Source organism: Eisenbergiella porci (genome assembly GCF_009696275.1).
Classification (GTDB): Bacteria; Bacillota; Clostridia; order Lachnospirales; family Lachnospiraceae; genus Eisenbergiella; species Eisenbergiella porci.
The window spans coordinates 1-57,671 of the sequence record NZ_VUMI01000016.1 but is presented as its reverse complement, the minus strand read 5'-3'; the positions used below and the strand labels follow the sequence as shown (position 1 = coordinate 57,671).

The 57,671-nt window shown below is 49.0% G+C and carries 55 protein-coding genes, 4 pseudogenes and 1 riboswitch (1 of these 60 running past the window's edge); of the genes and pseudogenes, 54 read left to right on the top strand and 5 right to left on the bottom strand.

Annotation, left to right across the window (positions count from 1 at the left end):
* The 37 genes from FYJ45_RS11620 to FYJ45_RS11440 all read left to right on the top strand — a co-directional run.
* Positions 1-100, top strand: partial view of a glutamate-5-semialdehyde dehydrogenase gene (locus FYJ45_RS11620; RefSeq protein ID WP_154464713.1) — the 3' end only. The gene continues 1,142 nt to the left of window position 1, outside the view; the window shows 100 of its 1,242 coding nt (coding positions 1,143-1,242); its start codon lies off the left edge, out of view; the stop codon is at positions 98-100.
* A gap of 15 nt (positions 101-115) precedes the next feature.
* Positions 116-1,357 carry a peptidase T gene (pepT, locus tag FYJ45_RS11615; RefSeq protein WP_154464712.1) on the top strand — a complete coding sequence of 414 codons (1,242 nt, stop codon included), beginning with the start codon at positions 116-118 and terminating at the stop codon, positions 1,355-1,357.
* Between the two features lie 12 nt (positions 1,358-1,369).
* Positions 1,370-2,851, top strand: a complete 1,482-nt coding sequence (gene miaB, locus FYJ45_RS11610) for a tRNA (N6-isopentenyl adenosine(37)-C2)-methylthiotransferase MiaB (RefSeq protein WP_154464711.1) — start codon at positions 1,370-1,372, stop codon at positions 2,849-2,851.
* Positions 2,836-3,162: a hypothetical protein gene (locus FYJ45_RS11605; RefSeq protein WP_154464710.1), complete on the top strand. Its 327-nt coding sequence runs from the start codon at positions 2,836-2,838 to the stop codon at positions 3,160-3,162. The genes miaB and FYJ45_RS11605 overlap by 16 nt, the downstream gene beginning before the upstream one ends.
* Before the next feature lie 218 nt (positions 3,163-3,380).
* A complete protein-coding gene (locus tag FYJ45_RS11600) occupies positions 3,381-3,791 on the top strand; it encodes a hypothetical protein (RefSeq protein WP_154464709.1) in 411 nt (136 codons plus the stop codon).
* 726 nt (positions 3,792-4,517) lie between these two features.
* A complete protein-coding gene (mutS, locus tag FYJ45_RS11595) occupies positions 4,518-7,166 on the top strand; it encodes a DNA mismatch repair protein MutS (RefSeq protein WP_154464708.1) in 2,649 nt (882 codons plus the stop codon).
* A gap of 72 nt (positions 7,167-7,238) precedes the next feature.
* Positions 7,239-9,227: a DNA mismatch repair endonuclease MutL gene (gene mutL / locus FYJ45_RS11590; RefSeq protein ID WP_154464707.1), complete on the top strand. Its 1,989-nt coding sequence runs from the start codon at positions 7,239-7,241 to the stop codon at positions 9,225-9,227.
* Positions 9,228-9,251: 24 nt separating this feature from the next.
* Positions 9,252-10,211 (top strand): tRNA (adenosine(37)-N6)-dimethylallyltransferase MiaA, encoded by a 960-nt coding sequence (gene miaA, locus FYJ45_RS11585; protein WP_154464706.1) that lies wholly within the window; start codon positions 9,252-9,254, stop codon positions 10,209-10,211.
* Positions 10,212-10,376: 165 nt separating this feature from the next.
* Positions 10,377-11,672: a methionine gamma-lyase family protein gene (locus tag FYJ45_RS11580; RefSeq protein ID WP_154464705.1), complete on the top strand. Its 1,296-nt coding sequence runs from the start codon at positions 10,377-10,379 to the stop codon at positions 11,670-11,672.
* 148 nt (positions 11,673-11,820) lie between these two features.
* Entirely contained in the window at positions 11,821-12,060 is a 240-nt protein-coding gene (locus tag FYJ45_RS11575) for a DUF4321 domain-containing protein (RefSeq protein WP_025490080.1), read from the top strand.
* A 90-nt stretch (positions 12,061-12,150) separates the two neighbouring features.
* A complete protein-coding gene (gene radC / locus FYJ45_RS11570; RefSeq protein WP_235930770.1) occupies positions 12,151-12,852 on the top strand; it encodes a RadC family protein in 702 nt (233 codons plus the stop codon).
* A 17-nt stretch (positions 12,853-12,869) separates the two neighbouring features.
* On the top strand, positions 12,870-13,880 hold the full coding sequence (gene mreB, locus FYJ45_RS11565) for a rod shape-determining protein (protein ID WP_021633893.1): 1,011 nt from the start codon (positions 12,870-12,872) through the stop codon (positions 13,878-13,880).
* A complete protein-coding gene (gene mreC / locus FYJ45_RS11560; RefSeq protein WP_021633894.1) occupies positions 13,877-14,755 on the top strand; it encodes a rod shape-determining protein MreC in 879 nt (292 codons plus the stop codon). The genes mreB and mreC overlap by 4 nt, the downstream gene beginning before the upstream one ends.
* 14 nt (positions 14,756-14,769) lie before the next feature.
* On the top strand, positions 14,770-15,279 hold the full coding sequence (mreD, locus tag FYJ45_RS11555; protein ID WP_154464704.1) for a rod shape-determining protein MreD: 510 nt from the start codon (positions 14,770-14,772) through the stop codon (positions 15,277-15,279).
* The gene (locus FYJ45_RS11550; RefSeq protein WP_154464703.1) at positions 15,280-18,162 is read left to right on the top strand and encodes a penicillin-binding transpeptidase domain-containing protein; all 2,883 of its coding nucleotides are present in this window, start codon (positions 15,280-15,282) and stop codon (positions 18,160-18,162) included.
* 97 nt (positions 18,163-18,259) lie between these two features.
* On the top strand, positions 18,260-18,964 hold the full coding sequence (locus tag FYJ45_RS11545; RefSeq protein WP_154464702.1) for a septum site-determining protein MinC: 705 nt from the start codon (positions 18,260-18,262) through the stop codon (positions 18,962-18,964).
* 46 nt (positions 18,965-19,010) lie between these two features.
* Positions 19,011-19,820 carry a septum site-determining protein MinD gene (gene minD / locus FYJ45_RS11540; protein ID WP_021633898.1) on the top strand — a complete coding sequence of 270 codons (810 nt, stop codon included), beginning with the start codon at positions 19,011-19,013 and terminating at the stop codon, positions 19,818-19,820.
* Positions 19,817-20,080: a cell division topological specificity factor MinE gene (minE, locus tag FYJ45_RS11535; protein ID WP_021633899.1), complete on the top strand. Its 264-nt coding sequence runs from the start codon at positions 19,817-19,819 to the stop codon at positions 20,078-20,080. Before minD ends, minE begins: the two co-directional genes overlap by 4 nt.
* Before the next feature lie 52 nt (positions 20,081-20,132).
* Positions 20,133-21,245 carry an FtsW/RodA/SpoVE family cell cycle protein gene (locus FYJ45_RS11530; RefSeq protein WP_021633900.1) on the top strand — a complete coding sequence of 371 codons (1,113 nt, stop codon included), beginning with the start codon at positions 20,133-20,135 and terminating at the stop codon, positions 21,243-21,245.
* Between the two features lie 17 nt (positions 21,246-21,262).
* A complete protein-coding gene (locus FYJ45_RS11525; RefSeq protein WP_021633901.1) occupies positions 21,263-21,658 on the top strand; it encodes a methylglyoxal synthase in 396 nt (131 codons plus the stop codon).
* On the top strand, positions 21,642-22,649 hold the full coding sequence (locus FYJ45_RS11520) for a D-alanyl-D-alanine carboxypeptidase family protein (RefSeq protein WP_276891571.1): 1,008 nt from the start codon (positions 21,642-21,644) through the stop codon (positions 22,647-22,649). Before FYJ45_RS11525 ends, FYJ45_RS11520 begins: the two co-directional genes overlap by 17 nt.
* 90 nt (positions 22,650-22,739) lie before the next feature.
* Positions 22,740-23,162: a twitching motility protein PilT gene (locus FYJ45_RS11515; RefSeq protein WP_154464700.1), complete on the top strand. Its 423-nt coding sequence runs from the start codon at positions 22,740-22,742 to the stop codon at positions 23,160-23,162.
* 130 nt (positions 23,163-23,292) lie between these two features.
* Positions 23,293-24,684 (top strand): HlyD family efflux transporter periplasmic adaptor subunit, encoded by a 1,392-nt coding sequence (locus FYJ45_RS11510; protein ID WP_154464699.1) that lies wholly within the window; start codon positions 23,293-23,295, stop codon positions 24,682-24,684.
* Between the two features lie 22 nt (positions 24,685-24,706).
* Positions 24,707-25,405, top strand: a complete 699-nt coding sequence (locus FYJ45_RS11505) for a YggS family pyridoxal phosphate-dependent enzyme (RefSeq protein WP_154464698.1) — start codon at positions 24,707-24,709, stop codon at positions 25,403-25,405.
* A gap of 35 nt (positions 25,406-25,440) precedes the next feature.
* Positions 25,441-25,947 carry a cell division protein SepF gene (locus FYJ45_RS11500; protein WP_021633906.1) on the top strand — a complete coding sequence of 169 codons (507 nt, stop codon included), beginning with the start codon at positions 25,441-25,443 and terminating at the stop codon, positions 25,945-25,947.
* Between the two features lie 103 nt (positions 25,948-26,050).
* Positions 26,051-27,160 carry a 3-dehydroquinate synthase gene (aroB, locus tag FYJ45_RS11495; RefSeq protein ID WP_154464750.1) on the top strand — a complete coding sequence of 370 codons (1,110 nt, stop codon included), beginning with the start codon at positions 26,051-26,053 and terminating at the stop codon, positions 27,158-27,160.
* Complete coding sequence (gene lspA, locus FYJ45_RS11490; protein ID WP_035320607.1) at positions 27,153-27,674, top strand: signal peptidase II; 522 nt, start codon at positions 27,153-27,155, stop codon at positions 27,672-27,674. Before aroB ends, lspA begins: the two co-directional genes overlap by 8 nt.
* Positions 27,675-27,688: 14 nt before the next feature.
* On the top strand, positions 27,689-28,606 hold the full coding sequence (locus FYJ45_RS11485) for an RluA family pseudouridine synthase (RefSeq protein WP_154464697.1): 918 nt from the start codon (positions 27,689-27,691) through the stop codon (positions 28,604-28,606).
* A 226-nt stretch (positions 28,607-28,832) separates the two neighbouring features.
* Positions 28,833-29,480 carry a hypothetical protein gene (locus FYJ45_RS11480; RefSeq protein WP_021633910.1) on the top strand — a complete coding sequence of 216 codons (648 nt, stop codon included), beginning with the start codon at positions 28,833-28,835 and terminating at the stop codon, positions 29,478-29,480.
* 98 nt (positions 29,481-29,578) lie between these two features.
* Complete coding sequence (locus FYJ45_RS11475; RefSeq protein ID WP_276891576.1) at positions 29,579-31,267, top strand: carbon starvation CstA family protein; 1,689 nt, start codon at positions 29,579-29,581, stop codon at positions 31,265-31,267.
* Between the two features lie 176 nt (positions 31,268-31,443).
* Positions 31,444-32,085, top strand: coding sequence for a cytidylate kinase-like family protein (locus FYJ45_RS11470; protein ID WP_154464695.1), 642 nt, complete (start codon positions 31,444-31,446; stop codon positions 32,083-32,085).
* A gap of 290 nt (positions 32,086-32,375) precedes the next feature.
* Positions 32,376-32,642, top strand: a complete 267-nt coding sequence (locus FYJ45_RS11465; RefSeq protein WP_154464694.1) for a hypothetical protein — start codon at positions 32,376-32,378, stop codon at positions 32,640-32,642.
* Positions 32,643-32,873: 231 nt separating this feature from the next.
* The gene (locus FYJ45_RS11460; protein ID WP_154464693.1) at positions 32,874-33,191 is read left to right on the top strand and encodes a DUF3837 domain-containing protein; all 318 of its coding nucleotides are present in this window, start codon (positions 32,874-32,876) and stop codon (positions 33,189-33,191) included.
* Positions 33,192-33,244: 53 nt separating this feature from the next.
* Positions 33,245-34,246: an asparaginase gene (locus tag FYJ45_RS11455; protein ID WP_154464692.1), complete on the top strand. Its 1,002-nt coding sequence runs from the start codon at positions 33,245-33,247 to the stop codon at positions 34,244-34,246.
* A 92-nt stretch (positions 34,247-34,338) separates the two neighbouring features.
* Positions 34,339-34,572, top strand: coding sequence for a hypothetical protein (locus FYJ45_RS11450; protein WP_154464691.1), 234 nt, complete (start codon positions 34,339-34,341; stop codon positions 34,570-34,572).
* A 210-nt stretch (positions 34,573-34,782) separates the two neighbouring features.
* Positions 34,783-35,148 (top strand): YccF domain-containing protein, encoded by a 366-nt coding sequence (locus FYJ45_RS11445; RefSeq protein WP_154464690.1) that lies wholly within the window; start codon positions 34,783-34,785, stop codon positions 35,146-35,148.
* A 16-nt stretch (positions 35,149-35,164) separates the two neighbouring features.
* Entirely contained in the window at positions 35,165-36,583 is a 1,419-nt protein-coding gene (locus tag FYJ45_RS11440; protein WP_154464689.1) for an MATE family efflux transporter, read from the top strand.
* Between the two features lie 124 nt (positions 36,584-36,707).
* Here FYJ45_RS11440 and FYJ45_RS11435 read toward each other — a convergent pair whose 3' ends face one another.
* A complete protein-coding gene (locus tag FYJ45_RS11435; RefSeq protein WP_154464688.1) occupies positions 36,708-37,889 on the bottom strand; it encodes a VanW family protein in 1,182 nt (393 codons plus the stop codon).
* A gap of 236 nt (positions 37,890-38,125) precedes the next feature.
* Between FYJ45_RS11435 and FYJ45_RS11430 the strand changes: the two genes are divergently transcribed.
* Positions 38,126-38,845, top strand: a complete 720-nt coding sequence (locus FYJ45_RS11430) for a response regulator transcription factor (RefSeq protein ID WP_154464687.1) — start codon at positions 38,126-38,128, stop codon at positions 38,843-38,845.
* The gene (locus FYJ45_RS11425) at positions 38,842-39,885 is read left to right on the top strand and encodes a sensor histidine kinase (RefSeq protein ID WP_154464686.1); all 1,044 of its coding nucleotides are present in this window, start codon (positions 38,842-38,844) and stop codon (positions 39,883-39,885) included. The genes FYJ45_RS11430 and FYJ45_RS11425 overlap by 4 nt, the downstream gene beginning before the upstream one ends.
* A 48-nt stretch (positions 39,886-39,933) precedes the next feature.
* Here FYJ45_RS11425 and FYJ45_RS11420 read toward each other — a convergent pair whose 3' ends face one another.
* The gene (locus tag FYJ45_RS11420; protein ID WP_154464685.1) at positions 39,934-40,818 is read right to left on the bottom strand and encodes an AraC family transcriptional regulator; all 885 of its coding nucleotides are present in this window, start codon (positions 40,816-40,818) and stop codon (positions 39,934-39,936) included.
* Positions 40,819-41,398: 580 nt separating this feature from the next.
* Here FYJ45_RS11420 and FYJ45_RS11415 point away from each other — a divergent pair.
* The 12 genes and pseudogenes from FYJ45_RS11415 to FYJ45_RS11365 all read left to right on the top strand — a co-directional run bounded on the left by FYJ45_RS11415 (position 41,399) and on the right by FYJ45_RS11365 (position 52,380).
* Positions 41,399-43,096: a DUF3502 domain-containing protein gene (locus FYJ45_RS11415; RefSeq protein ID WP_154464684.1), complete on the top strand. Its 1,698-nt coding sequence runs from the start codon at positions 41,399-41,401 to the stop codon at positions 43,094-43,096.
* Between the two features lie 87 nt (positions 43,097-43,183).
* Positions 43,184-44,134 carry an ABC transporter permease gene (locus tag FYJ45_RS11410; RefSeq protein WP_021633930.1) on the top strand — a complete coding sequence of 317 codons (951 nt, stop codon included), beginning with the start codon at positions 43,184-43,186 and terminating at the stop codon, positions 44,132-44,134.
* 11 nt (positions 44,135-44,145) lie between these two features.
* A complete protein-coding gene (locus FYJ45_RS11405) occupies positions 44,146-45,063 on the top strand; it encodes a carbohydrate ABC transporter permease (RefSeq protein WP_154464683.1) in 918 nt (305 codons plus the stop codon).
* A gap of 51 nt (positions 45,064-45,114) precedes the next feature.
* On the top strand, positions 45,115-45,840 hold the full coding sequence (locus FYJ45_RS11400) for a beta-L-arabinofuranosidase domain-containing protein (protein ID WP_154464682.1): 726 nt from the start codon (positions 45,115-45,117) through the stop codon (positions 45,838-45,840).
* A gap of 137 nt (positions 45,841-45,977) precedes the next feature.
* A pseudogene (locus FYJ45_RS33145) lies at positions 45,978-46,979 on the top strand (ABC transporter permease subunit); the annotation flags it as partial.
* Between the two features lie 9 nt (positions 46,980-46,988).
* On the top strand, positions 46,989-47,252 hold the full coding sequence (locus FYJ45_RS31760; protein WP_320620486.1) for a hypothetical protein: 264 nt from the start codon (positions 46,989-46,991) through the stop codon (positions 47,250-47,252).
* Entirely contained in the window at positions 47,206-47,997 is a 792-nt protein-coding gene (locus FYJ45_RS31755) for an alpha-amylase family glycosyl hydrolase (RefSeq protein ID WP_321170219.1), read from the top strand. Before FYJ45_RS31760 ends, FYJ45_RS31755 begins: the two co-directional genes overlap by 47 nt.
* Positions 47,975-48,742: an alpha-amylase family protein gene (locus tag FYJ45_RS31750; protein WP_320620488.1), complete on the top strand. Its 768-nt coding sequence runs from the start codon at positions 47,975-47,977 to the stop codon at positions 48,740-48,742. The genes FYJ45_RS31755 and FYJ45_RS31750 overlap by 23 nt, the downstream gene beginning before the upstream one ends.
* A 62-nt stretch (positions 48,743-48,804) precedes the next feature.
* Positions 48,805-50,388: pseudogene (locus FYJ45_RS11380) on the top strand (amylo-alpha-1,6-glucosidase).
* Positions 50,351-50,521: pseudogene (locus tag FYJ45_RS32655) on the top strand (hypothetical protein); the annotation flags it as partial. The pseudogenes FYJ45_RS11380 and FYJ45_RS32655, both read left to right, overlap by 38 nt.
* 48 nt (positions 50,522-50,569) lie before the next feature.
* Positions 50,570-51,119: pseudogene (locus FYJ45_RS29580) on the top strand (alpha-amylase family glycosyl hydrolase); the annotation flags it as partial.
* Positions 51,120-51,240: 121 nt separating this feature from the next.
* A riboswitch (NiCo riboswitch) is annotated at positions 51,241-51,336 on the top strand.
* 129 nt (positions 51,337-51,465) lie between these two features.
* A complete protein-coding gene (locus FYJ45_RS11365; RefSeq protein WP_154464679.1) occupies positions 51,466-52,380 on the top strand; it encodes a cation diffusion facilitator family transporter in 915 nt (304 codons plus the stop codon).
* Between the two features lie 93 nt (positions 52,381-52,473).
* Here FYJ45_RS11365 and FYJ45_RS11360 read toward each other — a convergent pair whose 3' ends face one another.
* The 3 genes from FYJ45_RS11360 to FYJ45_RS11350 all read right to left on the bottom strand — a co-directional run bounded on the left by FYJ45_RS11360 (position 52,474) and on the right by FYJ45_RS11350 (position 55,274).
* A complete protein-coding gene (locus FYJ45_RS11360; RefSeq protein WP_235930772.1) occupies positions 52,474-54,117 on the bottom strand; it encodes an ABC transporter ATP-binding protein in 1,644 nt (547 codons plus the stop codon).
* Between the two features lie 69 nt (positions 54,118-54,186).
* Positions 54,187-54,924 (bottom strand): hypothetical protein, encoded by a 738-nt coding sequence (locus FYJ45_RS11355; RefSeq protein WP_154464677.1) that lies wholly within the window; start codon positions 54,922-54,924, stop codon positions 54,187-54,189.
* A 41-nt stretch (positions 54,925-54,965) separates the two neighbouring features.
* A complete protein-coding gene (locus FYJ45_RS11350) occupies positions 54,966-55,274 on the bottom strand; it encodes a helix-turn-helix domain-containing protein (protein ID WP_154464676.1) in 309 nt (102 codons plus the stop codon).
* Between the two features lie 199 nt (positions 55,275-55,473).
* Between FYJ45_RS11350 and FYJ45_RS33140 the strand changes: the two genes are divergently transcribed.
* From FYJ45_RS33140 to FYJ45_RS11335, 3 genes are read left to right on the top strand one after another with little or no spacing between them, the layout of a single operon-like run.
* Positions 55,474-55,965 carry an ATP-binding cassette domain-containing protein gene (locus FYJ45_RS33140; protein ID WP_154464675.1) on the top strand — a complete coding sequence of 164 codons (492 nt, stop codon included), beginning with the start codon at positions 55,474-55,476 and terminating at the stop codon, positions 55,963-55,965.
* Entirely contained in the window at positions 55,887-57,161 is a 1,275-nt protein-coding gene (locus FYJ45_RS11340) for an ATP-binding cassette domain-containing protein (RefSeq protein ID WP_154464674.1), read from the top strand. The genes FYJ45_RS33140 and FYJ45_RS11340 overlap by 79 nt, the downstream gene beginning before the upstream one ends.
* A 48-nt stretch (positions 57,162-57,209) precedes the next feature.
* On the top strand, positions 57,210-57,482 hold the full coding sequence (locus FYJ45_RS11335; protein ID WP_195841785.1) for a hypothetical protein: 273 nt from the start codon (positions 57,210-57,212) through the stop codon (positions 57,480-57,482).
* The last annotated feature ends 189 nt before the right edge of the window (positions 57,483-57,671 follow it).

The following is a 57,671-nucleotide window of genomic DNA, read 5'->3' as shown; positions in this document are numbered from 1 at the left end:
CGGAATCAGCACTCAGAAGCTGCATGCCAGAGGCCCTATGGGCCTAAAGGAACTGACTACCTATAAATACGTCATCCGCGGAAACGGACAGATCAGATAACAAAGGAGAAATTATATGAGCAAGGTTGTAGATAAATTTTTAACCTATGTAAAAATCGATACCCAGTCAGACGAAGAAAGCACCACCTTCCCAAGCACGGAAAAGCAGAAGGATCTGGCGCGCCTCCTGGTGGAGGAGCTTACTGAAATGGGCGCCGCAGATGTAAAAATGGATGAAAAATACGGCTATGTATATGCGGCCATCCCCTCCACGCTGAAGGACAAAGAGAAAAAAGTGCCTGTAATCGGCTTTATTGCCCATATGGATACCTCTCCGGCGGTAAGCGGAAAGGATGTAAAGCCCGGAATTGTGGAGAACTACGATGGCGGGGATATCCTGTTGAATCAGGAAAAGGGAATTATCCTCCCTGTAAAGGAAAACCCTGAGCTTCAGGACTATGTGGGGAAGAGCTTAATCGTAACGGACGGAACTACACTGCTGGGCGCGGATGACAAGGCGGGAGTCGCGGAAATCATGACCATGGCCGAAACCCTGCTTAAGTCTCCTGAAATAGAACACGGCACCATCCGCATCGCTTTTACGCCTGATGAAGAAGTGGGAAGCGGCGTGGATTATTTTGATGTGCCGGGCTTCGGCGCGGATTTCGCCTATACAGTGGACGGCGGTGCACTGGGCGAACTGGAATATGAGAATTTCAATGCCGCAAGCGCCAGGCTTCACGTACACGGCTACAGCGTACACCCGGGCAGCGCCAAGAATAAGATGCTCAACGCCATTCTCCTGGCCCAGGAATTCCAGAACCTTCTTCCTGTGCATGAGAATCCCGCTTCCACGGAAGGATATGAGGGCTTTTATCATCTGGAGAAATTCAGCGGCGTTGTGGAAAGCGCGGTGGCGGATTACATCATTCGCGATCATTCCCGGGAAAAATTTGAGCAGAAGAAGGCGTATTTTAAAGATGCTGCGGCTTTGATGAACTTAAAGTACGGCAGAGAAGTCCTGACAGTGGAAATGACGGACAGCTACTATAATATGAAAGAAAAGATATACCCGGAAAATGCCCATCTCATTGATACGGCTGTGAAGGCGATGGAAATGGCGGAGGTGACTCCTGTAATTTCTCCCATCCGCGGCGGTACGGACGGCGCGAGGCTTTCCTTTATGGGGCTTCCCTGCCCGAATCTGTGCACAGGGGGCATGAATTACCACGGCAGATTTGAATATGTGTGCATCGAATCCATGGAAAAATGTGTGGAGATTATCCTGAACATTATTTCCCTGTATGCCGGCTGTTAAAGAGGAGCAAGGATGAAAATCGAAGAAATAAACGCTTTACTGGAAGATATTGACTTAAACGGACAGCCTCCTTCAGAGGAGCCCGCCAGACAGTATTATTACCTGAAAAAATGCCGCAGCTATGTGGAAGCGGAGGAAAAGAAGCTGGGCAGGAAGCTGACGGCCTGTGTCACTACCTTTGGCTGCCAGATGAATGCCCGGGATTCGGAGAAGCTTTCCGGTATTCTGGAGCAGGCGGGTTATGTGCTTACGGACAGCGAGGAGGCTGATTTTGACATATACAATACCTGTACGGTGCGCGATAATGCGGACCAGCGGGTATACGGCAGGCTGGGGCATTTAAACAGTCTGAAAAAGAAAAATCCCCATATGAAGGTAGCTCTGTGCGGCTGCATGATGCAGGAGCCGGGAACCATTGAGAAAATCAGGAAAAGCTACCGTTTCGTGGATCTGGTATTCGGCACCCATAATATTTTCAAATTCGCGGAGCTTCTGGCTTCCGTATTTGAACAGAAGGCCATGATCGTCGATATCTGGGAGGGGACGGATAAAATCGTGGAGGATCTTCCGGTAGAAAGAAAATATCCTTTCAAGTCCGGGATCAACATCATGTTTGGCTGCAATAATTTCTGCAGCTACTGTATCGTTCCTTATGTAAGAGGACGTGAAAGAAGCCGCAGCCCCAAAGATATTATCCGGGAAATAGAAGCTCTGGCGGCGGACGGCGTGGTGGAAATCATGCTGCTGGGCCAGAATGTGAATTCCTACGGAAAGAATCTGGAGGAGCCAATGAGCTTTGCCGGACTTCTGCGGGAGGTGGAAAAAATTGAAGGAATAGAGCGTATCCGCTTCATGACCTCCCATCCCAAGGATTTATCCGATGAACTGATAGAGGTGATGGCTTCCTCCAAAAAGATATGCCGTCATCTGCACCTGCCTCTGCAGTCCGGCTCCACCCGAATCCTGCAGGCCATGAACAGGCGCTATACGAAGGAACAGTATCTGGCCCTGGTGGAAAAAATACGCGCCGCCATACCTGATATCGCCCTGACGACGGATATTATTGTGGGCTTCCCCGGAGAAACGCCGGAGGATGTGGAGGAAACTATAGATGTTATTAAAAAGGTGCGGTTTGACAATGCCTTTACCTTTATTTATTCCAAAAGGACAGGAACCCCCGCGGCGGCCATGGAAAACCAGGTATCTGAGGAGATTGTGAAGGAAGGCTTTGACAAAGTGCTGCGCACGGTGCAGGAGATAGCCAGAGAGCAGGTGAAACGCCTGTCGGGCCTGACGCTGGAGGCATTGGTGGAAGAGGTAAACGAACAGGATCCCAGCCTGGTAACAGGCCGGCTTTCCAACAATACGCTGGTTCATTTCCCCGGAGACCCTTCCTTGATAGGGAAAATTGTTTCTGTATATCTGAAGGAATATAAGGGCTTTTATTTCCTGGGGGAAATGGCGGGAGGTGTGCCGGAATGCGGAAAGGCATGAAAATATGGCTCTGGATTGTACTCTTCATGGATATAATCACCTTTATATACTATGGCAGGCTGTTTCTGCTGGGACTTTCGGCGGCGGCCGCCTGCATGATACCGGAGCTGCTGCAGATAACAGGTGTGAGCATTCTGCTGTTTCATAAACGCAGACTGGGGTTTTATATTATCTGCCTGTCCGAGGTGGTTATTTTTGCGGCAAATGTCACGCTGTTTGACGGGGACATTGTTCTGTCCCTCATCAATTCCGTGGTGGTTCCGCTGGTTATTTATGCGCTGATGAAACCGTACTGGAATTGCTTCCGGTAGGGGAAAGCCATTAAGGCTTCTCTAATACTTTCCGAAACATAAAAATTGGCCGGAAGCTGATGCTTCCGGCTGTCATTTATTACCGGGATGCCTGATAGGTAAGAGGTTACTGTCTGGCAGTACAACATTGTTAAGCATGCCGGCTCTTTGATCCCGCTGTGAAATTAGTATTCGCCAAATCAAAATATTTGTATTATAATACAAGAATATACAGCAGCGTGAATATAACGCTGAGTACCAGGCTGATTGCGGAAACGATTACGCCTGCAAGGGCGACTCCGGAATGCTGGCCTGTTTTCACCAGGCTGATAATGCTCATAATCAGCCCTGCGATGGTGCAGACAATCGGGATAACGAGAAGCCAGCAGAAAACAGCGCCCATAATGCCGAATATGAAGGATTGTGGCAACAATGAATGCGACAATCAGAACGCCGGTCTTTTTCTTAAGGGCCATATTGAAGTACCGCATAACAGCTATATCGTAAATCTGAAGCATGTAATTAAAGCGGAGGGGAATGTGCAGGAGCTGGCGGACGGGACTGCCCTTACAATTTCCTGTTCCCGGAAGGAAGAATTCTGCAGAAGCTTTGCCAGGTATCTGGGCAGAAAATATAACAAAAAACAGTAATCAAAGATATATTTATACATATTTTTAACATTTATTCAAATTATATAACGGTTTCTTTTGAAAAAAACATATGTCCGTTACGCAAAGACACTACACTATAATAGTAAATGAAATAAAAATTATTTTTTGGCACCATTTTAGCAAAAACTATGCTATAATACAAAAGTCGCGTCCTGAATTTCAGGACATGACAACTTGTGGGTTGGAAATTTGATGCCTGGCTTAAGGAAAACAATTGAGCAAATTGTATGCGATTATGGATTGTATGCAATAAATAAAAATTGTTTATTTGATATCATTCCCCAAAATGTATTATCTTTTTCCTGGCCAATGCATCAAGTTTCTCCCCAACAGCCCACATTTTGATGCCAGGAATAATAAGGATTATTGTATCTGTTCAGTATCCTTACAGTTACAGATTATTTTTGCAGCGCTGCCGGTATGGCAGCGCTTTTTTTTCCTGCGGGGCGGGTTGGAGGAAGGAGAGACTTTGAAGCATAATCAAGCCTCCGGATGCCCTGGCTTGTGCAGAAGAAATGTCGGGAATATTGTTGCCTGAATCCATATAAAGCCTGGCAGCAGTACCGTCGTCTGGACTGTTACTAAGCCTGAGAATACGCCGTTGGAAGGATTTTGTTAAGATTTACAATTTCCCCATTTTGTGCTATATTTTATAGATGTATGCTTTCGGATTTGAAATGGGAATTACAAAGGAGAAACTGAACAATGGCAGAATTAACGCCGATGATGCAGCAATACATGGAAACCAAAAAGCAATATCCGGACTGTATCCTCTTTTACCGTCTTGGAGACTTTTATGAAATGTTTTTTGAGGATGCCCTGACAGCGTCCAGAGAACTGGAAATCACACTGACAGGGAAGAACTGCGGCCAGGAGGAGCGGGCGCCCATGTGCGGGGTCCCTTATCATGCGGTAGAAGGATATTTAAGCCGGCTGGTGAGCAAGGGCTACAAGGTTGCCATCTGTGAACAGATGGAGGATCCCAAGCTGGCCAAGGGGCTGGTTAAGAGAGAGGTGGTCCGGATTGTAACGCCCGGAACCAACCTGAATATCCAGGCCCTGGAGGAAAATAAAAATAATTATATTATGTGCATTGCCTACTTCGCCGGGAAAACAGGCATCTCCGTGGCGGATGTCACCACCGGCGATTATTATATGACCGAAGTGGAGGACAACAGGAAGCTTCTGGATGAGGTGATGAAATATGCGCCGTCCGAAATTATTTGCAATGATGCGTTTCTTGTAAGCGGCATGGAACTGGATGATTTGAAGGAGCGGCTGGGAATCGCCATTTATTCCCTGGAACCCCATTATTTCGACGATGATCTGTGCAGAAAATGCCTGATGAAGCATTTTGGCGTCAATTCGTTGTCGGGCCTGGGCGTGGAGGAATTCCCTAACGGGGTGATTGCGGCGGGATCGCTTCTTTCCTATTTATATGACACCCAGAAAATACCGCTGAGCCATTTTACCCATATTGAACCGTATCTGGTCAACAGGTATATGCTTCTGGACAGCTCCACAAGACGGAATCTGGAGCTGACGGAAACGCTGCGGGAAAAACAGAAGAGAGGCTCTCTTCTCTGGGTGCTTGATAAGACAAGGACAGCCATGGGGGCCAGAATGCTTAGAAGCTTCCTGGAACAGCCCCTGATCCATAAAAATGAAATGGAGGAACGGCTGGATGCCGTGGAGGCCTTCTGCAGCAATCCGGTGGCCAGGGATGAAATCCGGGAATACCTGAATCCTATCTACGATTTGGAGCGTCTGCTGGGAAAGGTGAGCTACAAGACGGCCAATCCCAGGGATTTGATCGCTTTCCGCAATTCTATGGAAATGCTCCCTCATATTAAAACCGTGCTGAAAGAGCTTCCGGGGACAGCCAATGAAAAAATAGAGCAGGAAATGGACGGCCTGGAGGATCTCTATCTTCTGATCTGTGACTCCATAGAGGAGGAGCCGCCCATTACCATCCGTGAAGGCGGAATGATCAAAGCAGGCTATAATGAGGACATCGATAATCTGCGCAGGGCGAAAACGGAGGGCAAGAACTGGCTGGCAGAGCTGGAAAATGCCGAAAGGGAGCGTACAGGCATTAAAAATCTGCGCGTTAAATACAACAAGGTATTCGGCTATTATCTGGAGGTGACCAAATCCTACCTGAACATGGTGCCGGAGGATTATATCAGGAAGCAGACGCTGACCAACGCGGAACGCTATACCCTGCCCCGGTTGAAGGAGCTGGAGGATACTATTTTAAATGCGGAGGATAAGCTCTGCACGCTGGAATATGATCTGTTCTGTGAAATCAGGGACCGGATAGCGGGAGAAATCGAAAGAATTCAGACTACCGCGAAAGCGGTGGCGAGGCTGGATGTATTCTGTTCCTTTTCCCTGGTGGCGGAGCAGAATCACTATGTCAGGCCGGTGCTGAACGAAAAGGGACAGATCAATATCAAGGACGGCCGCCATCCTGTGGTGGAAAAAATGATTGAGCATGATATGTTCATTCCCAACGATACCTATCTGGACAATAATTCCCACCAGATAGCCGTAATTACGGGACCGAACATGGCGGGCAAATCCACATACATGCGCCAGACAGCGCTTATAGTGCTGATGGCCCAGGTGGGAAGCTTTGTCCCTGCAAGACAGGCGGCCATCGGAATCGTTGACCGTATTTTTACCCGTGTCGGGGCATCGGACGATCTGGCCAGCGGCCAGAGTACCTTTATGGTAGAAATGAGCGAGGTGGCCAATATCCTGCGCAATGCCACCAGAAACAGTCTGCTTATCCTGGATGAAATCGGAAGGGGAACCTCAACCTTTGACGGGCTGAGCATCGCCTGGGCGGTGATTGAGCATATCAGCAACCGCAAGCTCCTGGGGGCAAAAACGCTGTTTGCCACCCATTATCATGAGCTGACCGAGCTGGAAGGCAAGATGAATAACGTGAATAATTACTGTATCGCCGTTAAGGAAAAAGGGGATGATATTGTTTTCCTGCGTAAGATTATCAAGGGTGGCGCGGATAAGAGCTACGGCATCCAGGTGGCGAGGCTGGCCGGGGTGCCCGATATGGTGATTGACCGGGCCAAGGAAATTGTGGAGCAGCTCAGCGATAACGACATTACGGAGAAGGTTCAGAGCATTTCCATAGTGGACGGGGGCGCGCCTGCCAGAAAGCAGGAGCATTATGACGAGTTGGATCTGGAGCAGATATCCCTGTTCGATACGGTGACCGATGCGGATGTGCTGGACGAACTGAAAAACGTGGAGGTGAGTACCATGACCCCGCTGGATGCCCTGAATACCCTGTACCGCCTGCAGAACAAGCTGAAAAACAGATGGTAGGCAGCAGTGTCCCCGCAGGCTGCCGGGCAATTGCGGGCCAAGGCAGGACAGCGGTGAAGAAAGGAGACACAGATGGCGGAAATCAAACTGCTGGATAGCAGCACCATAGATAAAATAGCGGCGGGCGAAGTGGTGGAACGGCCATCCAGCGTGGTAAAGGAGCTGGTGGAGAACGCCATGGACGCAGGCGCAAAGGCAGTAACCGTGGAAATCAGGGATGGCGGCTGTTCTTTTATCCGCGTTACGGACAACGGGGGCGGAATTGAAAAGGAACAGGTGCGAAAGGCATTTTTCCGCCATGCCACCAGCAAAATCCGTTCGGTTGAGGATCTGTACCGGGTAAGAAACCTGGGGTTTCGGGGCGAGGCGCTTTCCAGCATCGCTGCGGTTTCCATGGTGGAGCTGATCACAAAGACGAAGGAAGAACTGACGGGAGTCCATTACCGCCTGGAAGGGGAAAAGGAACGGGATTTTTCAGAGGTAGGCGCACCGGAAGGCACAACCATCATTGTCAGGGAGCTTTTCTTTAATACGCCTGTCAGGAAAAAATTTCTGAAATCCCCGGCCACGGAGGGCAGCTATATATCAGATTTGATGGAGCATATGGCGCTTTCCAGGCCCGATGTGGCTTTTCAGTTTATGATGAACGGGCAGGTCAGGTTCCATACCTCCGGCAACGGAGATCTGAAGGAAATTGTCTACCGCATTTACGGAAGGGAGATTGTAAAGGAACTGATTCCTTTTTCCGTAAAAGAGGAGGGAATAGAAGTGGAAGGCTTCCTGGGAAGCCCTTCCGTGGTTCGCTCCAATAGAAATTTTGAATTTTTCTTTGTGAATGGAAGATACATTAAGAGCCCTCTGCTTTCCAAGGGACTGGAGGCAGGCTACAAGGCTTATCTGATGCAGCACAAGTTCCCTTTTGCGCTGCTGCACATCAATATGGATACGGAACGGATTGACGTGAATGTCCATCCTTCCAAAATGGAAATACGGTTCCATGATCAGCCAGGCCTGTACGCCTTTCTGGAAGAACAGGTGCGCACAGCCTTAAGACGCCGTGAAATGATACCGGATGTGACGTTTGCTGACACGAAAGAAAAGAAAAGGGCGGATGAGAAAAAGGCGGATGAGAAAAAGGAATCGCCCAAAGTTCAAACCGCTCAAAGCCAACAGGCGGCGCAGCCTGCACCTGCGGCGGAAACGGTTCAGGCGCAGGTGGTTAAGAAAGCTGCATCGGTCCGGCAGCAGGCGCCCGATGCCGGATTAAATATATCAACAGAAACAGTTGCTGCGGCTGCCCCGGTTGAAGCGGCCGCAGAACGCGCCGCTGTTTCGCCGCCTTCCCGCCCAAAGCCGGAGGCTCCGCAGCCCTTTGAGACTCAGCGGCTTGGCCGTATGCTTCAGGAAGAAGAAGGGCAGTATACGGTAAAGGATGTCAGACAGATGGAGCTTTTCGAAGAAAAGCTGCTTACTAAAGAGGCGGTGCAGAGCTACCGGATATTGGGACAGGTATTTGATACCTACTGGATTGCGGAATACGAGGAAAAGCTTCTCTTTATCGACCAGCATGCAGCCCATGAAAAGGTGAAGTACGAAGCCCTGATAAATAAGCTGGAAAACGGAAGCGTTGACAGCCAGATGCTCACGCCGCCTATCGTTTTGAACCTGTCGGCAAGGGAAGCCCATCTTCTCGAGGAGTATTCTTCCTATTTTGCGCAGCTGGGCTTCGAAATCGAGGAATTCGGCGGTAATGCCTATGCAGTACGTTCCGTACCGTGCGACCTTTACGGACATTGTGAAAAAGAATTCCTGGAGGCTATACTGGATGAACTGGAGGAAGAACCGCCTCACGGCGCGCCAAAGGCAATCGCCGAAAAGCTGGCCTCCATGGCCTGTAAGTCTGCGGTAAAGGGTAATCACTCCATGTCACGGGAGGAAATGGCTTCGCTGCTTGAACAGCTGCTGCAGCTGGAGAATCCCTACCATTGCCCTCACGGCAGGCCTACGATTATTACTATGAGCAAATATGAACTGGAAAGAAAATTCAAAAGGATTATTTAAATTTACGCGGAGAAGGGAGTCAATATGGAAGAAAAGCAGAAAAAAGAACCTCTTATCATTCTGACAGGCCCCACCGCCGTGGGAAAGACGGCCCTGTCCCTGAAGCTGGCACAGAAGCTTCAGGGAGAAATTATCTCTGCGGATTCCATGCAGGTATACCGGCATATGGACATTGGATCGGCCAAAATCCTGCCCTCAGAAATGCAGGGCATTCCCCATCATTTGATCGATGTCCTGGAACCGGAGGACGAGTTTAATGTGGTTACCTTCCAGAAAATGGCGAAGCAGGCCATTTCCGATATCCGCAGCCGGGGGAAAATCCCCATTATTACAGGAGGCACTGGCTTTTACATCCAGTCGGTCCTGTATGATATTGACTTTACGGAAAATCCGGAGGATGACGCCTGCCGCAGGACGCTTGAGCAGACTGCGGAGGAAAAAGGGCCGGAATATCTTCACAAAATGCTGGCGGCCGTGGACAGGGAAGCGGCGGAGCAGATACATGCCAACAATGTAAAGCGTGTGATCCGCGCCCTGGAATATTATCTATCCACCGGAGAAAAGATATCTGCTCACAATGAGCAGGAACGGAAAAAACAGGCGGCATACAATGCCTGCTATTTCGTATTGAATGATAAACGGGAAGCCATTTATGACCGCATAGATAAAAGGGTGGACGATATGCTGGCCAAAGGGTTGCTGGAAGAGGTGCGCGGCCTGAAGGAACGGGGCTGCAGCAGACAGCTGGTTTCCATGCAGGGGCTGGGCTATAAGGAAATCCTGGGCTTTCTGGAAGGAGAGTACGATCTGGAAAGAGCCGTTTATCTGATAAAAAGAGATACCAGACATTTTGCCAAACGGCAGTTAACCTGGTTCCGCAGGGAAAAGGATGTAATCTGGGTGGAAAAGCCGGATTTTGCATCGGAAGAGGACATGCTTTCATTTATGCTGGAAAGCTGCGTGCAAAGGGGCCTGGTGGAGTAAGGAGGCCCGGAATGCCTGTGGTATTTCAGGTTTTGTATGGTAAGGAACAAGGAAACTGTCCAGCAGGCTGACGCTTTTGCTGTGAAGGAACTGAACAGTTATAAAATAAGAAGAAAAAGAAGAAAAAATATCCGCCGCCGTAATTGCGGAAAGAAATGAGGAGACATGAAGGAAAGCAATATTTCAGATTTTTACCGGGAAATGGGAATCAGTGAACCGGTGCTCAGGTTCGGTGAGCAGGTGCTTAAGGAACTGAAGGGACGGTTTGAAGAAATAGATGAAACTGCGGAATATAACCAGTTGAAGGTATTAAAGGCCATGCAGGAAAATAAGGTGAGCGAGGCCTGCCTGCTGGGCACCACCGGCTATGGCTATAATGATTTGGGAAGAGAGACATTGGAGTCCGTATATGCCGCTGTTTTCCATACGCAGGATGCGCTGGTCAGGCCCCAGATTACCTGCGGCACCCATGCGCTTGCCCTGGCGCTCATGAGCAACCTGCGGCCCGGAGACGAGCTGCTTTCCCCTGTGGGAAAGCCCTATGACACGCTGGAAGAGGTCATCGGCATCAGGGAGTCCAGAGGCTCCCTGAAGGAATACGGCATCAGCTACCGTCAGGTTGATCTTCTGCCGGACGGGGGCTTTGATTATGAAAATATTGAAAAGGCCCTGAATGAACGCACCAGGCTTGTGACCATACAGCGCTCCAAAGGTTATCAGACAAGGCCCACGCTGTCCGTAAAGCGCATCGGCGAGCTGATCGCGTTCATCAAAAGCAGAAAGCCGGACTGTATCTGCATGGTGGACAACTGCTATGGAGAATTTGTGGAGCGCATGGAGCCAACGGATGTGGGCGCTGATATGTGTGTCGGCTCCCTGATTAAAAACCCCGGCGGCGGCCTGGCACCCATCGGCGGCTATATTGCCGGCACCAGGGAATGCGTGGAAAACGCGGCCTGCCGCCTGACCTCTCCGGGGCTTGGCAAGGAGGTGGGCGCGTCATTGGGCATCCTGCCCCAGTTTTACCAGGGACTGTTCCTTGCTCCTACGGTTACGGCCAGCGCTCTGAAGGGGGCCATTTTTGCCGCCAATATTTATGAACGTCTGGGCTTCGGCGTAGTCCCTGACGGGAAGGAGAGCAGGCATGACATTATCCAGGCGGTCACCTTCGGAAATCCTGAAGGCCTGATTGCCTTCTGCGAAGGGATCCAGGCGGCCGCGCCGGTGGACAGCTTCGTGCGTCCCGAACCCTGGGATATGCCGGGCTATGACAGCCAGGTTATCATGGCGGCCGGTGCGTTCGTTTCCGGTTCTTCCATAGAACTGAGCGCAGACGGCCCCCTCAAACCGCCCTATGCGGTCTATTTTCAGGGCGGCCTGACCTGGCCCCATGCAAAATTCGGCATATTAAAATCCCTTCAGCGCTGTGTGGGGGCGAAAGCCGTCCAATTGCCGCACTAAAGCGATTCTTCTCCTGACGTATCCGCGGGGAACGTGTCAATCGCTGTCGAACAGGGCGAAATTTTTTACTTTTAGATTCTATACATGGATCTGGAAGTATGCTAATATAGGTAATGGCAACAAATACAAAGGATGAATGATGAAGAAAATGAAAAGTAAAAACGGATGGACCTGTCTGCTGCTTGTTCTGGCCGGAATTGTACTGGGAGGCTTCGTTGGAAGCCTGTTTCCCGCAAGCTTCATGAATTTCGGACAGACCTTCGGGTTTACAAGCCCGCTTATCCTGGATTTCGGGATACTGAGCATCACCTTTGCGCTGACGATCAAAATTACAATAGCAAGCATACTGGGGATAGTGATTGCATTGCTGATTTACCGTATTCTTTGAAAAGCCGCGGGCTTATGCTGTAAAAGTGAGTACATACAGGCGGCCGTACCCGTGAGGAGCGTTCGGAAACGTGAAGAAACGGGGAATTAAATGAATCAAACGAATCAAAAAGAACCATGCTATGAAGAGATGAAGCCCTATGAAAAATTTATGGCAAAGGGGCCGGAATATCTCTCCGAAGAGGAACTGCTCGCCATCATTATCTGGACCGGCACCAGAACCATGGATGCCCTGCAGCTGGCAAAGCAGGTGCTTGCCCTCAGCAAGGGCAGGGAAAAAGGGCTGCTCGGCCTGCAGCATCTGTCCGTCGGGGACCTTTGCAAGGTCAACGGCATCGGCCAGGTGAAGGCGGTGAAAATCAAATGCCTTATTGAGCTGTCACGCAGGCTGGCTATGGCGGATACTCGTGAGAGATTACAGTTTACCAAACCGGAAACTGTGGCAGACTATTATATGGAACGACTGAGGGGAAAGGAAACGGAGGAAGTGATTCTTGTGATGACAGACAACAAGAACCGCCTGATCTGTGACAGGACACTGTCCAAGGGCACCGTCAACTGTTCCCTGGTATCGCCCCGGGAGATTTTCCTTATGGCGATGGAATACCATGCTGTACATATCCTGCTGATCCATAATCATCCCAGCGGAGATGCCTCTCCCAGCAGACAGGATATTGAAATTACGAAACATCTGGCCCAGCTTTGCGGCATGATGCAGCTGCCCCTGACCGATCATATCATAGTGGGTGATAACTGCTATGTAAGCTTCAGGGAGTCCGGCCTGTTGAAATAAGGAAGGAGAAAATCATTTTGTCTACGAATGCTTTTGGAATCGATTTAGGTACGAGCAACATTAAGATTTACAGCGCGGCGGATGACAAGATCATGATTGAAAAAAACATGATCGCCGTGCAGAACAAGAAGACCGTTTTCGCTTATGGGGATTCCGCCTATGAAATGTATGAAAAGGCTCCCGGCAATATCCAGATTTCCTATCCGCTCTGCAACGGCGTTATCGCCGATATTAAGAATATGGAAACTCTGATCCGTTTTTTTGTGACGGATATGTCCGGAGGCAATATCAAGCCTGCCGACTTCTATATTGCGGTGCCTACCGATATTACGGAGGTGGAGAAGCGCGCCTTTTACGATCTGATTAAGGACGCCAATGTAAAGGCCCGTAAAATCATGGTGGTGGAAAAGGCGGTGGCAGACGGCCTGGGCCTTGATATCGACGTAAAGAATTCCCAGGGCGTCCTGGTAGTTAACGTGGGCTATGATACCACGGAGGTTTCCATCCTTTCACTGGGAGGCATCGTACTCAGCCGTCTGATCAAGACGGGCGGTCTGAAGTTCGACGAAGCTATCCGCAGCGCGGTCCGCAAGGAATACGGCCTGCTGATCGGCGGCAAAACAGCGGAGGGCATTAAAAAATCCCTGGCTGAGCTGGAAGAAGCGGGAACAGGCGCGGAAGTATTCGGAAGAGATATCGTGACCGGACTTCCCGTTGAACGGGAAATCCCTACGGAGCTGGTGGTTTCCTGCCTGGAAGAGCATTTTAATTCGATTATTGACTGTGTAAAGGTAATTCTGGAACGTACGCCTCCGGAACTGGGAGCGGACATTTACCGTCACGGCATTTATCTTACCGGCGGCGCATCCCAGATCAGCCATCTTGCGGATATGCTTGGCAAGAGCACAGGCCTGCGTGTCAATGTGGCGGAACGCCCCATTGAAAGCGTTGTTCTCGGACTTTCCAAGGTTCTGAACGAGGAAAACTATAAATCAGTTGCCTATGCAATTGAAGGGATGGGTAAATGAGTCCTGTAATCAAGAAGAAAAGAAACAAATTCACACTGCCCGGCAAGTATCTTCTTATGATTTTATCTGCGGTCTGTGTGATTCTTATGATAGTCACTTTCAGAACAGATCTGTTTGAAGGGCCTCTCAGGGCCGCCGCGGGCTATGTGGTGGTACCCTTTCAGAAGGGCATTGCCTCCGTAGGCGGATATATGTATGACCGGGCGGAGGAGATGGGGCAGCTGAAGGCTGTGCTGGAGGAAAACCAGAAACTGAAGGAGCAGGTGGATGAGCTGACAATGGAAAACGCCCAGCTCCAGCAGGATAAATATGAGCTTGCCAGCTTAAGGGAGCTTTATGATATTGATAAGGCAACCTCGGATTATGAGAAAATGGGAGCGAGAGTTATCGCAAGCGACTCCAGCAACTGGTTTTATTCTTTTACGATTGACAAAGGCTCCGACGACGGCATACAGGTGGACATGAATGTGCTCGCAGGCAGCGGCCTGGCGGGCCGGGTTGTCAGCGTCGGCCCCAATTATGCAAGGGTGCTTTCGATTATCGCTGATAATTCCAATATTTATGGAACCGTACTTTCCACCTCCGCTAACCTGATGGTTTCCGGAAACCTGCAGTCGGTGATGTCGGATGGGGTAATCCGTTTTGACCAGCTCTCCGATAAGGAAGACAAGGTATCGGAAGGGGATAAGGTAGTAACCTCGAACATAAGCAGTAAATATCTTTCAGGAATTCCCATCGGCTTCATCAGCTCCATCAATACGGCCCCCAACAATATGACTAAATGGGGCTATATTACACCGGCCGTGGATTTCCAGCACATTCAGGAGGTCCTGGTGATTATGGAGCTGAAGCAGCCGGTTCCGGATAAGGAATAGGGAGGAGGAAGCTTTTGAAACGAAATATTATCTCCGTTTTTCTTATTCTGTTCTGCTTTATCCTCCAGTCCAGCGTGCTGCCTGCCGTTGCGTTCAGCGGTATCAAGCCGAACCTGCTTATCATACTGGTAGCGGCCTACGGTTTTATGAACGGTGAAAAAAACGGAGTGCTGATTGGCTTTTTCTGCGGCCTTCTTGCAGACATTTTCAGCGGGAATGTAATAGGCCTTTATGCGCTGCTTTATATGCTGACCGGCTACGTCAACGGCACCTTCCAGAGGATGTTTTATCCGGAGGATATCAAGCTGCCGTTGATTCTGATTTTAGTAAGTGATATCGGCTATAATTTCGTATGCTATTGTCTGCTGTTCCTGTTGAGGGGACGGCTTGAACTGGGGTATTATTTCCTGCATGTGATACTGCCGGAAGCCGTATATACGATAGTGATAGCCTTTGCGGTATATCCGCTGCTTCTGCTGATACATAAAAGGCTGGAAGCCGTGGAAAAAAGGAGTATGGAATAATTGTTTGAGAGATTCAGAGACAACTTTTTTAACTTTATAAACTCCAGGCTGATTGTACTGACTCTTGTTGTGCTTCTTATGGGCGGCGTTCTGATTCACAGGGTTTTCGTCCTGCAGATCGTCAACGGGGAAAATTACCTGAACGAATTTTCCCTGAAGATCAAAAAGGAACGCTCCATTCCCAGCTCCCGGGGTAAGATTTTCGATCGGAACGGCAAGCTTCTTGCCTACAATGATCTTGCTTACTCCGTGACCATAGAGGATGTGTATGAATCAGATAAGAACAAAAACAAAAATCTGAATGCCACGCTGCTGGAAACCATCCACATTATTGAAGGCAACGGGGACAGCGTTATCAGTGATTTTAACATTTTTTTAGATAAAAACGGGGAGTATGCCTTCAGCGTGTCGGATACGAAGCTGCTTCGTTTCCTGGCGGATATTTACGGACATGCTTCCATTGACAGCCTGAAGGAAAAGGAAAAAAATGCCACGCCTCAGGATGTGATAGATTTTATGGCCACCAATTATGGTATCGGCGAACGGACGGATCCGGATGACAGAACTACCTTTGTACCCGGAAAAGGCTATACGAAGGAAGAGGTATTGAAGCTTGTCATTATCCGCTATGCCATGAGTGCCAACAGCTTCCAGAAATACATACCCACAACCATTGCCACGGATGTGAGCGAGAAAACGGTAGCGGCGGTCAAGGAGAACAATGATGCGCTGCTGGGGATTGATATTGCGGAGGATACCATAAGACGGTATGTGGACGGCACCTATTTTTCCCATATAATCGGCTATACCGGAAAGATTTCCTCAGAGGAGCTTAAGAGCCTGAATGAAGAAACGAGTCAGGGCGGGGATGATGAGGGACGGTATGAAATGAATGATACCGTAGGGAAATCCGGAATTGAAAAGGTGATGGAAACCTATCTGCAGGGTGAGAAGGGCCGGGAAACCATTTACGTGGATAACCTTGGCAAGGAAATTGATTCGGAGGGACGGGTGGAGCCTGTCGCCGGAAATGATGTTTATCTCTCCCTGGATGCCGATCTCCAGGAGGCTATATATAATATCCTGGAGCAGAGCATTGCCGGCCTGCTTCTTGAAAAAATTGAAAATATCAAGGAATTCAATCTGGCGCCCAATGCAAAGACCTCCGGTATAAGGATTCCGATAGATGATGTATATTTTGCACTGTTCAATAACAATGTAATCAATCTGGACCATCTGGCCTCTCCTCAGGCAGAGGAAAACGAAAAAGCGGTCTATGAGGCCTTCCGCCAGAAGAAGGAAAAGGTATGGAACTGGCTGACACAGGAACTGTATCAGGACAGGACTCCTTATAATCAGCTGAAGGAAGAGTATCAGAGCTATGAAAGCTATATCGTAACCAATCTTCTTATTAATGATACCAGGGTTCTGAAGGTGGATACTTCCGATGAGGTTTACAGGACATGGACGGAAGAGGAAACGATTTCCCTGAGTGAATTCCTGGAATATGCCATTGCCCAGAACTGGGTGGACGTGAGCCGTCTGGATATGGATATGCAGTATGCGGATTCTTCTGAGGTTTTCGACCGCCTGGCGGAATATATCAGCCAGGAGCTGGAAAAGACATCCTTTTATAAAAAATTGTATAAATATATGATCCGGGATAATTCAATCAGCGGGAAACAGGTATGCCTGGTACTGATTGAGCAGCAGATTGTTTCTGTTTCTGAGGAACAGCGCGCGGCCCTGGAAAATGGCAGTGTTTCCGCATATCAGTTTATGCGGAAGCTAATTGAAAACCTGCAGATTACGCCTGCACAGCTGGCGCTTGATCCTTTTTCAGGCTCCTGCGTTGTGGTGGATCCCAATACCGGCGAGGTGCTGGCGCTTGTCAGCTATCCCAGCTATGATAATAATAAGCTGGCAAACGGCATTGATGCGGAGTATTATGCGTCGCTTCAGAATGATTTGTCCCTGCCTTTGTGGGACTATGCGACGCAGATGCGCTCGGCGCCAGGGTCTACCTATAAAATGGTGGTTGCTTCCGCCGCGCTTATGGATGGTATCATCAATCTGTCCAGCACGGTAGACTGTGTGGGAACCTTTACACGGTACTCTGATATTGTCATGAGATGCTGGAACAGATCCGGCCACGGCAATCTGAACGTAACCGAGGCAATCACGCATTCCTGCAACTATTTCTTCTATGAAATGGGCTACCGTTTTGGCCAGTCAGGAGATCCGGAGAGCGGTACAGACTTCAATCTGGCGAATGAACGGATGCGTGAGTATGCGGATCTTTACGGGTTGACGGAAAAATCCGGCATCGAAATTGAAGAATCCGCACCCCAGTTTTCCCTTGTCAACCCTTCCCAGTCCGCTATCGGGCAGGGCGAGCATAACTACACTACCGTAGGGCTTGCCAGATATGTGGCGACAGTTGCCAACAGCGGTACCTGTTATAACCTGAGCCTGCTTGATAAAGTAACGGATCGAAGCGGAAACCTGCTGAAAGACTTTTCACCGGAAGTACGCAATACCATAGAAATGCCGACCTCCTACTGGGATGCCATTCACCGCGGTATGCGCGGTGTGGTGGAGGCCAAAAAGTATTTTGTTGATTCAGGCATCATTGCCGCCGGTAAGACAGGTACGGCTGAGGAAAGCAAGACACGGCCGCCGCATGCCTTATTCGTGGGCTATGCGCCCTTTGACAAACCGGAAATCGCCCTCGCCACCAGAATCGGAAACGGTTATTCCTCCGATTATGCGGCGCAGATTTCCTGTAAGGTAATGCAGTACTACTTTAACCCGGAAAAGGAAGAAGAAATTATCAGCGGCACCGCAAACCATCTTGAGGCGGTTACCTCTGCAGGAGACTGATAACCGATGCGTGCCGGAACACACTGACGGGAGCAGGATTGAAGTTTTCAATTCCCTTAAGCAAAGGTGTGCAAGGGCACACAGACGGGAGTAAGCGATGAAAAATGCCGTAATTGTTAAAAGCTTTCAGAACGGGCTTATCCTGTATCTGGACAAAGAAATAGAATTCGAAGAGCTGCTGGAAGAGGTGGCGGCAAAATTTAAGGAATCGGAGCGCTTCTTCAAGGATGCCGCCGTGGCGGTATCCTTTGTGGGACGCAGCCTGACTCTGGAAGAGGAAACCAGGCTGGTGGAAGCCATTATGGACAATTCCAGCCTGAACATCACCTGCATTGTAGGCAGGGATGAAGAAACCGAGAGGTTTTATGCCAGGGCCCTGGAGTGCGTCGGAAGAAAGAAGGCGCAGGAGGAATCTGCCGGGCAGTTCTACCGGGGAACCCTGAGGAAGGGACAGATTCTGGAAACCGAATCAAGCATAATAGTTCTGGGAGATGTCAATCCGGGATCCAGCGTGATTTCGGCCGGAGACATCGTCGTACTGGGAAGCCTGCGCGGCAATGCCTATGCGGGCGGCAGCGGACGATCGGAGCATTATGTGGCAGCGCTTGAAATGGCCCCGCAAAAAATTAAAATCGGGGATTTCAAATATATTACCAATGAAAAAAGTAAATGGGCCTTCGGGTCCAAAAGGGAGGAACGGACAGACGGGAATCCCGGAGGAATACAGCCGCAGATGGCTTATGTGGAAAATAACAGCATAATCCTGAAACCAATTACGAATGAATTACTGAACGCCCGCTGAAAAAGGGACGCTCAGGGGACAAATATTTCTCACCGGAGGTATTTGCATGAGTGAAGTAATTGTTGTTACGTCAGGAAAAGGCGGTGTGGGCAAAACGACCACGTCCGCAAACGTAGGGACCGGCCTGGCTGCCATGGGCAAAAAAGTCGTTCTGATAGATACCGATATAGGTCTTCGGAATCTGGATGTGGTCATGGGGCTGGAAAACCGGATCGTATACAATCTGGTGGATGTGGTTGAAGGCAACTGCCGTGTAAAGCAGGCATTAATCAAGGACAAGCGCTACAGCAGCCTGTATCTGCTTCCTTCCGCCCAGACCAGGGACAAAACATCCGTCAATGAAAGCCAGATGATCAAACTGATTGAGCATCTGAAAAGCCAGTTTGATTACATCATTCTTGACTGTCCGGCAGGCATTGAACAGGGCTTTAAGAATGCCATAGCCGGCGCGGACCATGCGCTTGTTGTCACTACGCCGGAGGTTTCCGCCATCCGCGATGCGGATCGCATCGTCGGCCTGCTGGAAGCCCATGAATTTTCAAAAATCGACCTGGTCATCAACCGTATGCGCTTTGATATGGTGAGAAGAGGAGATATGATGACGCCTGATGACGTGGTTGACATACTCTCCATTCCACTTATTGGTATTGTGCCGGACGATGAAAATGTGGTTATTGCCACCAACCAGGGCGAACCGCTTGTAGGGAACAACACGCTGGCAGGACAAGCCTATCAGAATATCTGCCTCAGAGTCCTGGGAAAGGAAGTGCCATTCCTGGATCTGGAACATCCGGTCTCCTTGTGGGCAAGGTTTACCGGAATATTTCATAAGAGTCAGGAGGGGCGGATATCATGAGATTACCTAATTTATTCAAAAAGAAGAGTTCCAGGGAAATTGCAAAGGACAGGCTTAAAATCCTTCTTATCTCAGACCGGGCCGGCTGTTCGCCTGAAATGCTGGATATGATTAAACAGGATATCGCCAAGGTTATTTCCAAGTACATGAAAATAGACACAAACAATATGGAAATCCAAATCAGTAAATCCACCATCCGGGGCAGAGGCAAAAACCCGACCCTGTATGCGGACATTCCAATCCTGGATCTCCATAACTAGCTCGGATACACTGTCTGCCGTACATTTCCGGTGCGGCGGACCGGAGGAAAGAATGCTGAAAAGATACAAACTAAGAAATTACGACTTTAAACTGATTCTGCTGGTGCTTGCCATATCCATAATCGGTATTATGGCTGTGGGAAGCGCTAAGGAATCTCTGCAGAGCAAGCAGATTGCCGGTGTGGCGATGGGAATTGTCCTCATGATATTCATTTCATTGATTGACTATTCCCAGCTGCTTCGGCTATACTGGTTCTATTATATTTTTTCCATAAGTATACTGGTTGCGGTTTTGATATGGGGAGAAAAGGTGAACGGCGCCAGGCGGTGGATCGATATTCCGCATCTGTTTCAGTTCCAACCGTCAGAAATTGCAAAAATTTTATTGATTTTATTCTATGCACAGTTTATTATGAAATATAAGGAGAAGTTTAATACATTTAAAATACTTCTCTTGTGTGTGGTGTTGATGCTGCCGGCTATTATTCTTGTATACAAAGAGCCTAACCTGTCCACGACAATTCTGTACTGCATTATTTTCTGCGTACTGATGTTTGTGGGCGGCCTTAATTACAAAATAATAGGAGGAGTTTTAGCTGTGGTTGTGCCGTCTCTGGCGATCGCTTTTTATCTGGTGATGCAGCCCGGACAGCAGCTGATTGAGAATTATCAGCTGACCCGTATCCTGGCATGGCTGAATCCGGAGAAATATGCGGATGCCGAGGCCTATCAGCAGCTCAATTCGGTGATGGCTATAGGTTCGGGCCAATTATGGGGGAAAGGCCTGAATAACAATGTAATAGCGTCAGTAAAGAACGGCAATTTCATTTCAGAACCTGAGACAGACTTTATTTTTGCCGTAATCGGGGAAGAGATGGGGTTCGTGGGCGCCTGTATTGTGATTGTACTGCTCATGCTTATCGCATTGGAATGCATTTCCATTGCCAGAACAGCCAAGGACACCTCCGGAATGATAATTGCTTCCGGTATGGCCGCGGTGATAGGCTTCCAGAGCTTTATGAATATCGCGGTAACCACAATGATTATGCCGAATACAGGAATTCCGCTTCCCTTTGTCAGCAACGGTATGACGTCTCTGCTGAGTCTGTTTATAGGAATGGGATTCGTACTGAACGTTCGATTACAGAGAAAAAATTTATACTAGTATAGGAGAAGGTTGCTATGAATATTGCATTGATTGCGCATGACGCAAAGAAAAAGCTTATGCAGAACTTCTGCATTGCTTACAGAGGAATTTTGACTAAAAACGAGCTTTTTGCTACGGGTACGACAGGAAGGCTGATTGAAGAAGTGACCAATCTGAACGTCCACAAGTTTCTTGCCGGGCATTTGGGAGGCGAACAGCAGATAGGGGCACAGATTGAACACAATGAAATCGATCTTGTAATTTTCCTCCGGGATCCGCTGACACCCAAGTCCCATGAACCGGATGTCAATAATGTGGTGCGCTTGTGTGATATCCATAATATTCCGCTTGCTACCAATCTTGCAACTGCAGAACTGTTAATCAAATCACTTGACAGAGGGGATTTGGAATGGCGTGAAATGTACAAGTAATCTGAAGAAGAAATTCCTTGCCAGGGCAGCCTGTGTCTGTTTGCTGTTTTCAGTGTCCGCCGGGACGCTTGGCGGCTGCGGCAATAAGGAAATACCCTTTGCCTATAACCCCAATTATGAGGTATCCAGCTATCGGGTTGTAAATGAAGTATCCAGCGTTGTTGCTTCTTCCTTTGCAGAGAACCTCTGTGTGGTGAACAGTGATGTGGGAACCGACAACCAGGCTGTTGACATGACGGAAGCCACGTCAGCCGGACTTTTTGATCTTAACAGCAATAAAGTCATGTATGCCAAGAATATTCACGAAAGGCTCCAGCCGGCCAGCCTGACCAAAATTATGACTGCGCTGGTTGCGCTTAAGTACGGCAATCCGGACGATTTAATCACGGTAACCGATGAAGCGGCCATTACGGAATCTGGCGCTGCCCTTTGTGGCTTGAAGACGGGAGATCAGCTGACCCTGAACCAGGCGCTGCATGCCCTGCTCATCCATTCCGCCAACGATGCCGCAGCAGCCATTGCTGTTCATATCGGAGGGAGCCTGGACGGCTTTGCGGAGCTGATGAACCAGGAAGCACTGGCAATCGGAGCGACAAACAGCCATTTTGTGAATCCTCACGGACTGACTGAGGACAATCATTATGTTACGGCATATGATTTGTATCTGATATTTAATGAAGCATTAAAGAATGACCTGATAAACGAAATCATTCATATGACCAGTTATGAAACGGTTTTTATGGACAAGGACGGCAAGTCCAAAACCTTTTCCTTTACGACAACCAATCAGTACCTGAAAGGGACTTACAAAGCGCCGGAGCAGGTCACTGTTATCGGAGGAAAGACGGGAACGACCAGCGCGGCCGGAAACTGCCTGATCCTTCTCTCCAAGGACACCTCAGGGAATCCTTATATTTCCGTAATTCTACATTCTTCGGACAGGGCTGTTCTCTATACGGAGATGACAGAGCTTTTAAATGTAATTAATTAAAAAGGTTGTTTTTTAATCAGATATCAACTATAATAATATCATATTTAAAAGGCGTGTAAGAATCGCCAATTTACTTTAGGAGGGATTACAATGGTTCAGTTAATCGTAGGCAAGAAGGGGAAAGGCAAGACAAAACAATTATTGGATAAAGTAAACACCGAAGTAAAAGAAGTCTCCGGAAATATTGTCTATCTGGACAAAAGTACGAAGCATATGTTTGAACTGAATAACAAGGTAAGGCTGATTGATGTTTGTGAATTCATGGTGGAGAACAGCTCCGAATTTATCGGTTTTATCTGCGGTATCATTTCCCAGGACCGTGACCTTGAAAAGATGTTTTTAGACAGCTTCCTGAAGATCGCCTGTCTGGGTGATGATGGTGATATCCTTCCGGTAGTTGAAAAGTTGGAAAAAGTCAGTGAAAGTTTTGGCGTTGATTTCGTTCTCAGTGTTTCTAAGGACGAGCAGGAATTGCCCGAAAGCCTGAAATCGAAGATTATTGTATCTCTTTAAAATAAAGGATAAAAGCCTCGGATGCTTTCCGGGGCTTTTTTAAACGGATTGTTGCCGCAGGAAGGCACCAGCGGAAGCAGCTGGAGGCACCGGCGGAGAAAATGAAAAAAGTGACCCGGAGGAATGTGGATTGGCTGGCAGGAATAACGGTAAAATCAGACAATACAGGAAACCGCTGAATATTAATCTGGGGATAATTATCTTTAGTGTTATTTTCATCTATATTGTTATCTGCGTTTTCCTTTACTTTACGGATAAACATATTATGGGGTACGAGGTAAAGACGGGTTCTCTTTCCGTCGGCAATGTATATCAGGGAATCGCGCTCAGACAGGAAACCATTGTCATGAGCACTGATTCTGGATACATAAATTACTATGCGAGGGAAGGGGAAAGAGTCGGTTCCGGCAAGCTGGTGTGCAGCATCGATGAAAGCGGCCAGCTCAAGGAGCTGTTCGATGCCAATAAGGCGGATGATACGCAGCTGTCTGACAGCGATCTTTCCGATATCCGGAGTGAAATTACAGGCTATATGAACGGCTTTGACAGGAAACAGTTTTCCGGGGTATATGATTTCAAATACTCTCTGGAGGGTACGGCGCTGAAGCTTGCCAACATCAATGTGCTGCAGGATCTGCAGTCGCTGAATTCTTCCGCCTCTTCCCTGATAACGCTCTGCAGCGCGCCGGTTTCCGGCATTGTGGTTTATTCCACTGATGGCTTCGAGGCGATTTCGGCGGATCAGATTACCGCTGATATGTTTGACAGGGAGAAGTATGAGAAGAAGCAGCTGATAAATAATGACCTTGTGGCGGCGGGAGATGCGCTGTACAAGCTCTCCACGGATGAAAACTGGTCTATTGTCATCCAGATGGATGCGGAGCGTGCGCAGGAGCTTCTGGAGGAAGACTATGTACAGGTACGTTTCCTGAAAAACCAGTTCAGTTCCTGGGCCAAAGTGAATGTGCTCAATAATGCGGACGGGAATACTTACGTAAAGCTTGACTTCAATAATTCCATGATAACCTTCTGTGCGGACCGCTTTATTGATATTGAACTGGTTACCAAAGAGGAACAGGGGCTGAAGGTGCCCAATTCCGCCATAGCGGAAAAGGAATTTTTCCTCATCCCCAAGGATTATGTAACCAAAGGAAATAACAATGAAAACGGGGTTTTGAAGGAAACCTATACGGAAAACGGGGAAGTTACGACAGAGTTTATTGCCACCTCCATTTATTATGAAACGGATGATGATTACTACATCGACAATTCTATCCTGGAGCTGGGCAACAATCTGGTGAAGCCCGATTCCACGGACAAGTATACCATATCCCGCAGCGCTACGCTGATCGGGGTTTATAATATCAACAAGGGTTATGCCGATTTCAAGGAAATACAGATCCTGTCCCAGAATGATGAATACGCGATAATCAAATCCAATACGACCTATGGACTGAGCGCTTATGATCGGATTGTGCTGGATGCGGAAACGGTGAACGGGGACGAATTTATCAATGACTGACGTTAGCTGAAAGGAGAGGCATATGATTAAGGAGAATCTGAACAGAGTACAGGAGAACATCAGGAATGCCTGTGACAGGGCGGGACGGAAGGAAGATGAGGTCACCCTGATTGCGGTCAGCAAAACCAAGCCGGTTTCCATGCTGGAGGAGGCCTATGCGCTGGGTGTCCGGGATTTCGGGGAAAACAAAGTACAGGAGCTGGTAGACAAGGCAGGGCAGCTGCCAGAGGATATCCGCTGGCATATGATTGGCCATCTGCAAAGGAATAAGGTAAAGTATATAATTGACAAGGTATACCTGATTCACAGTGTTGATTCTCTGCGGCTGGCGGAGGAAATCAGCAAGGAAGCGGTAAAGCACGGCGTTACGGCGAACATATTGATCGAGGTGAATGTGGCAGGCGAGGAAAGCAAGTTTGGCGTTTCGCCGGAGGATACGCCCGGGCTTATTGAGGAGATTTCCAGGCTGCCTGCAATACAGGTGCGCGGGCTTATGACGATAGCGCCTTTTGTCGAAAAAGCTGAAGATAGCAGGATAATTTTCAATGCATTACTAAAGTTATATGTTGACATAAGTAGAAAAAACATTGATAATGTACATATGGATTTTCTTTCAATGGGGATGACTGGGGATTATGAGGTGGCAGTAGAAGAGGGTGCCACCTTTGTACGCGTGGGTACGGGAATATTTGGTGAAAGATCCTACCGGATAACGGAATAGCTGTCCGGCAGTAATCATAAAGGAGATTGAGCACGATGGGTGTAATGGACAAGTTCTTGAGCTATATGAGACTGAATGGTGAAGATGATTATGATGATTACGACGAAGATGATTATGATGATTACGATGAACCTGTAGAGAAAATCTCGAAACTGACACCTAAGACGAAATCGGAGCCTGTTCAGGATGAGGAGAAGATCCGGAAGGTATCACCCAAGGTAACACCCATGCGGCAGCCCCACAAAACCGCAGGCAACGGGATGGAAGTATGTGTGATTAAGCCTACAACCATAGAAGACGCCAGAGAAATTACAGAAACACTCCTTGCAAACCGTACCGTAGTATTGAATCTGGAAGGGCTGGATGTGGACATTGCCCAGCGGATCATTGATTTTACATCGGGCTCCTGCTTTGCAATCAGCGGCAATCTTCAGAAGATTTCACATTACATATTTATAATCACGCCGGCCAGCGTGGACATTTCCGGGGACTTCCAGGAGATTTTCAGCGGTTCGGTGGATGTACCTGGATTTTCCAGTTAAGCCAGCGTAAGTTCAGTTTGTCAGCGTCGTCGCGAGGCGGCGCTTTTTTGAGGGCATAGAGACGTATTTTCAGAGATAATAAAGATAAAGGCGAGGTGGCATGATGGCAGAAAAAATGACGGTTTCTTATCAGAAGAAGCCCTGCTACGATATTGTGTTTGAGAGGAGTTTTGAAGGGCTTGCAGCGCAGCTGCAGGAGCTGCAGTGCGAGGACAGAAAGCTTTGCATCGTAACGGACTCCAATGTAGGGCCGCTGTATGCGGATGCGGTGCGTGAGGCAGTTGCCCCTGTATGTGCCGGAGTTGATATTTTTACATTTCCGGCAGGGGAGGAAAATAAGAACCTGGATACGGTAAAGCTTCTGTATTCCTTCCTGATAGAGAGGCATTATTCAAGAAAGGACTGGCTTGTTGCGCTGGGAGGAGGGGTAACCGGGGACTTAACGGGCTTTGCGGCAGCTACCTATCTGCGCGGCATTGATTTTATCCAGATCCCGACCACACTGCTTTCCCAGGTGGACAGCAGCATCGGCGGAAAAACAGGCGTTGATTTTGAACAGTATAAGAATATGGTGGGCGCGTTCCATATGCCCAGGCTGGTATATATGAATCTTGCAACATTGGCGACGCTGGAGCCGCGTCAGTATTACAGCGGTTTCGCAGAGGCCATGAAGTCCGGCCTCATCAGGGATGCCAGATATTATGAATGGCTGGTTTCCAACATGTATGAAATCTGTGACAGAGATCCTGATACGGTGGAGGAGATGGTTCGCCGCAGCTGCGACATCAAGCGTAAAATTGTAGAGAATGATCCCACAGAAAAGGGAGAGCGTGCGCTCCTGAATCTGGGACATACTATCGGCCATGCGGTGGAAAAGGCCAAAAACTTTACATTGACCCATGGGGAATGCGTGGCGCTGGGCTGTGTGGCCGCCGCGTTCATTTCCTGGAAGAAGGAGATGCTTCCCATGGAGGAATATTATGAAATCAGGGATATGTTCGTGCCCTTTAACCTGCCCATTTCTGCTGATGATTTGGACCGTGAGGAGATTTTGGAGCTTACGAAGTCGGATAAGAAAATGGAAGCGGGACATATTAAATTTGTCCTCCTTCAGAAAATCGGAAAAGCCGTGCTGGATACCATTGTAACCGAGGAGGAAATCCTGGCGGCGATAGACGAAATTAATTTTACGGAAGAGGATGCAAATGAATAAGATGAAAAAATTCTGGCTGCCGGATCTCCTGATTGTCCTGGCGGGCATTCTGCTGGATCAGTTTACCAAGTATCTGGCGGTCATATATTTGAAAGGGCAGGAAGCTGTTTCCCTGATTCCCGGCGTATTGGAACTGAGATATCTGGAAAACCGCGGCGCAGCCTTTGGTATGATGCAGGGGGGAAAAATATTTTTCCTGATCATCACGCCGATTATTCTGGCGCTGGTGGTTTATGCGATGTATAAAATGCCGTCTGTCGGCAAATACCGGATACTGCATATCCTGCTTGCCTGTGTGGCTGTTGGCGCCGTGGGCAACATGATAGACCGTATCAGGCTGGACTACGTGGTGGATTTCATCTATATCAGCCTGATAGATTTTCCGATCTTTAATGTGGCTGATATGTTTGTATCCATTGCCTGTGTGGTGGGCGCAGTCCTGATTTTGTTCAGCAATAAATATAAGGACGATGATTTCAGCTTCCTGTCATGGAAGAAGAAGGATAAAGAATAGACGGGGGAAGTGGAATGCCGGATCTGTTTCGGTTTCAGGTAACAGAAGAGTATGAAGAGGAAAGAATCGATAAGTATATGTCCATACTTATCGATTCTTTGTCGCGTTCCTTTATTCAGAAAATGATGAAGGAAGATAAGGTGCTGGTGAATGGAAAACCGGTGAAGGCCAATTACCGGCTGAAAACGGAGGATGAAATCTGCTTTGAGCTTCCGGAAGCGGTAGAACCGGATATTGAGCCGGAAAATATACCGCTGGACATCCTTTATGAGGATGCTGATGTGCTGGTGGTGAACAAGCCGAAGGGAATGGTCGTCCATCCGGCGGCAGGCCATTACAGCGGTACGCTGGTTAATGCGCTGATGTATCATTGTAAGGGCAGCCTTTCGGGAATTAACGGCTGTCTGCGCCCGGGAATCGTGCACCGGATTGATATGGATACCACAGGCAGCCTGATTGTCTGCAAAAATGACATTGCCCATGCCTCCATAGCCGCGCAGCTGAAGGAGCATTCCATTGTACGGCGCTACAGGGCAATTGTGTGGGGCGTAATAAAGGAAGAGGAAGGCTGCGTGGATATGCCGATAGGAAGGCATCCTTCTGATAGGAAAAAAATGGCGGCAGGAGTCCGGAATGGGAAAGAGGCTGTCACACATTATCGTGTTCTGGAGCGTTTCCGTAGCTATACCTATATCGAATGCAGGCTGGAAACCGGACGGACGCACCAAATTAGAGTGCATATGGATTCCATCGGGCACCCTATTCTGGGAGATCCGGTTTATGGGAACAGGAAATGCCCTTTTCAGCTTCAGGGACAGACCCTGCATGCCATGACCCTGGGCTTTATCCATCCGGTGACCGGAGAATATGTGGAAACCACTGCGCCCTTGCCCGGATATTTTCAGCATCTGCTGGACACTCTCCCAAAATAAATTTTTTGGGAGAAGCGGGAAATAAGCCTCATTTTTAGCGTGTATCGTGCTGAAAACTAAATTTTTTATAAAATAAGTAAAGACTTTGTTAAAATTTGTGCTTCAAAGTGTTGAATTATGGAATAAATTGTGCTAAATTATAAATAGTCCGTCAGCCCTTTACCGCATCATAGCGGTAAAGCGGAAGAAGGCACAATCATATAACCACGATATAAGGGGTATCAACATGGAGATGGCACAATATCTTGACCGTTTACTGCTCAGGTATTCGGGCACGTTTGATATATATAAACCATACTTCATAGATGGCAAGGAGTACCCGGCTTACGGGTACTTTTTTTCACATCTGGAGAAGTATGTACTGGTACGGGAAGCCAATTTATGGGCTTCGGACAGTTATGAGCACATTCTGTTCATCACAGCGGATAAAATTACGGAAGAGCATGTGAAGGAAGCGCAGGATGTGATTCAGAACTATATGGAGCCGAAGCTGGTGAGAAAGGGCGCCAGGGTGCCGGAGAAGGATCATATGTACAGCTTCCTGACGGTGATTCTGCTCAGCCAGTACCCGCCCGACAGGAATACGCTGAAAAGCGTAAAGAGATATTCCTTTGATAAGGGATACAGGTTCAACCTCAGAGGCTTCAGTACAGGGCATATGGCATTGGTCAGCATGGAGGATCGCAAGATCACATGCAACCGCGCAGCAGCGAAGAAGGTAAAGCTGCTGAAGGAGATATTTGAGGAGGTTGACGCAGGAAAGCCCGGCTTTGACGAGCTTTGTGAAAAGAAGGATGTGAAGCCCTTTTCACAGAAAGGCCGTACCGGCGATGGAGAACGGGAGCCGGAGGACGGGGAAAAACAAGGGTTATAGGACAGACGCCGGCAGGTTTCGGAGTTTCCCGGGCCGCGGTTCTGTTTTTTATAACGTCACACAAGCCAAAATTTTTTAACAAACAGGAGGGATTTAGTGTGAGTGCAATTGTTCTTATTTTACTTGCTATTGTCATTTTTGTCGTAGCATACAATACATACGGCAAATATCTGGCAAAGGCGTGGGGCTTAAGCTCCCAGAATGAAACACCGGCCCATACCATGGAAGACGGTGTGGACTATGTTCCGGCGAAGACACCGATTCTGCTGGGCCACCATTTTTCATCCATCGCCGGCGCCGGTCCTATCAACGGACCTATCCAGGCGGCTCTGTTCGGCTGGGTTCCGGTATTTTTATGGATTGTTATCGGCGGTATTTTCTTCGGGGCTGTTTTGGACTTCGGCTCCATCTTCGTATCCATCCGTCATCAGGGAAAATCCCTGGGAGAGGTTATTGAGGAGAACATCGGCCATCGCTGCAAGGTGCTTTTCACCGTTTTTGCATGGCTTGTACTGCTGCTGGTTATCGCTGCATTTGCGGATATCGTAGCCGCCAGCTTTACCTGCGGCGAAGGTGTAACCGGGATATTCCCCGGTGCGGTTGAGGGTACTGCCAATGGTTCCGTAGCCATGGCATCCATCCTTTTCATTCCGCTGGCAATTATTTTCGGCGTACTGGTTTACAGAAAGAATGCGCCGCTGATTGTTTCCACCATTGTAGGCGTGGTTCTGCTTGCTATCTGCATCGGAATCGGCCTTGTATGCCCGATTAACCTTCCCAAGAGCTTCTGGATTGGTTTTGTATTTATTTACATCTGTATTGCGTCCGTTACGCCTGTATGGATTCTGCTCCAGCCGAGAGATTATCTGAACAGTTTCCTGCTGTATTTTATGATGGTCGCGGCAATTGTGGGAATTATCGGAGCGCATCCTACAATTGTAACTCCCGCTTATGTGGGCTTCAAGGTAGGAAGCAGCTATCTGTTCCCCGTACTGTTCATCACCGTGGCCTGCGGCGCCGTATCCGGCTTCCATTCCCTAATTGGTTCCGGTACGACCTCAAAGCAGCTGGATCATGAACAGGACGCGCTGGCAATCGGATATGGTTCCATGTTAATCGAATGCGTTCTGGCAGTTATTTCCCTGATCGCTATCGGTACGCTTTCTGCGGACGGTTCCATCCCTGCGGATATGGCATCACCTACTGTAGTATTTGCATCCGCCGTCAAGGGCTTTTTCGTAAAAATGGGCTTCAATGCCACTGCGGCTCAGGCAACTTATACCATCATCGCCCTGGCGGTGTCCGCATTTGCCCTGACTTCACTGGATACCGGTACGAGATTGGGACGTTTCATGTTCCAGGAGCTGTTCGCCGGAAACGGGGAAAAGAAGAACGTGCTCAGCAATATGTATGTGGCTACCATTATTACCGCTTTCTTCGGCTTCGTACTGTGCCTGGCAGGCTATCAGAATGTATGGCCGCTGTTCGGCGCCTGTAACCAGCTGGTTGCCGTACCTGCATTCCTTGCCATTGCGGTATATCTGGCTAAGACCAACAAGCCTAACCGGATGCTGTATTTCCCTATGGTATTCATGCTCGTTGCGTGTATTTCTTCCCTGATCCTTTCCTTTAAGAACAATGTTGTGAAGCTGATGGGCGGCACAGGCACTGTTATTAAGGAAGGCCTTCAGTGTGTAGTTATCATACCTATCGTTATTCTTGCTGTTATTCTCGTTGTAGAAGGCGGCAAGGTGCTCATCGATTATGAAAAAATGAAAAAACATTAAAGAAACGGCACGATTGGAATTAGGAAAACAGAATAATATGTGCTGAAATGGCGGAAACTCCGCGGTTGTGACAGACCGGGGAGTTTTTGCTTTTTATCATTGAATTTTTATCAGTTTTTCTTTATAATAGTATTTATAAAAGGTAGCTTGCTTACCTTGAACAAGGAGGTAGTTGTATGAATACAATCATAACAATAGGCCGTCAGTTTGGCTCAGGCGGACGTGAAATCGGCGAGAAGGTAGCAGAATATTTTGGCATCAAATGCTTAGATAAGGAGCTTCTGACAAGGGCAGCCAAGGAAAGCGGCTTTTGTGAGGAGATGATTAAGAGCCACGATGAGAGACCTACCAACTCCTTCCTCTATAACCTGGTAATGGATACTTATTCCTTCGGTTATAATGCGTCATCCTTTATGGATATGCCCATCAGCCATAAGGTATTTCTTGCCCAGTTTGATACCATTAAGAAAGCGGCGGAAGAGGGACCCTGCGTTATTGTAGGACGCTGTGCCGATTATGCGCTGCATGATTTCAAGAACTGCATCAATCTTTTCATCTATGGCGATGAGGAGACCAAGGTTAAGCGTATTATGGGCAAGTACAGCCTGACCGAAGACAAAGCAAAAGACATGATAGTTAAGAAGGATAAACAGCGTCAGAGCTATTATAATTATTATTCCTCCAAGAAATGGGGCCGTGCCGACAGCTATGATTTCTGCCTGAACAGCTCAGTGCTGGGTGTGGAGGGGACTGTGAAGCTGATCATCCAGATTATTGAAGACTTTGAGAATCAGAATAATCCGGGCGCCAAAGCCTGACGGGATGCACCGGCAGACCGGCTAATGTATGCAGGATTAAAAGCTATAATTAATGAAAGATTAACAGGAGGAAAGCAGAATTCCCGGGAAGGATGCTTTCCTTTTTGCCTGAAAAGGGGAAACAGGGAATATGCCGAACAGGATTCTTATTATTGATGATGATAAAGATTTGTGCAGGCTGCTTCAGTAAAGCCTCCGCCAGATGTCTGCTGAGGCCGATGTCTGCTACAGCGGAAATGTAGGAATCTCATTCATGCAGAAAAGTTTTGGCTGCCTGCAAGGAGGGCGCCATGCTGGCCGGGACCGCGGCTGCCTTCGTTTACGGATTCCTGGCCTCCATTGATTGGAAGCCGATGAATTATTATCCTGTTAAGGCGGTTATGATTCTGCTAAGGCCGGAATATGGGGATAAATATGACTGGCTGCATTATTCCAGGCCAATTGCAGCTGCGGTCATTGCTGCGGTGTTCCTGGCGTCATTTGTTCTGATAAAAAGGATGAAGCCGGCTGAAAGGAAAAACAGGGCATCGAAGGCGAGCAGAAAAAGAGGATGGTAGGGGAGCTGTCCGGATTTTCCGGGGCTGCTGCGGCAGAGGAAAAGGCAGCGGACCGGCTGAAAGGAACGTACCAGGATAAAGGAACGTGCCAGGATAAAGGAACGTGCCAGGATAAAAGACTGTGCCAAGATAAAGTACTGTGACTTGTAACGCGGATTCCGGCATGTTATAATCACCCATGGATGAAAATGGGAGCGCACGCTTTTATACAGACGGAAAAGAGGGATATTTATGGTACCGGTTCTGGCCAGAATGTCAGTGGTCATTAAAGCACAGTATGAAACCTCCGTGATGACGGGGAACTATGAAATGGGTTACGTCTGCGGCCTGTTGTGCCGGCTGGCGGGCATTACGCCGCCTCCCCTGGAAACGCCGCTTAAGCTGCAGGAGAAGATGATGGCGGCCCTGGAAGGCTACAACGCCGCGGATGAGCGGGAAAAGAACGTCATCCGGATGTTGAAGTATTATAAACCAGATGATAACATGGACGACCAGGTAAAGGAACTGTTTTCGATGGGACTGGAAGAAAACAGGCCCTGGCAAAGATAAGACAAAACGTTCTGCAGGGCAGTATCCGCCCCGCCGGGCGGAGGAGAATGCTAATGACAAAGAAAAAAATATTGCTGCTTACCACCGGAGGCACCATTGCCTCCCACAAAACAGAGCATGGACTGGCGCCGGCGCTGACCGCGGAGGAAATTCTGGAATTTCTGCCTTTTATGGATAATGTGTGCAGCCTGGAGGCGCAGAATCTGTTTGGCATAGACAGCACCAATATGACCTGTGGGCACTGGATGCAGATCGCACATGCCATAGAGGAAAATTATGAAGCCTTTGACAGCTTCGTAGTCTGTCACGGCACAGATACCATGGCCTATACGGCGGCGGCGCTTTCCTATATGATACAGAACTCCGCGAAGCCCATTGTGCTCACCGGCTCCCAAAGGCCTCTGGAAATGGAGATTTCCGATGCCAGAATGAACCTGCGGGACAGTATCGCCTATGCTCTTGATGATGCGTCCAGCGGGGTGAGCCTTGTGTTCGGAGGAAAAATCATTGCCGGCACCCGTGCAAAAAAAGTGAAAACCATGAGCTATAACGCTTTTGCCAGCATCAATTATCCGGAGCTTGCCGTGATGCGTGATGAACATCTGGTCCGCTACATTGAACCGAAGCCGTTTACAGAACCGGTTTCCTTCTGCCATGAGCTTAATCCCCGGGTATTTCTGCTGAAGCTGACGCCGGGCATGTCCCCGGTCATCCTGAAAGATATTTTCAGCCAGTATGACGGAATCATTGTGGAAAGCTTTGGCGTGGGAGGTATCCCGGACAGCCTGCTTCATGAATTTGTCAGGCTGATGGAAGAGTACGGCTCCAGCAAGGCTGTGGTCATGACCACGCAGGTCACATATGAGGGAAGCAATATTGGCGTTTATGAGGTGGGCAAAAGGGTACAGGAGCAGTTCCCGCTGCTGGAAGCCTACGATATGAACCTGGAAGCGGTCCTCACAAAGCTCATGTGGATACTGGGGCAGAGACCCGGCAGCTTTGAAGCTGTCAGGGAGCTTTTCTACAAAACTGTGAACTACGATATTTACCGTTAAATTTTTCAGAAAAAATATACAGCTCTGTGAATATTTTCCATTCCTCCTTCATATACTTCTTAGTAAGAACAAAACATAACAGGAGGACAACCATGCCGAGAGGAAGAAAAAACAAATCTCTGGATGAAAGAATCCAGGACACGCAGCAGAGTATTTACAATCTGGAAGTAAGGACCCAGGAGCTTTATGAAGAACTGGAAGAGCTTCTGCGACAGAAAAAGAATGAAGAGCTTGAAAAACTATCGGTTGCCCTGGAAGAAGCTGGTGTTTCCGTTGATGAAGTTCTGGCGCAGCTGAAAACAGACGTCCAGGAAAACATCGCCTGAAGCTTTGGACAGCAGCTTATCCGAAAAGGAGAGCAGAGTGTTTTGCCAAAAAGCAGAGCCTCTGTTCTTTTTTGTTTAAAAGAATTAAATTCTTTTAGAGATTTTATGAAAATTTAATAAAGGATTTAAAAATTAGGAGCAAGAAAGAATTGCATCAAATGAATATCCATCATATAATAAAAATTAGCGCACTAAGAAAGGAGGACGGAAATGAGTGTATTAGGAAATCTTTTATGGTTTTTCTGCGGTGGTTTTTTCAGTGCACTGGGCTGGTTTCTGGCCGGAATTCTCTGGAGTATTACCATCATCGGGCTTCCGGTCGGAAAGCAGTGCTTCAAATTTGCGGCCCTGGCGGCATGGCCCTTCGGCAAGGAGATAGTTTGCGGAGGCGGCGCAGGCTCGCTGATTCTGAATATCATCTGGATGATTATTACAGGCATTCCCATGGCTCTTGAGTCGGTAATACTGGGCGTGCTGCTTTGCATTACCATTATCGGGATACCTTTCGGCCTGCAGCATTTCAAAATGGCCAAACTGGCTTTGATGCCCTTTGGCGCGCAGATAATTTATACATAATATACAGGGGGAACTGATGGAACAACAAAAGAGTGAAACAAAGACAAAAAAGAAATTTAATCTGGCGGCGCTGTTTGCGCCGACTGATATGACAGAGGGATCACCGGGGAAAAGAATCGTAGCCTTTGCCATACCTATGCTGATTGGAAATATTGCACAGCAGCTTTATAATACGGTGGACAGCATTGTCGTTGGCCGGTATGTGGGCGACAATGCGCTGGCGGCCGTAGGCAGCGCCAGCCCTATTCTGAACCTTCTGCTGGTTCTGTTCGTAGGAATTTCCGTGGGTGCAAGCATTATGGTTTCCCAGTATTTCGGGGCGAAACAGAGAGAGGAGCTGTCCGGATCCATCGGCTGCAGTATCACGCTGACAGCCATATCCTCGGTTATTATTATGGTGGTGGCGCCCTTTGTAGTGAGGCCTCTGCTGCGGCTGCTGAATACGCCGGACAGCATTATGGACTGGTGCGCTTCTTACCTGATTATTCTGTTCGTGGGCATTGCCGGCATGGCTTATTACAATATTTTAAGCGGTATCCTGCGCGGGCTTGGGGATTCCGTTTCCGCGCTGGTGTATCTGCTGGTGGCTACGGTACTGAATATCGCGCTTGACATCCTTTTCGTTGCAAGCTTTCGCATGGGTGTTGCCGGCGTGGCCCTTGCAACTGCAATCGCGCAGGCGGTTTCGGCGATTATGTGTATGTTCAAGCTGGCCAACATGAAGGAAATTTTTGATCTGAAGCTTCATTATCTGAAGCCCGGGAAAAAGCATACAACGGATATGATCCGGCTGGGCCTGCCCTCCGGCTTTACGCAGGCGATTTTTTCCATGGCCATGATCGTCGTTCAGTCGCTGACGAACAGCTTCGGTGAAATGTTTATCGCAGCCAACGTAATTATTATGCGTGTGGACGGCTTTGCCATGATGCCGAACTTCTCCTTCGGCACAGCCATGACCACCTATGCCGGCCAGAATGTAGGCGCGAGAAAATATGACAGGGTGGAAAAAGGGGCGAAGGAAGGAACTTTTATTGCAGCCGCAGTTTCCGCCGTCATTACGGGTCTGATACTTATCTTCGGAAAATACCTGATGGGAATCTTTACGGAAACAGGCGAGCTGGTGAAGCTGAGCATGCATTTGATGCGTATCCTTGCAGTAGGCTATATCGCCATGGCTGTGACGCAGTGTCTGTCCGGCGTCATGAGAGGAGCGGGAGATACCATGACGCCCATGTGGATTTCCCTGATTACAACCGTTGCTATCCGTGTGCCTCTTGCTTATGGCATTGCCTGGATGACAAGAACGCCTGAGCTTCCCAACGGGCGGAATGAATGTGTATTCATTTCCCTGCTGTGTTCCTGGGTTCTGGGTGCGCTCATCACTTTGATCTTCTATAAAAAAGGCGCCTGGAAGAAGAGAGCTTTGGAGAATTAGTTATCTTTCGTGGAAGACGGATGAAGAAAAAGGCAGGCCGGAAATTCATTGCTGGGATTTCCGGCCTGCCTTTTATTACTTATCAGCTGTTTATTAAATCTTAAAAAACCTTTCCTATGTGCCGCTATTCGTCCTCGGCTTCGGTTTTCTTCGGCTTGGGAGCCATATAAGAGGAATTGCCCACATATTCCGTGCTGACCTCCTGGCCGTCCTGATACGTGGTAAAATAGGTTTTTGCAGAAAGGCTTCCTGTGTTCTTCGCCCAGAGCTTGAAGGTGCGGCCGTTCAAATCATGGTTCCATACCAGCACATTGATCGTCAGCTTCTTCCCTTCCGTATATGCCTGGAGGATAACGGGAGCGGAGTAGTTATTGCGGAAACGAAGATCCTTGGAACCGGAAGAAATCGCCGCATCCAGCCCGAGAGGAAGATAGTGCACAGGCATGCTGTGAGGATGGCGTTCCAGCACGACAAGGCCTGCATTCTTAACTGCATTGTAGACGGTGGAGGATACCTGGCAGATGCCGCCTCCAATAGCCATTACCGTTTCTCCGTTCAGATATGCGCCGGCTTCCCGGTAGCCGTTGGCGGAAGTCCTGGGAAGAATTGCCGTACTGACGGAAACCTCCTGGCCGGGCATTATAATCATGTTATTCAGATGTCCCGCGGCAACCTTGATATTGTTGATCCGGTTGGAGGAGCTGGTTGAAAAACTGGTGGTGCAGCTGCCGGCCAGCACGAAATCAGGGCTGTAGGTGAGCACGCCTTCATTGACAATACTTGTAAGGTAGCCGGAGGTAAGCTCCAGGGTAATGGGCTGCGGCGTTCCGGCGATAAACTGCTGCTGCAGTGTGGTTATCAGCCAGTTCTTCACGTTGGCATTGAGCTGGTAATAGGTCTGCCCGGAATTGTAGATATAGCTTCCGGTGCCTGTGTCAAAAACAGGGCTGTCGCTCTGGAAAACCTGGGCTTTGAGCTGTTCGTTGACAGCGTTCAGGAATACATCGATAACCGCCGTATCTCCCAGGATACACTGGGGGACGCCAAGGTCGTTGGACAGAAATACGGGATAATCCTTCATCATATTAATTCCCATTGCCCAGACCTGTCCGTCCAGGGTAAGTATAATATTCTGGTTCATCCATCCGGCATCAATAAAACGGCTGTCGGAAACCGTGGTGGTTATGCCTCCTGCGGGCAGGGCCTCGGCGGCATTTATCTGAAGCGGTTCTGTGACCGCTGTCTGCAGCGGCAGGGCAAGAAGCAGACATGTCAGCAGTATGGATATTCTTTGATGTTTTTTCATAGCTGTATACCATCCTTTCACAATCTGCCGGTTCCGGTTCGGAAGCAGGCAAAAAACATGCGTTTCCCCGGAATCAGTTAAGTACTAGGATATCATATCTTCCGCTGATTTCCAACCATTTGCAAAGAATTTATAAAAAAGTGGAAAAACAGCCGCCGACGGGTTATGATAAAAAAAGATACACAGCTGCGTTATTCCCAGTCAACTGTGTGATGGGACGCAGAACAGGAGGATTTATGTATAAGATTTTGATTGTGGAGGATGATGACACGATAACCGCCGTGCTGACCAGAACCCTGTTAAAATGGAATTATGAGGTACAGTCTGTTGTTGATTTTGGCCGTGTTGGGGAGCAGTTTGCACAGTTTTCCCCCGATCTGGTGCTTTTGGATATATCCCTGCCCTTTTTCGACGGCTATTACTGGTGCCAGGAAATCAGAAAGACAAGCCAGGTTCCTATTATATTTATTTCATCTGCGGCGGACGATATGAATCTGGTGATGGCCGTCAATATGGGAGCGGATGATTTCCTGGCAAAGCCCTTCCGTCTGGAAGTCGTTCTGGCCAAAATCCAGGCACTTCTGCGCAGGGCGTATACCTTCGGCACGCGAAAGGACGTAATCCATGCCGGGGAAGCCACACTTTCCTTAAGTGACGCCACGCTTGCTTATAACGGACAGAAGCTGGAGCTTACCAAGAATGAGTTCCGCATTCTCAGCCTGCTAATGGAAAAGAAAGGCTGCGCCGTATCCCGGGACGAAATCATCTGTGCGCTCTGGGAAAATGAAGCCTTTATAGATGACAACACCCTGACCGTGAATATGACACGGCTTCGCAGAAAGCTGGAAGAAACAGGACTGAAGGGCTTTATTGAAACCAGGAAGGGCATGGGTTACCTGATCCCGGAGAACTACCGGCCTGAAGACGGCGGATCGGCGAAAGGGAAAAAAACATGAAGAGGGAAGTAAAAAAGACTGTATCCGGGGAATTTTCCCGCGGCTGTTTTTCCGACTATATCAGGGAGCGGGTCAGCTTTATGCTATATCTTCTTCCCGCGGTCTGCCTTCTTTTTATATGGTGGCTCTGTGATCTGCCCTGGCAGCCGGCGGTCTACCTGCTTCTGGTCCTCGCCGTGCTGTCCTCTGTCCTGATTTTCTCCGATTACAGCAAATACGTAAAAAAGCGCAGGCTGCTGGAACTATATGCTTCGCAGGCGGAGGCGGGAATTTTTTCCCCGGAAGAGAAAAGCCGCGGTCTGGAAGGGGCGTGGGCGCAGCTGGCCAGGGGCTGGCAGCAAAAATATGAACAGGAAAAGGAAAACGGCCGGGAGGAAAGGGAGAGAAGCAGCAAATACTATACGCTCTGGTCCCATCAGATAAAAACCCCGGTGGCCGCCATGCATCTGCTTTTACAGGAGGAGGAGCTGGATCGGCGTTCCATGGAGCAGGAGCTGTGGAAGGCGGAGCAGTACGTGGATATGGCCCTCCAGTACCAGCGCCTGGATAAGAACGGAAGGGATCTGGTCTTAAAGGAATACCCGCTTTCATCCCTGGTAAAAAAGGCTGTAAAAAATATGGCGTCCGTACTCATTTATAACAAAACAGCTATCCATCTGGAGGATATGACAGCTGCTGTGCTCACAGATGAAAAATGGTTTCTTTTTGTTCTGGAGCAGCTGCTTGGAAATGCGGTGAAATATACGGCTAAGGACGGCAGCGGCAGCATCCGAATTTACACAAAGGAGAGTGGGGGAGGAGCGTTCCTGGTTGTGGAGGATAATGGCATCGGTATCCGCCCGGAGGATATTCCCAGAGTATTTGAATGGGGCTATACGGGCTACAACGGCAGAAGGGAAAAGCGTTCCACGGGAATCGGCCTCTTTCTCTGCCGCAGAACCATGGATATGCTGGGCCAGACGATTGCCATAGAATCGGAGGAAGGAAAGGGCACCCGCGTTCTTCTGGGCATTTCCAGGAACAGATTTGATATTGAATAACAGCAATAAACAGGTTCAAAGGGAGGCGTCTTCCGATTTGGACCTGTTTTATTTATGGTAAAGCATTCTTTTGGAAAAGGCATTTCTGTATTCACTGGGCGTCAGCCCGGTCATCTTCTTATAAAATTTCATAAAATTGTGGCTGTCGGCAAAGCCCAGCGCGACACTGATTTCCAGTATGGTCATGTTGGTATCCGTCAGCATGAAATTGGCCTCGTCAATCTTTGTCTTCATAATATATCTTTTTAAAGACATCCCTGCAATGGAACTGAACATATGCGACAGATATTTGTCATTGTAGCCGAAATGACCGGCAATATCTGCTACTCTGATATTTTCCTGAATGTGCCGTTTGATATAATCAAGGATGTCCTGGAACATCTGCCTCTGGTTTTTGGCAGGTATGCTCACATTCAGCTGCCGAATGTGCTGGTTGTGGATTTCGCACAGAATCAGGGTGGTCATGTAATTGATGGTCAGCCTGTCGTACTGGGAACGGACAGCGTCCTGCAGCTGTTTCATCAGTACAATTATTTTTTCCGTATTCAGCGTCCTGCAGTACTGCGGGATCAGAAGCCGGATATTATTTTCCGTCAGATACGAAAGGGTGTCAGTAACGCCATCCTCAGTAATTACGGGCGTCACCGGATGAGAGGATGTAAAATGCATCCAGTAAAAGCTGCAGTCCGAGGGCCTGAAGCCCCGCCGGAGGTTGGCGGGAGGCTGCCCCGGCGGAAGAAGCAGCGTTTCACCCGTATTTACGGTAAAATCCTGATTTTGATAGGACAGGTATAAAGGTCCCTTGGAAATGACAAAAAGTTCGTAATCAATCAGCTCCATCGTTTCATGCATCCAGTTAGGAGACAGCGCCTCAAACTTACCGGTGAGTACGTATTCCAGCGGGTTGTCAATCGTAAATTCATAAGCCTTCAATCAATAGCGTCCCTCCCCTCCGTTTTCATTCTGAATTTTGACACCAGAGGTGTATCTTTTGGCCCCGCATTTCAGAGGAAAAAATCCGGATCAGTTTATTAAAGTGAAAAACCTGTCGGCCAACAAAATACTCTCTGTAAAATTCCGGGAAAAATCGGGTTTTATACTAATGGTAAAATATGGAAATTAGTCAATTATGCATAAAATAAGTATAATTAAAGGCTTTAACTTGTACAAGGTGTATAAAGGTTAGGTTAAGTGTAAAAAGGTTGTGAATTTAAAAGGCAAAGCAGTAAGCCACAACCTTTTTACACTTAATGTATCCTTATGACATTTACGAAACCGGTATCAAATTGTAAGATATACCCATAAAATTCCGCTGAAGAAAATAAAAAATATAAATATTCACTAAGCATTATCCGATGCACTATGCAAATAGCAGCAAAAGCTACAGCATTTTAAGATGGATGACTTTCGGACATCTGTCAGTATTTTGGACCGGGAGTGTGTGCAGGCCCGGAAATCAAAGGGAAATAACACGGTTACCGTGAAATTTCAAATAAAGATTGGAGGAAACAGAATGAAAAAGAAATTAATTGCGCTGATGCTTTCAGCGGCAATGACGGCAGGAATGCTGGCAGGCTGCGGAAGTACAAGCACCACAGGCAGTACCGATGCAAATGAAGGGGCCGCCGACACAGGAGCGGCAAAAACGGAAGAAAACGCATCTACGGACGCAGGCGCTTCCACAGGAGAGACGGTAAAGCTGACCGCTGTCATCATTTCCCATCCGCTTACCAAGGATATCACGGAAATGAAGTGGGTATCCGAAATTGAAGAGAAAGCAGGAGTGGAAATCGAATGGGAACAGATCAGGGCTGACTGGGATACGGTGAAATCCACCCGTTTCGCAGCCGGGGACATTCCGGATCTGCTCTTCAGTGCCACATCCGATTCCGATTATACCAAATATGCCGGGCTGTTTGCGGACCTGACGCCTTACCTCAGCAAGGAAACCACCCCCAATATCATGGAAATGTTTGAAGAAGAGCCGGATACCAAAACACTGGCTACCACAATGGAAGGGAAAATTTTCGGACTTCCCAAATTCCAGGGCAAATGGCCTTCCACCAATACCGTTATGTTCATCAACAAAAACTGGCTGGAAGCGATAGGTAAAGAAGTTCCCACCACCTTCACGGAGCTGAAGGATGTCCTGATGGCCTTTAAAGAGCAGGATGCCAACGGCAACGGCGACCCTGACGATGAAATCCCCATGGACTTCAACGCGGGCGCAAACAACGGCTGGTTCAACAGCGCTTATTCCATGACAAACCTGGTAGGCTCCCTTGGAATCCAGCTGACCAACTGGGGAACAGACGCTTACTTTGCGGAAGACGGACAGATTAAATGCTATGCAGTTGACGACCGTTATAAGCTGTTCATGAAATACGTAACTGATCTTTATGCCAACGGTCTGATCAATACCAATGCCATTTCCAACGACTATTCCGCATTCCAGTCCCTTTCCCGCGGCAATGAAAATGGGGACGCCCTGGTAGGCTGCGTATTCGGCTGGGAAGAAACAGACAAATTCGGCCCCAACCTTTACAGCCAGTATGTACCGGTTCCCGCGCTTGATTATGATATCGACTGTGAACCCGGCACCTATGATACCCGCTGGAGGGATGACTACACAGGACTTAATATGTCCGGCAACAGAGTATGTGTCAGCGCCAAATGTGAGAATATGGAAGCTGCCGTAAGATTCCTCGACTGCTTCTATGATCCGGCCGTTTCTGTTCAGGGCCTGTTCGGCGGTATTTCCGATGGCTGCGTGGAGCAGACCGGCGACAATAGCTTCAAGGTTCTTGACCCGCTCGATCCCGACACGGATCCCGGTACCTGGAAATGGACAAGCACCATGGCGGATAATGCGCCCATGTATATCAGAAGAAGCACGGAAATCGAAATGGCACAGGATATGACCTTTGCCCTGGAGGAAAGAAAAGTATACGATGATGTGATTGCCAAGGCAAGCGAATCCGATACCTATCCTCAGATGTTCATGAAATATTCGGAAGAAGATCAGAATACCATGGCGCTCACCCAGGCAAATATCAACAATATCATTGATAATTACTGGTCTCTTTGGATGACCGGCGAATCCGATATCGACGCTGACTGGGATTCCTACGTTAAGAGTGTCAATGATGCAGGACTGCCTCAGATACTTGAAATCCGTCAGAAGGCTTTCGACGCATATCTGGGAAAATAATGCTTCATACCAAAAAGCAGAGCTAAACAGGGCAGTGGGATGTGGAATTTCCGCATCCCACGTTCTGTCTAAAGGAAGGGAGATCGTATGAGTGCTAAACAAAAAAAGAATGCTGTAACCGGCCAGGGCCGGGGTTTTGGAAAATATATACAGCATAACTGGCAGCTGTGGGTCATGCTGTTCCCCGCCATGCTGTATATCCTGATTTTCTGTTATGTCCCCATGTACGGGATCCAGCTGGCGTTCCGGGAATACAGCTTTACCGCGGGCATCACGGGCGGAAAATTTGTGGGCCTGAAATATTTTAAGCAGTATTTTGAAAGCCCCATGTTTTTTACCACGCTGAAAAATACCTTCGTCATTTCCGCCACCAGTATTCTTGTGGGCTTTCCCGCGCCGATTATCCTGGCTATGATCATCAATCAGATCCGCAGCCCCAAATGGAAAAAGACGGTGCAGACTACCGTATATATCCCGTACTTCATTTCAGTGGTCGTCCTTGTTTCCATGCTGAATATCATGTTTGCAAACGACAGCGGCGTAATCGCCAACTTTTTGAAAAGCCTTCATATCGTATCCCGGAACACCAATATTCTGGGAAAGGAATCCTGCTTTGTTCCCCTGTATGTACTGTCCGGCGTCTGGCAGACCATGGGCTGGAACAGCATCATCTTCATCGCCGCCCTGTCTTCAGTGGATACCCAGCTGTATGACGCCTGTAAAATTGACGGGGCGAATCGGTGGCAGACGATGATACATATTGATTTTCCGGCGATTCTGCCCACTATCATGATCCTGTTGATTATGAACATGGGAAATATTCTCAACGTAGGCTTCGACAAGGTTTTCCTGATGCAGAACAGCCTGAATCTGGGGGCCTCCCAGGTTATTTCCACCTATGTATATACGGTGGGCATCAAGTCCTCACAGTTCAGCTTCGGCGCGGCTGTCGGTCTGTTTAACACGGTAATCAACTTTGTATTCCTGCTGGTAACCAACTATGTTTCCAAACGGTCCACCGGCACCGGTCTGATGTAGGAGGAGTAAAAATGGCAGATAAAAAAATAAGACCTGCAAAAAAAGTGAAAAGGGATTCCAGCTGGCAGGACAGGCTGTTCGGCGCAGTTGTTATCATCCTCAGCATCTTTGTTTTTGTCGTCATAGCCTATCCGCTGTGGTTTATTATCATCGCCTCCATCAGCAATTCCAATCTGGTCAATCTGGGGAAGGTGACCATATGGCCGAAGGACATCCTTTTTTACGGCTATCAGCAGATTGCGGAGGATGCGCGTATCTGGACCGGTTATGCCAATACCATACTCTATGTGGTGGCGGGAACCATCCTGAATATGGCGGTCACCATGCCGGCGGCCTATGCGCTTTCCAGAAGGGGTTTCAAGGCAAGGAACAAGGTGATGTTCTATTTTGTGTTCACCATGTTCTTCAGCGGCGGGCTGGTGCCCCTTTACATGACGGTAAGCTCGCTGGGACTGATTTCCACAAAAACGATTCTGATCATTTTCGTGGCGGTCAATACCTATAACCTTATTATCGCAAGAACCTTCATAGAAACTTCCATTCCGGAGGATCTCTACGAGGCGGCCGTGCTGGACGGATGCTCCTATTTCAACTATTTTGTCAAGGTGGTGCTTCCGCTGTCCAAAGCGGTTATTTCCGTGCTGATTCTGTATTATGCCGTATTCCACTGGAACGATTTCTTCAATGCGCTGCTGTTTAACAGCAATTCCAAAAACGCGCCTCTGCAGATTATCCTGAGGGAAATCCTGCTTTTGAACCAGGCGTTCTCCAGCGGCGTGGGAAGCGTACAGGGCGGCTATGCCCAGGGCGCTGCGGATCAGGTGAAATACGCGGTAATCATCGTATCAACGCTGCCCATCCTGTGTGTGTATCCCTTCATCCAGAAGTATTTTGAAAAAGGCGTGATGATCGGAGCGGTAAAGGGCTGATTTTTATAAGAAGAAGGGAAACTGCCGCCCGGGCGGCAGGAAGGAAAGGGTATGGAAAAATTAAGGGATTTCAGATATCAGGGAGTGGAATTAAAGAACAGTCTGTGGGAGCGTCAGAGAAGGGAAACCATAGAAACCTATCTGGCGATTCCCAATGATTCCCTGCTGCATATTTTCAGAAAAACAGCCGGCCTGGACGCTCCTGGGGAGAGCCTGATGGGCTGGTATGGAAACGGCGCTTCCACTTTCGGCCAGAAACTGGGCGCCTTCGCCAAGCTGTACGCGGTAACGGGCGATTACCGGCTGAAGGAGAAGGCCGTATTCCTGGCGGAGGAATGGGGCAGATGTGCTGCAGCCAGCGCGAAAACCATCGACTGCAATGGCACCTACGTCTACGAAAAGCTGCTGGGCGGCTTTCTCGATATGTATGAGTTTCTGCATTATGAGCCGGCGCTTGCCTATATTTCCGCGTTGACGGACAGCGCCGCCCGGCGGTTCAAGCGGGATATCCCAAGGGACGGCCTTCAGGGGCCGGAGCTTTGTGATAATGACATGATTGAGTGGTACACGCTTCCTGAGAATCTGTACCGGGCTTATCTGCTGACCGGGGAGAAGAAATATCTGGATTTTGCCAGGGAATGGGATTATACCTACCTGTGGGATAAATTGAACGCTCACGATCCCGCCATTGGGCCAAGGCATGCCTACAGTCAGGTCAACAGTCAGGTCAACAGCTTTTCCAGCGCGGCAATGGCCTATCCTGGCGACGGGGGATAAGAAGTATCTGGACGCCGCGGAAAACGGCTATGCGCTTGTGACGGAAAAGCATACCTATGCCACAGGCGGCTACGGCCCCGCGGAGTGCCTGTTTGCGGATGAAAAAGGGTTTCTGGGCGAGATGCTGAAGGATTCCTGGGATCCCACTCCTGGCGGCAGAGGCGGCCTACCTGGTTTTTATGGCAGTGAGCGGCATCGGCTTTGTCCGTATGCTGGGTTCGTTGGGAACCGTACCCCAGCAGGAAATATGGGATGAAGCGAGCCAGGTGTATCTGTACACAAAAGGGGACCAGTCGGTGCTGATTCTGCTTTACGGCGTGGCAACCCTGCTTCTGACTGCATTGATGATCTGCACCTGGCGCGGCGCGCTGAGGAGCGCCTATAAAGCCGAGTGCCTGGCAAAAGAGGGGAAAGCATATCAATACTTTCCGTGAGGATTTAAAGACACTGCTCCATGAAAATCTGCACAGATTATTAATGACCCCGCCGGTCACTTTATCTTCCTTTTCGCTGTGCTGCCGTTGATTTTCATGATCTGCATGGCCTTTACCAACTACAGTAAAATAGGCAATCACCTCATGCTTTTTGACTGGGTCGGTCTGGAAAATTTCAGGGCCCTGTTCGACTCCGGCAGTATTCTGGGAAGCACCTTCTGGTACGTTCTGGCCTGGACGCTTGTGTGGGCGTTTTTCGCCACCTTCAGCAACTACATTTTCGGAATGATACTTTCCCTGATGATCAACAGGAAGGAGACGAAGGCCAAAGGCTTCTGGCGGTTATGCTTTGTATTGTCCTGTGCGGTTCCCATGTTCGTATCATTGCTGATTATGAAAACCATGCTGCAGCCAAACGGCGCTGTGAATATGGCGATGATCCTCGGGCTGTTTCCCGGTTTCATGTCCATGATTGCCGTATATTTTATCCTGAAGGCGCTGGGACTGACCGAAGGGAACCTGATACGCCTGGCGCTCATCCTGGTGTATTCCGGCGGCGCGGGCTTATCCTTCCAGATAGCGAAGGGCTTCTTCGACACCATTCCCACGGCCATAGACGAGGCGGCGCTGCTGGACGGCTGCACCAGATGGCAGATTTTCAGTAAAATCACGCTGCCCTTAAGCAAGCCGATCATTATTTATACAGGATAAGACATGAAGACAGCACAACAATGGAAAGCCTGTTATCTGGAGCCTGCATTTCAGGCGCAGTATACTTACCAGGGGAAGGATCTGGGAGCGGCCTGCAGCGGGAAGGAAACTTCCTTCCTGCTGTGGAGCCCCTTTGCGGATAAAATCACACTGAACCTGTACCGGGACGGCGGCAAAGGAGAACCCTTCCTGCAGCAGCCCATGGACAGAGAGGAAAAGGGTGTGGGCCTTTCGGACGGAGAAGAACCTGCACGGCATTTACTATGACTATGAAATACGAATTGACGGTGAAACAAAACGGACCGCAGACCCTTATGCAAAAGCCTGCGGCATAAACGGCCGCAGAAGCATGGGCGTGGATTTAAGCTTAACCAATCCCATCGGGGGGGGGGAAGAGGATCATGCCCCGGAACAGCCTGCGGAATGCATTATTTACGAGGTGCATGTAAAAGAATTTTCCTGGGATCCGGCCGGCGGTTTCCCTTCGGAATACCGGGGGAAATATAAAGCCTTTCTGTGTGAGGACACCACCCTGAACGCAGAGGGAAAGCATCCCACCGGCATTCCCTATCTGAAGGAGCTGGGGGTCACACACATCCAGCTGATGCCCGTTTTTGACTACGGATTAGTGGATGAAGCGGGAGATCCTGCAGATTTTAACTGGGGCTACGATCCGGTAAATTACAATGTGCCGGAAGGCTCCTATGCCACGGACGCTGCCCGCGGCGAGGTACGGATACGTGAAATGAAGGAAATGATACAGTCCCTCCATAAAAACGGCTTCCGTGTGATTATGGACGTGGTCTATAACCATACCTATTCCCTGGATTCCTGGTTTCAGCGGACGGTGCCGTGGTATTATTACCGTCTGCATGAAGACGGCAGCGTTTCCAACGGCTCCGCCTGCGGCAATGACATTGCCAGCGAACGGCCCATGTGCGCCTCATACCTGCTGGATTCCGTCCTGTATTGGGCGGAGGAATACCATATTGACGGCTTCCGCTGCGCTTAAGCCGGAGGAACCGGGCTTCATTAACGGAAGGTCGGGGCTGGAAGAGGAAATCCTTGACAGTGTCTCTGCCTGGTGCGGCGGGAAAGCCATTCCTGTGAAGGCTCCTTCCCAGATCCTTAACTATGTGTCGGCCCATGACAACCAGACGCTTTATGATAAGCTTGCTTCCACGCTGGAGGAAGGGGCGGATATCAGAAAAGCCTGCCGCCTTACGGCGGGGATTTACATGACCTGTCAGGGCAGCCTTTTCTTCCTTTCCGGGGAAGAGTTCGCCAGAACCAAAAACGGCCTGGATAACACCTATAATGCCCCTGTAAGCCTGAACCGCCTGGACTGGACGAAGTCCCTGCAGGAGCAGGAGCTGGTGGAGTACTATAAAGGCCTGATCGCTTTGCGGAAGCAGCTGCCCGGCCTTTGTGACAAAGCACCTAATGCTGTACAGCGGATATCTGGCCGTTGGAATAAGCCTGGAGCGGTTGGATTCTTCGTTGACAACCGGGCGGAGGAGCGCAGCTGCCGATGGAAAACCCTTTGCATTGTATACAACAGCAAAAGTACGCCGGAAAGGCTCACGCTTCCCAGGGGGACATGGGAGCTTCTGGCCGATGGGGAAAGCAGCTTTCTATGGAAAAGCCCGGTCAGGGCAGGCGCCAATATTGCAGCCGCCCCCGGAAGCATTTTGATATTGGAAAAGACGGCGGCAGATGAAAAGAACTGTCCGGCAGATTTATTTTCAGGCAGATAAAAGGAAGGACGGGAGTGACGGCCGGCATCCGGACCGTTACGGATAGGAGACGATATGAAGTTATTTACGGAAAACAGGACTTTAAAACACTGGAACGGGGCCAGGAAAACTGCTATCTGATGACCAACGGGCTGGGCGGTTTTTCTTCCATGACAATGACCGGTTCGGTCACCCGGAACGATCATGCATTCCTGATGGCATGCACACAGGCTCCGAACCACCGTTATAATATGGTGCACCGGCTGAAGGAACGGCTTTTTACAGGCGCGCCGGAGGAGGAAGACACTTACGTCCTCTCCAGCCAGGAATTTGCCGATGGCACAAGGGAAGAAGGCTTCCGGTATCTGTCCTCCTTTACCTATGAAGACACGCCCGTATGGAAATTCCTTGTAAACGGCGTGGAAATATGCAAGGAGGCGACGGCAGAAGGGAAACAGGCCGAGCCATGGCCAATCATGTTCTCACCCTGGATGTGGCTGCCGGGGAGACCGGAACGCTGGAAATCATATATGAAATGGAGCCGGGGACGCAGAACGCGCAGGAAATCCACCGGTGGGAAAACCATTTTGGCCGGCTTCCCCTTTTTTGAGGACTGGGGCAGGGATACCATGATCGCGCTTCCCGGCATCTGTATTTTCACAGGACAATATGAAATCGCTAGGCAGATTCTGCGTACCTTTGCCGTCAATGAACGTGACGGCCTGATGCCGAACCTGTTTCCCGAGGGAGGCAGGGAACCCATGTATAACACGGCTGATGCGGCGCTTTTATTCATCAACTGTGTGTATCTGTACTATGAAGCCTCCAAGGATGCCGTATTTGTCCGGGAAATGTATCCTGTCATGGAACGGATTATGAAGTGCTACAAAAACGGCACGGACTTTGGCATCCGTATGGATGAAGACGGCCTGATTCAGGCCGGAGAGGGCCTGGCCCAGGTGACCTGGATGGATGTGAGGGTGGGGGATATCCTCCCCACGCCGCGCCATGGAAAGCCGGTGGAAATCAACGCTTACTGGTATAATGCCCTGCGCATCATGGAGCGCTTCTATGAACTGCTGCACAGTAAGGACCCCGGCTATGGGGTGCTTGCAGGGAAGGTGAAAGCCGTATTCTGCGATAAATTCTGGCTGGAGGAGAAGGGATGCCTGAAGGATCTGGTATCCGGAACTCCTGCGGATGTGCAGATCCGCTGCAATCAGATCTGGGCGGTATCCCTCCCTTTTACCATGCTTGATCGGGACAAAGAAAAGCGTGTGGTGGAAACGGTGTTCGAAAAGCTGTATACCCCTTATGGGCTGAGAACCCTGGACATGGGGGATGCGCAGTTCCATCCTTTTTACGGAGGTCCCATGCTGGAACGGGATATGGCCTATCATCAGGGCACTGTGTGGGCCTTTCCTCTGGGTGCGCACTACCTGGCTTATCTGAAGGTGCACGACTTAGACATCAAAGCCGCAGAAACGGTGCGCAGCCAGCTGGAGGTGCTGGAAAGCGCCATGAGGGAGGGCTGCATCGGCCAACTGCCGGAAATCTACGGGCTGAATCCCGTTTCCTCCAAAGGCTGCTTTGCCCAGGCCTGGAGCGTGGGAGAACTGCTTCGTGCCTATGAAAAACTGGAACGGCTGCAGGGCGGCGCACAGTAAAAAAGAGGAAGAATGCATGGAATTTACAGGTATTTATCATAAAACATCGGAACAGATGAGCTATCCACTCAACGAAAGGGAGCTGATCATCAACCTGAAAACCGGCTATGATGTGAAAAAGGTTTTCATCCACTACGGGGATCCCTTTGAAGCGGGGATCCTTGGCGGAAAGGAAACCTGGACCGGGGAAGAATTTGAATTCATGGTCAACCGCTGTTACCATGTACATGTAGCAGAACAATAACGTGATGTTCAACCTGCTGGATTCTCATGATACGGAACGGCTGATGAACCGTTTTCACAGCCTGGATATTTTTTACCAGCAGCTGGCGGTACTGTTTACAATGCCGGGAAGCCCCTGCATTTTCTATGGGACGGAAATTGCCATGGAGGGCGGGCATGATCCGGACTGCCGCAGATGCATGCCCTGGGAAGAGCTGGAGCTGCCGGAAAATCAGGAAAAAACAGCCGCACTGCGAAAGCTGATTTTACTGCGGCGCACGGAGCCTGCCTGCAGAAGCCTGTATTTTCATTTTCCCAATGAATATTCAAGCGGCAGATGTGTGGAATATATTAAGCTGGACGGAGCGGGAAGGGAAGTTGAAGTGCTTCTGAACTGCTCCCGGGAAATGATGGAAATAAAGGAGGGCGGCGAAGTCCTTTTTTCCAGAGGCTTCCATGACCGCCTGCTGGAACCGGGCGGGACGCTGATCAGACGGAAAAATCGATAAAATGAAGAAAAAGCATGACCGTTTGGCTGCGCCTGAACAGCTGTCATATATTATTAAAAAGAACATAATCTCTATGGCCTGCATAGAATAAAGAACAATACTTTTTGCACTGCATAAAAATACAGTACAAACTGAGCAGGCAGCGAGCTTATTCACCGGGCTCATGGAGCCGGGCCGTTAGCGGCAGCAGAAAGCTGAAAGCATCTGCGGGACAGTATACACGCTGTTCCCGCAGATGCTTTTTTTATGAGGCCGGACAGCGGTTGCGTTCCTTCACAGCTACGAGCCAGGCATTTTTCTCAGACTGATTTAAGGCCGCCGGTTACGGCGGGAAACGGGGTTATTTATGAAACAGGGAAATCAAAACAGGAATTACAGGACTGCCATGCAGGTATCAATTATCAGTATCGCAGTCAACGCCGTCCTTACTCTGTTCAAGCTGTTCGTGGGCATAGCCGCACAATCCGGAGCCATGGTGTCGGATGCAGTCCATTCCGCCTCCGACGTCTTCAGCACACTGATTGTGATAGCCGGTGTGACGGTTGCGGAAAAAAGACCTGACAGCGGCCATCCCTACGGACACGAACGGATGGAATGCGTGGCCTCCCTTCTCCTTGCCGTAATCCTTGCGGCCACCGGCATTGGCATCGGCGCCGCGGGAATGAAACGGATTGCGGAGGGCGGTTCACTTGCGGTTCCGGGCATGGCGGCGCTTCTTGCCGCGGTCATTTCGATTGCCGTTAAGGAATGGATGTTCCGGTTTACAAAACGCGCCGCAGGCAGGATCAAATCCGGCGCGCTCATGGCGGATGCCTGGCATCACCGCTCGGACGCCCTTTCGTCTGTGGGCGCATTTGCAGGGATTCTGGGCGCCAGGCAGGGCTTTCCTGTTCTTGATCCGGCAGCAGGGATGGTTATTTGCATTTTTATTGAAAAGGCCGCTCTGGAAATTTTCAGGGATGCCTCCGATAAGCTGGTGGATAAAGCCTGTCCCGCTGAAACTGCGGAAAAAATCCGTGCCGCAATCCTGGGCATTCACGGCGTGGAGCAGATTGACCTGCTTAATACAAGGCTGTTCGGCTCCCGGATTTATGTGGATGTGGAGATCTCCATGGACGGCTCCAAAAGCCTGACGGATTCCCACCGGACGGCGGAAGCGGTGCATCTTGCGGTGGAGAATGCGATTCCTGAGGTGAAACACTGTATGGTGCATGTTAATCCACTGGGCAAAGAGAAGGAGAGCAAGATTCCATCCGACTAAATATCCGGATAAATGTGCAGGGCAGTAGGTCCTTTTTCGTCTTTTTATAAAACGTCTTTAAAAAAAGAGAAACAGATTGTATACATTTTATATTTATGATTGTGATACCATGAACAAAGAATAAAAATAGCCTTTTCTGTCCATTAGTTCGTCAAAGGCGCCGAACTCTTCCAGACACCCGTTTTTCAGCACCAGGATCCCGTCACAGCGGCGCAGCATGGCTTCCTCCAGCCGGTGTGTGACCAGAATGCGTGTCAGGCCGTCCAGGGAAAGAATGGAATCTGTGACACCAAAGGCGGTCACCGGATCCAGGGAAGCCGTGGCTTCGTCCACAAGCAGCACCGGCGTTTCCCGTAGCAGGCTGCGGGCGATGGAAATTCTCTGCCGTTCTCCGCCTGACAGCACGTTCCCGTTTTCACCGCAAGGGCAGTCTGCGCCCCGTGCGTTAATCAGTCCCTCCAGCCCCGCCAGCCGTATGACCCGTTCTACCTTTCCGGAGGGAAAATCCCGGAACATGGTGAAATTATCCCGTACAGAGCTGTTGAAAATAAACACGTCCTGCTGTATTACGGACAGTAAATCATACAGGGAATCAGGCCGGAGCGTCCGCAGTTCTTTCCCGTCATAAAGAATGCTTCCCCGGTATCCGTCATTGCTTCCCTGCAATAACTTCAGCAGTGTGGATTTGCCGCTTCCCGATCCGCCTGCCACCGCATATTTCCCGCCTGCCGCAAACCGGAAGCTGATATCCTGCAGCGCAGGCGTCTCGTTATTATAAGCAAAGCTGAGGCTTTGCACCGTAATACCATCCTTCAGAACAGACGGCGCAGGAACACCGCCGGAGGACGCATGAGCTGCCAAAGCCGCTGCAAGCTTGTCAATCAGCGCATCAGCGGCCTTCCGGTTTGCCCATATCTGTGGAATTACGGACAGAGAGGATTCAAAGCTTTCCATCAGCTGGGCAAAAACCATCACTACCCCTGCGGTCACGCCGCGGCCGGAAAGCGCAAGCGCCGCTCCCAGCAAAAATACGGTGAAAATCGTCAGACTCCCCGCAGCGCCGCCTATATACTGTAAAGCGGTACGAGTGCGGGCGGCATGGCATTTCACCTGCTGCAGGGCTGCATTGCTTTCCGAAAAAAGCCGCAGGGCTTCTTTTTCCGCCTGAAAGCTTTTAATGACAGGGAAACCGGAAAGCATATCCTTCAGCGTTGCCAGAAAGGCTCCGTTTGCATCAGACACCCTTTTTTCCTGCGCCGGAAGATGTCCTCCGGCCAGCAGGGAAGCGCCAAGCGGGAGAAGGGAGACCGTCAAAGCCGCTGGGGTCAAAAGCGGGCTGTAAGAGAGCATCAGGCCCAGAACACCAACCAGCATGAGCACATTGGCCGGAAGGGTAAATAATGCGGATAGATAATTGGTTTCAAGGGAAAGCGTATCATTGGTCAGTGCGGAAAGATAAGCCGAAGTATCCTCCCGGCCGAATGCAAAGGCACTTTTTTCGGTCAGCCTGGCAAAAGCATAGTCCCGGTACTGTTGCAGGGCGCGCTTTAAAAATATCGGACGGGCATAAGCATTGAGCGCCATAATCACCCCCATCAATGCAAAGGAGAGGAGAAAAACGGCACACAACTGGGCCATGGTAAGAAACGCGCCGTTCCCGGCCGCGATATCTATCAGCTGTTGCATCTGCCAGGCAATGGCGAGATTCAGAACCGTATTCAAAACCATTGCCAGCATTCCCAAAAACGCTGTTCCATAATTATGCAAAAAAACTGTCTTACCAGCATTTTCCGCTGGTATTTTGCGTCATGGTTCATCCTTTATTTTCCTCCATAGCTCCTGTAATGAAGAGGAGTCAGGTTCCCCGCCATGCAGCAGACTGTCTTCTAGATCTTGAAACGCCGTGCGGCCAAAGCTGTCGTAAACAAGAACCGGCTTTGCCGTATGGCAGAAGCGTATATTTTCCATACCATATTCCGGCGATGCATCAAACCGCAGGGCCAGGCCGGCTGCCCTGCGCAGGTAACCTTCCGCCGCGGCCATATCGCCTGCGGCATTGCTGTAACGGGCCTGGCGGCTGAGCAGGATAACCTCGGCCCGATCCAGATAGCTTACTTTTCCCGGTATCCTCAAACCGGAAAGAATAGAACGCATCCAGGAAAGCAGCTCCTGGGCCTGGGACAGGTTCCCTTCATGGGTAGCACAATCTGCCATTCCCATTACGACCCGGATCAGGCCGCTTAAGTGATTTACGGCAGCAGAGGACAGATAAGTCCCTGCCTCCTCATAGCGCCCGCAAAGAGTCAGGAGAAAACCGATGGAGCTGTTGTTCAGGCCGGCATAATTATACTTTTTATACTCCTCGGCGGCCCGTTCCGGTTTCCCCAGATCGGCCCAGGTCTGTGCCAGCTGATTTCTCACAACCGCTTCATCCACTGCCTCATCCTTATTCTGATCCAGCAGACAAAGGCTGTGCTTTAACAGCTCCTGTGCCTTACGGGTGGCGGCGGATTCCCGCTTCTCACAGCCAATAGTCTGATACAATTCCGCCGCGCACCAGACCACCTCAAAACGGTTCGGATACTTCAGCAGCGCTTTTTTGCCTCATGGACCGCCTGATCATACTTTTTTCCCTGCATCAGATCCCGTATCGATTCCACGGCCTGCTCCGACTGTGAATCCAGGACATGGTAGCCCAGCAGCGCATCCACGGAAACCTCAAACAGCGCCGCCAGCTCCAGAAGGACGGAAAGCTCCGGGGTGGTGGCTCCGCTTTCCCATTTTGAAACCGCTCCGACAGTGACATTCATCGCTTCTGCCAGCTGTTCCTGGGTAAATCCCATGGTTTTGCGGCAGGAGCGTATATTATCTAATAATGTTAAACGCAACTGCATGGAAGCTGTGATGCAGTTTGTTTCGTGTCGTCAAAGGTAAGTTGTGACTCATCCTCATAACTCCTTTTTTATTGCAAAAAACAGAAAACGAAGGCAGTTGGAATCTTGCTTCTGTTTTGTAAATGGTTATAAATTGAGGGCGAGGTCTGTAACAGAGTCCGGCATACATAATGACGACGGGTAAAGGAGCGTGAAGTGTATGGCACAGATTCAGGTAACGGATCTCACTTTTTGTTATGAAGGAAGCTTTGATAATATTTTTGAGAATGTAACATTTGGCATAGACACTGACTGGAAACTAGGCTTTATTGGCAGAAATGGAAAGGGAAAGACCACATTTGCAAAGCTTCTGTCAGGAAAGTATGAATACAGAGGAGTTATTACAGCGCCAAATCTTCATTTTGATTATTTCCCATATCAGGTAGAAGAAGCAGACTTTGACAAGCCGGCATCTGAACTTATGGAATTTTGGAAAGGTGACATTCAGGAGTGGCGCGTTATGTGCGAACTCAATCAAAGACCCCGCTGCAAGCAACGGGGTATCAAACTTGCAGCGCTGCAGAGCAGCGGGGTATTTGACCCTCGCGGCAGTCGCCAAATATCCATGCAAGCATGGCTACTTGGCTCGTTGCTCGCGGGAATAAACTGGATAGTGATGTGGAGATATTATACCGTCCTTTCCGTACGCTGAGCCAGGGTGAGCAGATGAAAGTTATGCTGGCCGTATTGTTTTCTGGACAACATGAATTCCTGATCATTGATGAACCGACCAACCATCTTGATTTTGACGCAAGGCAGACGGTAAAAAAATATTTAAAGGGAAAAAACGGATTTATCCTCATATCCCACGACAGAGATTTCCTGGATGACATTATTGATCATGTACTTGTGTTAAACCGCAAATCAATCGAAGTACAGGCCGGGAATTTTTCCGGCTGGTGGGAAAATAAAGCACGCAAGGATGCGTTTTCCCAAGCGGAGAATGAAAAGCATTTAAAAGAAATTTCCTCATTAAAAAGGGCTTCTGAAAGATCCGCAAGGTGGGCGGAGAAGAATGAAAATACGAAGATTGGTTTTGAACCGGTACGTGAGCATGACCGTTTTTTAGATACACGGGCTTATATTGGAGCAAAAACAAAGAAAATGCAGGCTAGAAGGAAAAATTATGATATCCGCATAGAACGTGAAATCAGGTCGAAGGAAGGGCTTCTTCAGGATATAGAAAAATCTGTTGATTTAAAGCTTATGCCACAGAAATATTATAATGATACGTTGATATATGCACAGGATTACACCTTTCAATTCCGCAATCAGGAGCTGCCCTTAATCAGCCATTTTAACTTCAACCTGAAACAAGGGGAACGGATATTCCTGCATGGGAAAAATGGCTGTGGGAAAAGTACTTTTATGAAACAGATCCTGGCTGTGTCAAAAGGGAGCGGCACATGTGGCATTGGCGCGGACAGACAGGAGGAAAAGCCTGTTGTTTCCGGAGAATTAATGGTGTGTCCCGGCCTGCATATTTCATATATCAGTCAGGATACCGGTTTTCTGCATGGAACAATTAAAGAATATTGCAGGGAAAACGATTTTGATGAAAGCCTGTTTCTGGCAATCCTCAGACAGCTTGATATGGACAGGGTACAGTTTGAAAAAACGATGGAGAATTATTCGGAGGGACAAAAGAAAAAAGTGCTGATTGCCGGAAGCCTCCTGACACCGGCACATTTGTATATCTGGGATGAACCACTGAACTATATCGACGTTTTTTCAAGGATACAAATTGAAAATTTAATTCTGAAATTCCAGCCCACAATGCTTGTTGTGGAACATGATGTGAGGTTCAGAGACAAAATTGCAACCAAAATAGTGGAAGACTTTAAATAAATTATTCCGGCAGATTTCCTGTCGGAACAGAGAGCGGAGGTGACGGCGGTGTCAATCTTTGAATATAACGAAGAAGAGGAAATGAGAAAAATCCGTGCAAGCGAGTACAAGAACGGAAAAGAGGATGGAATTGCTCAGGGGATAAAGCAGGGGATAGAACAAGGAATAGAACAAGGAATAGAACAAGGAATAGAACAAGGAATGGTGGAAACCTGTAAGGAATTGGGTGTCAGTTTTGAGCAGACTGTAGCAAGACTGAAACTCCGTTTTGACATCAGTGAACAGGAGGCACAGGAAAAGGCAGGGTATTATTGGTGCTGACTTTTTCATAATGTGAAGAACCGATGCTGCTTTATAAAATCAATCCTGCAATAATAAATGTCCAGCTCTGAAAGGCGAAAATTTCTCGCACAAAAATTACTGATAAGCACTGAAGATTTAGCCGATGCATGATAAAATAAAAAAAAGTTTTTCGCAAAGGAGAAAATTTATCGTGACAAGGGCTGAACA

What these genes read in the sequence shown, in the direction of transcription:
- mutL (WP_154464707.1), top strand. Translation starts at nt 7,239, where the DNA reads ATGGCGGAAATCAAACTGCTGGATAGCAGCACCATAGATAAAATAGCG.
- minE (WP_021633899.1), top strand. Translation starts at nt 19,817, where the DNA reads ATGAGATTACCTAATTTATTCAAAAAGAAGAGTTCCAGGGAAATTGCA.
- FYJ45_RS11365 (WP_154464679.1), top strand. Translation starts at nt 51,466, where the DNA reads ATGAAACAGGGAAATCAAAACAGGAATTACAGGACTGCCATGCAGGTA.
- FYJ45_RS11415 (WP_154464684.1), top strand. Translation starts at nt 41,399, where the DNA reads ATGAAAAAGAAATTAATTGCGCTGATGCTTTCAGCGGCAATGACGGCA.
- FYJ45_RS11465 (WP_154464694.1), top strand. Translation starts at nt 32,376, where the DNA reads ATGCTGGCCGGGACCGCGGCTGCCTTCGTTTACGGATTCCTGGCCTCC.
- radC (WP_235930770.1), top strand. Translation starts at nt 12,151, where the DNA reads ATGAATCAAACGAATCAAAAAGAACCATGCTATGAAGAGATGAAGCCC.
- FYJ45_RS11530 (WP_021633900.1), top strand. Translation starts at nt 20,133, where the DNA reads ATGCTGAAAAGATACAAACTAAGAAATTACGACTTTAAACTGATTCTG.
- mutS (WP_154464708.1), top strand. Translation starts at nt 4,518, where the DNA reads ATGGCAGAATTAACGCCGATGATGCAGCAATACATGGAAACCAAAAAG.
- FYJ45_RS33140 (WP_154464675.1), top strand. Translation starts at nt 55,474, where the DNA reads ATGGCACAGATTCAGGTAACGGATCTCACTTTTTGTTATGAAGGAAGC.
- FYJ45_RS11425 (WP_154464686.1), top strand. Translation starts at nt 38,842, where the DNA reads ATGAAGAGGGAAGTAAAAAAGACTGTATCCGGGGAATTTTCCCGCGGC.
- FYJ45_RS11430 (WP_154464687.1), top strand. Translation starts at nt 38,126, where the DNA reads ATGTATAAGATTTTGATTGTGGAGGATGATGACACGATAACCGCCGTG.
- FYJ45_RS11455 (WP_154464692.1), top strand. Translation starts at nt 33,245, where the DNA reads ATGACAAAGAAAAAAATATTGCTGCTTACCACCGGAGGCACCATTGCC.
- FYJ45_RS11450 (WP_154464691.1), top strand. Translation starts at nt 34,339, where the DNA reads ATGCCGAGAGGAAGAAAAAACAAATCTCTGGATGAAAGAATCCAGGAC.
- mreC (WP_021633894.1), top strand. Translation starts at nt 13,877, where the DNA reads ATGAGTCCTGTAATCAAGAAGAAAAGAAACAAATTCACACTGCCCGGC.
- FYJ45_RS11580 (WP_154464705.1), top strand. Translation starts at nt 10,377, where the DNA reads ATGAAGGAAAGCAATATTTCAGATTTTTACCGGGAAATGGGAATCAGT.
- lspA (WP_035320607.1), top strand. Translation starts at nt 27,153, where the DNA reads ATGAATAAGATGAAAAAATTCTGGCTGCCGGATCTCCTGATTGTCCTG.
- FYJ45_RS11410 (WP_021633930.1), top strand. Translation starts at nt 43,184, where the DNA reads ATGAGTGCTAAACAAAAAAAGAATGCTGTAACCGGCCAGGGCCGGGGT.
- FYJ45_RS11360 (WP_235930772.1), bottom strand. Translation starts at nt 54,117, where the DNA reads ATGCTGGCAATGGTTTTGAATACGGTTCTGAATCTCGCCATTGCCTGG.
- aroB (WP_154464750.1), top strand. Translation starts at nt 26,051, where the DNA reads ATGGCAGAAAAAATGACGGTTTCTTATCAGAAGAAGCCCTGCTACGAT.
- FYJ45_RS31760 (WP_320620486.1), top strand. Translation starts at nt 46,989, where the DNA reads ATGAAGACAGCACAACAATGGAAAGCCTGTTATCTGGAGCCTGCATTT.
- FYJ45_RS11470 (WP_154464695.1), top strand. Translation starts at nt 31,444, where the DNA reads ATGAATACAATCATAACAATAGGCCGTCAGTTTGGCTCAGGCGGACGT.
- FYJ45_RS11605 (WP_154464710.1), top strand. Translation starts at nt 2,836, where the DNA reads ATGCGGAAAGGCATGAAAATATGGCTCTGGATTGTACTCTTCATGGAT.
- FYJ45_RS11485 (WP_154464697.1), top strand. Translation starts at nt 27,689, where the DNA reads ATGCCGGATCTGTTTCGGTTTCAGGTAACAGAAGAGTATGAAGAGGAA.
- FYJ45_RS11480 (WP_021633910.1), top strand. Translation starts at nt 28,833, where the DNA reads ATGGAGATGGCACAATATCTTGACCGTTTACTGCTCAGGTATTCGGGC.
- FYJ45_RS11340 (WP_154464674.1), top strand. Translation starts at nt 55,887, where the DNA reads ATGGCTACTTGGCTCGTTGCTCGCGGGAATAAACTGGATAGTGATGTG.
- FYJ45_RS11445 (WP_154464690.1), top strand. Translation starts at nt 34,783, where the DNA reads ATGAGTGTATTAGGAAATCTTTTATGGTTTTTCTGCGGTGGTTTTTTC.
- FYJ45_RS11575 (WP_025490080.1), top strand. Translation starts at nt 11,821, where the DNA reads ATGAAAAGTAAAAACGGATGGACCTGTCTGCTGCTTGTTCTGGCCGGA.
- FYJ45_RS11500 (WP_021633906.1), top strand. Translation starts at nt 25,441, where the DNA reads ATGGGTGTAATGGACAAGTTCTTGAGCTATATGAGACTGAATGGTGAA.
- FYJ45_RS11545 (WP_154464702.1), top strand. Translation starts at nt 18,260, where the DNA reads ATGAAAAATGCCGTAATTGTTAAAAGCTTTCAGAACGGGCTTATCCTG.
- pepT (WP_154464712.1), top strand. Translation starts at nt 116, where the DNA reads ATGAGCAAGGTTGTAGATAAATTTTTAACCTATGTAAAAATCGATACC.
- FYJ45_RS11505 (WP_154464698.1), top strand. Translation starts at nt 24,707, where the DNA reads ATGATTAAGGAGAATCTGAACAGAGTACAGGAGAACATCAGGAATGCC.
- miaB (WP_154464711.1), top strand. Translation starts at nt 1,370, where the DNA reads ATGAAAATCGAAGAAATAAACGCTTTACTGGAAGATATTGACTTAAAC.
- FYJ45_RS11350 (WP_154464676.1), bottom strand. Translation starts at nt 55,274, where the DNA reads ATGCAGTTGCGTTTAACATTATTAGATAATATACGCTCCTGCCGCAAA.
- FYJ45_RS11515 (WP_154464700.1), top strand. Translation starts at nt 22,740, where the DNA reads ATGGTTCAGTTAATCGTAGGCAAGAAGGGGAAAGGCAAGACAAAACAA.
- FYJ45_RS11525 (WP_021633901.1), top strand. Translation starts at nt 21,263, where the DNA reads ATGAATATTGCATTGATTGCGCATGACGCAAAGAAAAAGCTTATGCAG.
- FYJ45_RS11435 (WP_154464688.1), bottom strand. Translation starts at nt 37,889, where the DNA reads ATGAAAAAACATCAAAGAATATCCATACTGCTGACATGTCTGCTTCTT.
- FYJ45_RS11460 (WP_154464693.1), top strand. Translation starts at nt 32,874, where the DNA reads ATGGTACCGGTTCTGGCCAGAATGTCAGTGGTCATTAAAGCACAGTAT.
- FYJ45_RS11405 (WP_154464683.1), top strand. Translation starts at nt 44,146, where the DNA reads ATGGCAGATAAAAAAATAAGACCTGCAAAAAAAGTGAAAAGGGATTCC.
- miaA (WP_154464706.1), top strand. Translation starts at nt 9,252, where the DNA reads ATGGAAGAAAAGCAGAAAAAAGAACCTCTTATCATTCTGACAGGCCCC.
- FYJ45_RS11440 (WP_154464689.1), top strand. Translation starts at nt 35,165, where the DNA reads ATGGAACAACAAAAGAGTGAAACAAAGACAAAAAAGAAATTTAATCTG.
- minD (WP_021633898.1), top strand. Translation starts at nt 19,011, where the DNA reads ATGAGTGAAGTAATTGTTGTTACGTCAGGAAAAGGCGGTGTGGGCAAA.
- FYJ45_RS11400 (WP_154464682.1), top strand. Translation starts at nt 45,115, where the DNA reads ATGGAAAAATTAAGGGATTTCAGATATCAGGGAGTGGAATTAAAGAAC.